Raw genomic sequence first — 46,542 nt, 5'->3', positions numbered from 1 at the left:
GCGAAAGTAGGAAGAAAACTACTTCGTTTTCCTCCTACTCGATTTTCCTTCCATTTCAGTTTTATTTCAGAAATATCCCTTTTCTTTGCAGTATGTAAAAAAGAAAGGAGAACAAAATTATGAAGGTATTGATTGTAGAAGACGAACCCTCTTTGAGAGAACTGATTCAATGTTCACTTGAAAAAGAACGTTACGTGGTAGAAACAGCCAGTGACTTCAATTCTGCTTTACGCAAAATAGAAGATTACGACTATGATTGTATCTTATTGGACATCATGCTGCCGGACGGAAGCGGACTTGATCTTCTTGAACGATTGAAAGCGCTCCATAAACGGGAAAATGTGATTATTATTTCCGCCAAAGACTCTCTGGAAGACAAAGTCTTGGGATTGGAACTCGGGGCGGATGATTATTTGCCGAAACCCTTTCATCTGGTTGAATTAAATGCACGTATTAAAAGCGTGATTCGCCGTCATCAGCACGATGGAGAAATTGATATCCGCCAAGGCAATGTACGGATAGAACCGGATAAATATCGTGTCTTTGTGAATGATCTGGAAGTGGAACTAAATAGAAAAGAGTATGATATCCTATTATATTTCATCAACCGCCCCGGAAGATTAATCAATAAAAATACCTTGGCCGAATCTGTATGGGGAGATCATATCGATCAGGTTGATAATTTTGATTTCATATATGCGCAAATCAAGAATCTCCGCAAAAAGCTCAAAGATTCCGGTGCAACGATTGAAATCAAAGCGGTTTATGGATTTGGATATAAAATGGTGGTAGAATAAAAAAGAAAGAGATTATTGTCCATGAAATTAATATATTACATCATTCTTCGTATTACACTTGCTCTGACCCTTATACTGACGGTCTGGGCTATCTTCTTTTATGTTACGATGATCGATGAAGTCAACGATGAAGTGGATGACGCTTTGGAAGATTATTCGGAAACCATCATTATCCGGGCATTGGCAGGAGAGGAGCTACCTTCTAAAACCAATGGCTCCAACAATCAATATTATATGATGGAAGTAAGCAAAAAGTATGCGGAAAGCCGGGAGGATATTCAGTATAAAGACTCTATGGTATACATTGAAGAAAAAGGAGAGACCGAGCCGGCACGTATTCTTACTACTATCTTTAAAGATGATGAAGGACGATACCACGAACTGACAGTATCGACCCCCAGCATTGAAAAAGATGATTTGAGAAATGCCATCCAGGTGTGGATTATATTTCTATATGTAGCTTTATTATTCTGCATTATTATCATTTCCGTATGGGTATTTTACCGGAATATGCGACCGCTCTATGTACTTCTACACTGGCTGGACGGTTATCAAACAGGAAAAAGAAATAAACCTTTGAGTAACGATACTCAAATCACAGAATTCCGGAAATTAAACGAGGCTGCCATTCGTTATGTGGAACGTACAGAACAGATGTTCGAACAACAAAAACAGTTTATCGGAAATGCTTCACACGAGATACAAACTCCACTTGCTATCTGCCGTAACCGATTGGAGATGTTGATGGAAGATGATTCGCTATCAGAAAAACAACTGGAAGAACTGATGAAAACGCATCAGACTTTAGAATACATCACTAAATTAAACAAATCCCTGTTATTGCTTTCCAAGATTGATAATGGTCAGTTTACGGATACCAAAGAATTGGAACTTAATGTACTCCTCAAACAATATCTGCAAGATTACGAAGAAGTTTATGATTATCGCAACATAGAAGTCACGATAGATGAACAAGGCGTTTTTAAGGTGAAAATGAACGAATCTCTGGCTGTTGCTTTACTCACTAACCTCCTGAAAAATGCATTTGTACATAATATTGACGGGGGACATATCCGAATCACCATTACTAAGAACGGTATTACTTTCCGAAATTCGGGAGTGGAACATCCGCTAGACAAGGAACATATCTTCGAACGTTTCTATCAGGGTAGTAAAAAAGAAGGATCTACAGGGCTGGGATTAGCTATAGCCGATTCCATCTGTCGCTTGCAACATCTGAATATAAAATATTACTTCGAGCAGAATGAACATTGCTTCGAGATTTCCCAATCATAAGATTCACCCAGAAAACAAACACAGAGGACACGGATTTAAAGTGAACGACCTGTCGGTTATCATAAACCAATTTGTCAGGTATATCCATTCATCTGTTTCTCCGTGTCCTCTGCGTCTTTTATAGTGTGCAGGTTATCGGGATCGTATTTCTCTCCTCATAAACATGATATAAGAAATAGCGAAGCAAATAACCGTTGCCGCAATCAATCCGGTCAGTTGTGGCCATACAACTAAAAGACTTTGTCCCAATGGGAGCGGACTAGGGATAGCTCCCTGTACCTGTTCCATAGTCAATGGTCCCAAACTTCTGACAGAAGGCATCAATAATGTGGTGGTAGCTTCATTAAACAGTTCACTCGGTGCCAAACGCATCAACCCTAGAATAAACTTCTGATAACTGATAATCTGATAAGGTGATGCCATCTGTGACGGACTCAATCCTTTTGCCACCAAATTAACAATCATGGTATAGAATACGCTAAAAAACAGCCAAACGGCCACAGATGCTAATGCAGAAGTCGCTGCCTGACGAAAACGGAGCGAAAACAGAATAGCCAGATTCAACCAGAATGCTACATAAAAGATACTGGTAATAATGAAGAAAACAATTCTCCAAAACTCTTCTGCCGTAGGAGGAATGCCAATAGCAATCAGCCCACATCCCATCACCAGAAAGCCCAATACAAACAACATGATACCTATCACAATCAAAGCAGCCACAAACTTCGCATTGATAATGCAATCGCGATGAATAGGCTGGGACAGCATACGGCTCAATGTTCCTTTATTTTGTTCGGAATTGACTGCATCAAATCCCAAAGCGATTCCCAATAGGGGACCTAAGAAGTTAATAAACAGCACAAAAGAGGGGAGAGTCCCATCTGAAACCGTAAACAACTTCAAAAAAAGAAACGAACCGTCCGGATCATTAGGTTTGATGGCTTCACTAATATTGGTGAGTGCTGTATATAGCGACCCCATACAGGTAAGTGCTATAATACCTATTAGTATAATAAAACGCCAACTTTTGACATGATCGGAAATTTCCTTGTTGACGATAACCCAAAAAGGATGATTGACTTTATTCATGTCTTTCTCCTCCTTCCTCAAAATAATGGTTATAAATATCAGACAATTCCTGCTTCTTATCTTTCAATTCTGCCATATCAATCAAAGCAAGTAATTGGCCATTACTGAACAAACCTACCCGGTCGCACACTTTCTGCACCTGATCCAGATGATGGGAAGAGAAAAGTACAGTCAGTCCCTCTTCTTTACTCAACCAGCGAATCAGTTCGATAAATTCCTGAACACCTGCAGGGTCAATCCCTGAAGTCGGCTCATCGAGAATAATAATCTCCGGATTTTTAATAAGTACATCAGCCAATCCCAACCGCTGTCTCATACCACGAGAATATTTCCCGGTCTTTTTGGCTAACTGATCTTCAAGGCCTACCCGCTTCATCAGTTCCATAGCCTTGGTTTTTGCCTCTTTATCAGAAATACCATTTAATCGCGCTGTATAGATCAAATTCTCCGGTCCTGTCATATCATCATAGAATCCTACATCTTCTGGCAAATACCCAATTTTCCTTTTTACTTCAATGGGGTGTGTAGTAGAATTGATTCCACAAATTTCAACTGTTCCCGAAGTAGGCTCTGTCAATCCCAACATCATTAAGATAGTAGTTGATTTTCCAGCACCATTCGGTCCCAGCAATCCGAAGATTTCTCCTTTCCGGATATTCAGGCGAATATGATCTACAGCAGTGAAATTACCGTATTGTTTGGTCAAATCGGTAAGTACGATCACTTGTTCGCCCATAATTTACCTCCTTCCATATTTACGGAACAGATAGTAAACCACGCCGATGGTGGCAATAATGATAAGAACGCCTACCCATCCCCATATCATCGGAGTTTTTACTGCAACTCTGAACTGCGCATCGGCATTTACTTCAGGAGTTTTTGCCATGATGGTAGTCACATAGTCGCCTGGCAATGCTTTTTTAGAAGCTTTCAAAGTAGCCATAACCGTTGATGTCTCTCCGGCTTTTAGTGCATCGATTTTTGAAGGTTCGAAAGTTACTTCCCAGTCAGCAGGTTTATTGGCAGACAGCTGAATATCTTTCAGTAATGAAGAGCCTGTGTTTCTGACTTCCAGTTCTATTTTCTTTATATCACCTGCTGTGACATCTGTACTCAATAACCCACGGGGAGTAGTCAGTTCCATTTGATAAGAGCCGGTAACAACCACTTCCAGTTCCAATTCAGCGGAAGTGGTACCTGTAGCGGCGCGTACCGGAATTTTGTAACTGCCGGCTTCTACATTGGCAGGAGGAGTAATATCTATACTTACATTTTGAGTACTGTTGGCTTCCACTTGTGCAGAAGTGGCTTGCTTATAATTAGGTTTAAAAACTACATTCCAACCTCTGGGTGCATTAGCCATCAAAGCATATAGCTGCTGGTCGGCAGTCTGATTCTTTAAAGTGGCGCTGAAAGTGAAGGTTGATTTAGAATTTCCCTGCATGTTGGGTTGGTCGGTAGTAAATTCAGTCTGGTATGTTCCTTTTTGAGCAACCACCACATCCAATGGAAGTTTGGCGTTTCCGGCATATACCACAAAGTGATAATTACCTTTATTCACCTTTAATGGGACTTCGACTTTTAAATTGAAAGTCTTTTTCTCTTTGGGAAGTACCGATAGTTGGCTAAGGCTCCAGCCACCGGATTTCATTTCGTGTTTCCAACTACTGCCCAGCCCGCTGACAGAAAGATTCGCATTCGTCAACTGGTCTGTGTTGTTGATAAGATCAATACTGTAGTCAATTGACGCTCCGGGAGATACGGAGATTTTTGTGTAAGGTGTGTACAGAATCACGCTCTTAGGTATTGAATCATTGGCGTGCGTGTAACTCATAGGGATTATCCCCAATAGAATAGCTAATAATAAAAAATAATTTGTTCTCATAGTCATACAAAAGTTCTTATGGTTGTTTAATATGAATATTGTCAAATTTGTGTGTGCAAAAATAAACGATGTATCTATTAGTAGTTTTAAAAGAATCCTAAAGAATCTAATTTCAGGAAGAAATTATAGTGACACTATCCCTATAGGATGGTGACGGTATCCTTTATATATAGTGACGCTATGTTAACCGGATAGCGTCACTATATTTTTTCGATTTTTTTTCGGAAATTCTCAAAATTCCCAAATCTTTTCAGATTCTCCTCTCATCTTTGCATTATAAAATTAATAATAATAGTAAAAACCAATATTAAAAAAACAACGATTATGAAAAAGTTAGTATTCTTATTAGTGTGTCTTTTCACTTTGCAAACAGTAGCTCGTGCAGATGACGACAAACCAATCCAGGTAACTCAAATGCCACAACCGGCACAGCAGTTTATCAAACAGCATTTTGCCGACAGCAAAGTAGCATTAGCCAAAATGGAAAGTGAATTTTTCTACAAAAGCTATGAAGTGATTTTTACGAATGGGAATAAAGTAGAGTTTGACAAAAATGGAAATTGGGAAGAAGTGAACTGCAAATACAGTTCTGTGCCTGCAGCAATTATTCCGGCAGCTATTCAGAAATATGTAACCAGCAATTATCCGGATGCTAAGGTTCTGAAAATAGAGAGAGATAAAAAAGATTATGAGGTGAAACTTTCTAATCGTACAGAGTTGAAATTCGATTTGAAATTTAATTTGATTGATATAGACTTCTAAACCTTTTTAAATAGAACAAACGATGACATTATTCCTGGTGGATATGTCATCGTTTATTGTTTTTTACTGTTCCTGTGCACGTTTTCTTTTCACTGCCGATTTAGCAGTTTTATCAGTGATGCTGTCCGTTTGTTGCGGTTTCACCTTTTCAGCTTCTTCCCGTTTCCGCTTATTGCGTAACCGCCATTTATTCCAGAAATATAGATCACTCCATTTATTGAAATCCTTTTTATACATGATACCTACACCTTGCGTAGTCAAATTTGTTTTTGTGTAATAACGGTCATTTGTCTCATTATAAGCCTTCAAACGAATATCTCCCGAACGGGTAATCAGCCATTCTGCTTCAAAGTCTCCTACAAAGTTAGTATTAGCCATCGGATTATCCCGATAACCGAAGTTTCCGTTTATCAATAAACGGTTATTCAATAATTGTCCCGACAAAATACCTTCTACTTCCATGTCTGTCCAACCCTTATCACCCGTACTCAAATTCGTACCGATATTCCAGTTATTCGTTTCAAAGACCTGTGAAAGTGCATTGTTCAACTGGCCGGAGAGAGTAGATGAGAGCACCGATGACATCACATTCGAATTCTGATTATTATTACGGGCATCTTCCGTATAGAACTTGCCAATACCCAGCAAATAAAGAATCTGCATATTCATTTGCTCTTCCGTACTGATATAATTACGTACCAATGTTTGTATTTCATCTCTTTCATTCGGAAGCTCTATACCCAGTTTGATAGTCGGTCGTACCAGCATACCACTTAGATTCATGATACAATTTACACGCACATTGGGTTGTTGTATAATAGCCGAAGCATCCGGTATCAAATCATTCAAAGAGGCAGAGTTCACTGTATATGAAGCTTGTATGTCCATATTAGCATCCAAAGGTGCACCATTGAACGTTATTGTACTTCCATCTTTGATAATAAAGTCTTTACGGATCACTTCCTGCAAACTAAATTTATATACTCCTTGATTGATCCGGTAATTACCGAACATTTTCACATCGCCCTTATTATAAAATTCCGTCCGGATATTTCCCGTACCTTTTCCGCTGATATAATCTCCGGCAATAGGGTCCATAATGATTCGCATGGTGGCATCGGGAGTTGCATCCACGAGAATGTTCAAACGGATATCTGTTTTCTGCTCTTCCTCCTCCTGACGTTTTTGCTGTATTTGTTCGTAATATGAAATTACTTGAACAGAATCCTGGATAGTACGACGAGGTGTTTTATCCACGAATTTGATAAACTGATTGCTAGTAGCCGATGCTACACTACCATTAATATAGGTAAAGGTAGTATTTCGATTTGTAGTCATGGCCACATTTACGTCGAGCCCCTGTATGGCGTTTCCAGAGAGCAATACATTCCCGGTACCATATACCGTACCATAGAAAGGCATATCTGTCGATTCTTTTGTGTTCATCACAAGCATATTATTTGCCTGTATCTCGAAACGATAGTTTAGGTTCTTAAAATGCAGGAAATGCAAATATCCATTCATTCTCCCCGAATGCCCTTCCATATCAGAGATATGTATATTATTAAATGTCAATCCAGTAGGAGCCAAATGAATAGTATCTTTTACCGCAAAATGCGTGTTTAAAATATCAAAATTCATAGATGCGTCTGTCATAACCGCACCATCCAGGTTCAATCCTTTAAATTTTCCATAGAAATGTACTTTTCCTGTTCCTCGCCCTTTAATATCATTGGCAATAGACTTCATATAATGTTCGAGGAATTTCAGATTCAATTCATTTGCTTCAATATTTAAATCAAGTCCGCTCTCGGGTTTTAATGGATAAATAATACCCGTGACACGCGACGGAGAAGGAGATATATCCTGAATGGATGCATCCAACCGGATACCTCTGTTTTCATTATCCCACTCACCATATATATCCAGTTCACCCAAACGACCGTGATTGAGTGAGAAATTCTTTATAAATAAACGGGTATTCATGATAGGCTTTTTAAGCACTCCGCTTGCATAAGCCGTTCCTGTTGCATCGCCCTCAAAATTTACATCGTCGGATATACTTGCAATATCAAATACATATCCCATATTTATATCCTTTAGATCAACCTTTACAGTATCTTTAGGATTCTCGGAAAGCCGGCCGTTAATACGTACATACCTATCCTGATGACTAAAATAGAAATTATTCACATCCACTCGTCCGGAATCGACCACCACCTGCGAAGGATGTATCTTCCAGAGAGTATCATTTAAAATAACATCAGTAGGCTTCACATCCACCATCGCTTTCAACAATGACTTTTCTCCGCTTGTACGTAGAAATTTGGCAACAGCTGCTAATTTCCCGCTATATGTTGCTGCAGCATTATTTCCCCAATCCAAAGTCGTACTGACATTGTCATCTTTAGCTTGTGCATCCAGAGATAGATTGACTGCCCCTTTCTTTTTCAAATTAGTCAGACGAACCCGTGCACGAATATGATCTGCCGGATTCTCGCACAGAATCATACCTGACTCAATATAGTTGTTCTTATATTGCAGACGGGGAAAATATCCCTCTACACGCAAGCGTTGTAAAGCATCATTAAAATATCCCTTCAACGTAGAATGAGTATACACCGTTAACGGTATATCAAATATCGTAGATAAAATGTCCGTATTATATATATGTATATCAAACAAAAAGTTATTATGGGTTTCAATCGGCTTCTTGGGAGGTAATATCAAAGACGGCACATATTTCCGCATAATATTCAGAATACTGGCAGGTAATGTGTGATATTGGAATTTTCCCTCTATGCTTGCTTTCAGGAATTCGGAAGTCAATCTAAGCTGATTTTCTCCATTTTGTTTGGTTGCCCGGATATTCATATTCTGCATGAAATATGCTTTATCCGGAGCCGTAAATTCCAAGCTATCCACATTGATTTCTCCAATCATCTCATCCACTGATCCACCTGTAAAATTAGCTTTCAGTTTTAAAGAGAACTCTGCATCAGGATATTTGGTCGTAAGATTCAAATCATGTGGGCGTACTTTATTGACTACTGCAAGAAAATTAAAAGTAGGAACTTTAGATGCAATATTTACGTCTCCATTCAAATAAATAGAGCCATTAGGATCATCCAACGCAATCTTTCCATTAAATCCTCCTTGTTTGTATTCTCCGTCCAGTGTGATATTCTCATATCTATATCTGCTATAATCTATCGAAGCAATCAGTCCTTTCAATTCTACGGCAGGCAAATGGTCAGCAATATGCCGGCCATGTACATCCAGATTGAAAGTAATTTCTCCCAATTCCTCATTATCCAATAATTTACCTAGTTGAAAGTCCTCTGTTTTGACAGCTCCGGAATACGCAAATAATCCTTTTGTCTTATCAGAACTCAATTTTAAGTCGGTCTTTACATTTCCAAGACTCGTTTGTAATTGCCCATAAGTAACTAAGTCCGTGAAGTATCCCGAAATTTCTCCCTGGAAACTCACGTTTCCCAAACGTTCGAGAAGAGGAGGAACTCCATTATAATTATGGCTCAAATTACGCACTAAAAAACCGACTCCACGCGTATTGGCCGAAAGTTCGGAAAGAGTTCCATATACATACGCATCTTGTGGACGCGATAAGTCCTGAAGCGATACATCTCCTCGCAGACGGAACTGGCGGTCATCGGCTGTAATCTCCAGATGCGAACAAGTCAACTGATCCACAGTTCCCTTCACCTCCATGTCCAACGTCACCGGTTCCTTGAAATGCGAGAGGATAGGGACAAAAGGGGAAATATCTTTTAAAGTAACTTGCGATGGCAAAGTACGGAAAGAGAAATGCACTTGTTCTGTAAAACGGTCAAAAGCTTTCAAACTATCATACTCCAAATGAATGGTATCGAGCTTGAGAGAGGTTTCGGGCAATTCTATTGTAAAATTATCAATGTTTGTCTGCTTGTTATTGGCAACCAGTTTCAAACTCATTTTTTTCAAAGAGAAGCCGGATGCTTTTTCATCAAGGCTCAATCGCTTGATCCCTAAATTCAAAGAGTCCTTACTTAATGCCTTCAGCGATATATTAGCAATGATATTTTGAAGCTGAATATGCTTAGCGTTAAATTTCCCCGGTGTTTCTTCTTCCGACAACACATGATAAGACATCCTTCCACGACGAATCAGGATGGAATTAATACGCAAATCAAGGGAGTTTTCTTTCTTCACGGTATCTTTGGAAGCAAAAGCATCCAAAACAAACTTAAAATTAGGAGGAGAATCCGGAGTCTCTTTCCGGAGATTGATATTAAATCCGAAAAGCTGGACACTGCTAATGGATATCTTTCCTTTAAAAAAGGGCATAATATCGAACTTGGCAGACAAACGTGTGACTTTGAGCATTTCCTGACCACTCTGATCGTCAAGCAATACATCATCAATAATAATACGGTTCAATAGACCGATATTAATTCTACCAATTACTACCTTTGTATTTAAAACTTCGGAAAGTTCTTCAGCTACAAATACACTCATTGCTTGCTGAATGTTTGGTATATTCAGCAAAACAATAGTCCCGATATATACTCCCAGTACAATACCTACTACCCAGCGTACAGTCTTTTTCAGCGTTCTGATATGCGATAACTTTTATTTTGCGAACAAAAATATAAAATAGTTCGTTACGAATCGTAGTTTTATGATTACTTTTGCACCGTTTAATAGTTTAAATACTTATGAGTGCAATAATTTTAGGAATTGAATCCTCCTGTGACGATACGTCGGCAGCCGTAATCAAGGATGGTTATTTGCTGTCAAATGTGGTATCAAGTCAAGCCGTACATGAAGCATACGGCGGAGTAGTACCCGAATTGGCTTCACGGGCACACCAACAAAACATCGTACCGGTAGTACATGAAGCATTAAAACGTGCCGGCGTCACCAAAGAAGAGTTGAGCGCAGTAGCTTTCACTCGCGGACCGGGATTGATGGGGTCTTTGCTTGTTGGAGTCTCCTTTGCAAAAGGATTCGCTCGTTCTTTAAACATTCCAATGATTGATGTTAATCATTTGACCGGACATGTTTTAGCTCATTTTATTAAAGCAGAAGGAGAAGAGGAGAGGCAACCTGTTTACCCATTTCTCTGTTTGCTGGTATCCGGAGGAAATTCACAAATCATACTGGTCAAAGCCTATAATGATATGGAGATTCTTGGACAGACTATTGACGATGCCGCAGGTGAAGCTATTGATAAATGCTCTAAGGTGATGGGACTTGGTTATCCCGGCGGACCGATCATTGACAAACTGGCTCGTCAGGGAAATCCGAAAGCTTTTACATTCAGCAAACCGCATATCCCTGGTCTGGATTACAGTTTCAGCGGATTGAAAACTTCCTTTTTATATTCATTACGCGACTGGTTAAAGGAAGATCCCGATTTCATAGAACACCATAAAGTAGATCTTGCAGCATCATTGGAGGCTACTGTAGTGGATATTCTAATGGATAAATTACGAAAAGCCGCTAAAGAATATAAGATTAATGAAATAGCTGTGGCCGGAGGAGTTTCTGCAAATAATGGATTGCGTAATGCTTTCCGGGAACATGCCGAGAAATATGGCTGGAACATTTTTATCCCTAAATTCAGTTATACGACTGATAATGCAGCCATGATCGCCATTACCGGATATTTCAAATATCTGGATAAGGACTTTTGTTCTATTGATCTTCCGGCTTATTCTCGTGTGACGTTATAGTTGGGTATACCTTATTATATATAATAGGATAAAAACTAAGAAGTATGTTTGCCGAAATAATAACCATTGGCGACGAACTGTTGATCGGACAGGTTGTCGACACTAATTCGGCCTGGATGGGGCAGGAATTAAATAAAATAGGCATCGAGGTTCTTCGTATTGTTTCAATCCGTGACCGGGAAAAGGAAATCTTGGAAGCGATTGATAATGCGATGGAAAGGGTGAATATTGTTTTAGTAACTGGAGGACTCGGACCTACCAAAGACGATATCACCAAACAAACTTTATGCAAATACTTTCATACGGAACTGGTTTTCAGCGAAGAAGTATTCGAAAACGTAAAACGGGTACTGGCAGGGAAAATCCCAATGAATACACTCAACAAAAGCCAGGCAATGGTTCCGAAAGATTGTACTGTGATAAATAATCCTGTAGGAAGTGCTTCTGTCAGCTGGTTCGAAAGAGATGGAAAAGTTCTTGTTTCCATGCCGGGCGTTCCGCAAGAGATGACTGCCGTAATGACAGAAAGTGTATTACCTAAACTGCACGAGAGATTTCAAACGGATGTGATTATGCATCAAACATTTCTTGTACAACACTATCCGGAATCCGTATTGGCAGAAAAACTGGAACCGTGGGAGAGTGCTCTGCCGGAATGTATCAAATTGGCATATTTGCCTAAGCTGGGGATTATTCGTCTTAGACTGACAGGGCGCGGACAAAATAGGGAAGAAGTAAAAGTTCTTCTTGAACGTGAAAAGGTAAAATTAGAGGAAATACTTGGTGAAGACATTTTCAGTGAAGAAGATACGCCTTTGGAAGTTATAGTCGGTGAACTTTTAAAAAAGAAGAAATTGACCGTTTCCACCGCAGAAAGTTGTACCGGAGGCAGTATTGCCGCACGTTTGACCTCCATTGCCGGTAGTTCTGAATATTTTAACGGAAGCGTAGTAGCCTATTCAAATGAAGTAAAAATGGGACTTTTACACGTTTCCTCCGAAACATTGGGGCAACATGGGGCCGTCAGCGAAGAAACTGTGATTGAAATGGTAAAAGGTGCGATGAAAGCACTGAAAACCGATTGCGCCGTTGCTACTTCAGGGATAGCAGGCCCTGGAGGGGGTACTCCCGAGAAGCCAGTGGGAACTGTTTGGATAGCTGCTGGTTATAAAAACGAAATTTGTACTTACAAACAGGAAACGAACCGCGGAAGAAGCATGAATATCGAAAGAGCAGGCAATAATGCATTATTAATGCTCCGTGATTTACTCAAATAAAGAAAAATAGGTGCCTGGAAGTGAATTATTTTAGGAAATTCTTGTTTTATACGGATAAAAGTGCTTACTTTGCGTCCTGTTTGAAAGAAGTATAGATATAAAACTATAAAAATAAGATAGAAATGTCGAAGATTTGTCAAATTACCGGAAAGAAAGCCATGATTGGCAACAATGTTTCACACTCAAAGAGAAGAACTAAAAGAACCTTTGATTTGAACTTGTTTAACAAAAAGTTCTATTATGTAGAACAAGATTGTTGGATCAGCCTTAGCATTTGCGCTAACGGGTTGCGTATTATCAACAAAAAAGGACTGGATGCTGCGCTGACTGAAGCAGTGGCTAAAGGTTATTGTGATTGGAAAAGCATTAAAGTAATCGGCTAAACGTAGAGGAGAAAACTTACAATGGCAAAGAAAGCAAAAGGTAACAGAGTACAAGTGATTCTGGAATGTACAGAACACAAAGACAGTGGAATGCCGGGAACATCTCGTTATATCACAACTAAGAACAGAAAGAATACTACAGAAAGACTTGAGTTGAAAAAATACAACCCGATTCTGAAGAGAGTAACAGTACACAAGGAAATTAAATAATAAAGTAGTATAACCCATGGCAAAGAAAACAGTAGCAAGTTTGCACGAAGGTTCTAAAGAAGGTCGTGCTTATACCAAGGTTATCAAAATGGTAAAATCTCCGAAAACTGGAGCATACGTTTTTGATGAACAAATGGTTCCTAACGAAAAAGTACAAGACTTTTTCAAAAAATAATCGAAATAGCATATACGCTATAACTGCAAAATCCTCTCATTGGCGAACAATGAGGGGATTTTTTATTGCTTCTTTTTTTACTTTTCCAATCCTTTGTTATATCTTTGTAGCAAATGTATTATACAAACAAGTGTAAATATGGGATTTTTTAGTTTTTTTTCAAAGGAGAAGAAGGAAACTTTAGATAAAGGATTATCTAAAACCAAAGAGAGCGTATTCAGTAAAATAGCTCGTGCTGTGGCTGGCAAGTCAAAAGTAGACGATGAAGTATTAGATAATCTGGAAGAAGTGCTGATTACATCTGACGTAGGTGTAGAAACAACTTTAAATATTATCAAGCGCATCGAAAAACGTGCTGCTGCAGATAAGTATGTAAATACTCAGGAACTGAATCTTATATTACGTGACGAAATAGCAGCTTTGCTTACTGAAAATAATTCGGATGATGTAGCTGATTTCGACGTACCCATCGCAAGAAAACCTTATGTCATTATGGTTGTGGGAGTAAATGGGGTAGGTAAAACTACAACCATTGGTAAACTGGCTTATCAATTCAAGAAAGCAGGTAAATCCGTTTACTTGGGAGCCGCTGACACTTTCCGCGCTGCAGCTGTGGAACAGCTAATGATTTGGGGAGAACGGGTAGGAGTTCCCGTAGTTAAACAGAAAATGGGAGCAGATCCCGCATCTGTGGCTTATGACACTCTTAGTTCGGCCGTTGCCAATAACGCAGATGTGGTTATTATTGATACAGCCGGTCGTCTGCACAATAAGGTAGGCTTAATGAACGAGTTGACCAAAATTAAGAATGTGATGAAAAAGGTAGTGCCTGATGCACCGGATGAAGTTTTATTGGTACTGGACGGTTCCACCGGACAAAATGCATTTGAGCAAGCCAAACAATTTACTTTGGCGACGGAAGTTACCGCTATGGCCATCACTAAGCTTGATGGAACCGCTAAAGGTGGTGTTGTGATTGGTATTTCCGATCAATTCAAGATTCCTGTTAAGTATATCGGACTAGGCGAAGGCATGGAAGACCTGCAGGTATTCCGTAAAAATGAATTCGTTGATTCCTTGTTTGGAGAAAATGCATGAAAAGAAAAACAATAGATATTATTACTTTAGGATGTTCTAAAAATCTGGTTGACTCCGAGCAGCTAATGCGCCAATTGGAGGAAGTCGGATACAGCGTAACTCATGACACTGAAAATCCGCAAGGGGAAATTGCGGTAATCAATACATGTGGGTTCATTGGTGATGCCAAAGAAGAATCCATTAATATGATTCTGGAGTTCGCTGAAAGAAAAGAAGAAGGGGATTTAAAGAAACTTTTCGTGATGGGTTGTCTTTCCGAACGCTATCTCAAGGAACTAGCTGTTGAGATACCGCAGGTAGACAAATTTTACGGGAAGTTTAATTGGAAGGAGCTTTTGCAGGACTTGGGAAAGGTCTATCACGATGAATTATATATCGAACGGACATTGACAACTCCTCAGCATTATGCTTACCTGAAAATTTCAGAAGGATGTGATCGCAAATGTTCTTATTGTGCTATTCCCATTATTACAGGACACCATATTTCCAAGCCAATAGAAGAAATTCTGGACGAAGTACGATACCTGGTATCGCAAGGCGTGAAGGAATTTCAGGTGATCGCACAAGAATTGACTTATTATGGGATCGACCGGTATAAAAAACAAATGCTTCCGGAATTGATTGAGCGTATTTCTGATATACCCGGGGTGGAATGGATTCGCTTGCATTATGCTTATCCAGCACATTTTCCTACAGATTTATTCCGGGTTATGCGCGAACGTGACAATGTATGCAAATACATGGACATTGCCCTTCAGCACATCAGTGACAATATGTTGAAGTTAATGCGCCGACAAGTGAGCAAAGAGGATACTTACCAATTGATCGAACAATTCCGTAAAGAAGTGCCGGGCATTCACTTGAGGACGACTTTAATGGTAGGACATCCCGGAGAAACTGAGGAAGACTTCGAAGATCTCAAAGAATTTGTACGTAAAGTACGTTTTGATCGAATGGGTGCTTTCGCATATTCCGAAGAAGAAGGTACTTATGCTGCAGAAACATACGAAGATTCTATTCCACAAGAGGTTAAACAAGCCCGACTTGATGAATTGATGGATATCCAGCAAGGTATTTCGGCAGAGTTAAGTGTAGAAAAGATCGGTAAACAGATGAAAGTTATCATCGATCGTCTGGAAGGAGATTATTATATCGGACGGACAGAATTTGATTCACCGGAAGTAGATCCGGAAGTATTGATTGATCGTTCAGAGAGAGAACTTAAGATCGGACAGTTTTATCAGGTAGAAGTGGTGAATGCGGACGATTTTGATTTATATGCAAAGATTATAAATGACTATGAATAATAAGGAATTTACATCCGAACTAGCGGAAAGATTGGGATACACAATCAAGGATACTTCCGAATTGATGAATTCTTTGTTGTCCAGTATGACACAAGAATTGGAAGAAGGTAATGTGATTGCAATTCAAGGATTCGGTTCTTTTGAAGTGAAAAAGAAAGCGGAACGGATTTCAATCAACCCGGCAAGCAAACAACGCATGCTGGTTCCACCTAAATTGGTGTTATCGTATAGACCTAGCAATACATTGAAAGATAAGTTTAAATAAATATTTCCCGTTATGAATGAAAGACTAACAATTCAAGACCTTACTGACTTATTGGCAGCCAAACATAGCATGACCAAGAAAGACGCCGAAGCGTTTGTTAAAGAGTTTTTCCTCTTGATAGAACAAGCCTTGGAGAACGAAAAGACTGTAAAAATCAAAGGATTGGGAACTTTCAAACTTATTGATGTAGATAGCCGGGAAAGTGTCAATGTCAACACAGGAGAGCGTTTCCAGATAAAAGGACATACGAAAGTCTCATTTTCTCCGGATACAAATCTAAGGGATACGATAAATAAACCTTTTGCACACTTTGAGACTGTTGTATTGAATGAAAATACAATTCTGGAAGATACTCCGATAGAAGAGACTGAGGAAGAAGAAACAGGAGAGGAAGCATCAGCACAGGCAGTCTTGAATGAGATGGGGGATGACTCTGAAACTATTGTGATAGAAGAAAATGAAGGTACTGATGATGGTCTTTCGGAAGAAGAGCCGATTCAGGAAGAGCAAATAGCCAGTCAGCCACTTGTGGAAGAGTCCATTGAAGAACCTGCTATTACTGAGGAATCTGCAATAGCACAGGAATCGACAGAACAGACGTCTCCTAAAGAGCCCGAAGAAGCCATTACAGAGACTGATATCGAAGAAAAGGTAGAACAGCTGGAAGATGAAGAGGTTCCGGAAGAGGAAGTGATAATCGATGAGCAGCAAGCAGCATCTATAGAAGAAGAAAAAGAAGAGATCACTGCCGAAAAGATTATAGAGCAAGAGCTTCTAAAAGCAAATCTGCAACCTGTGACTCCTATAGTGCCTCCTGCTGAAAAAGAAACGATAAAACCGGTCCAACCGGAACAAGTATCCCAACCGGTTTCTAAAAAGACAGCCCCAGTGAAGGAAAAATCTCCTGTACCTTATTTAATAGCTGTTATTGTAGTCGTTTTGTTATTATGCGGAGGTGTCATTCTTTTTATTTATTATCCGGATTTATTCTCTTCTTCATCTGACAAGAATGCACTGGATATGCCGCCTGTGACCACTCAACCCGTTCAACCGGAAACGCAGCTTTCTGATACGATTGCACATAAGGATACCGCAAAGGTAATAACGCCTGATGTATCCAAAGTCGCTACCACGACACAACCGGTTGCCAAAAAAGAAGAAGCTATTCCTGTCAAAGCAGAACCTCAAACGGTTACACAACAACCTGCTACTTCTGCCTATCTGGATTCAGCATCTTATAAGATTACGGGAACCAAGACAAAATATACAATCAAAGAAGGAGAAACTTTGACTAGGGTTTCCTTGCGTTTTTATGGTACAAAGGCAATGTGGCCATACATTGTGAAACACAATCCGAAGGTTATTAAGAACCCCAACAATGTACCGTATGGCACAACTATTGAAATACCGGAACTTACAAAAGAATAAGTAGTTATAATCCATTCACCCGACCATGCAAATCCTGTATTGGTCGGGTGAAGTGTTATGGATGTACAAAAGCGTATGAAAGTACCTTAATCTAAAGATTTCGCATTGTTTTTTAATAAAAATTAGTTGCAATCGTTAATTATATGGCGTACTTTTGGGGCAAAATAAAAAGCCTTATGACACAGGCAAGGCTTACATAAAATTAATGGGATTTAAATAATAAAATATTAAGTATTTATGGCTGAATCAATTGATATCCGCGAGCTAAATGAGCGGATTGAAAGACAAAGTGCTTTCGTTACCAATCTTACGACAGGTATGGACCAAATCATTGTTGGTCAGAAACATTTGGTTGAATCACTGCTTATCGGATTACTTTCCGATGGCCACGTCCTCTTGGAAGGTGTGCCTGGTTTGGCGAAAACTTTGGCTATTAAGACACTCGCTTCTCTGATTGATGCGAAATATAGCCGTATCCAGTTTACGCCGGACTTATTGCCTGCAGACGTTATCGGTACAATGGTTTACAGTCAGAAAGATGAATCTTTTAAAGTGCAGCGCGGACCTATTTTCGCAAACTTTGTATTAGCTGATGAAATTAACCGTGCTCCTGCAAAAGTACAAAGTGCTTTGCTGGAAGCAATGCAGGAACGTCAGGTTACTATTGGTAAAGAAACATTCATGTTACCGGAACCTTTCCTTGTATTGGCAACTCAGAACCCTATCGAACAGGAAGGTACTTATCCGCTTCCTGAAGCACAGGTTGACCGTTTCATGCTGAAAGTAGTCATTGATTATCCGAAGTTGGAAGAAGAAAAATTGATTATTCGTCAGAATATCAATGGTGAGAAGTTCAATGTGAAACCTATTCTAAGAGCGGATGAAATTATTGAAGCACGTAAGGTTGTTCGTCAAGTCTATCTGGATGAGAAGATCGAGCGTTATATTGTAGATATCGTATTTGCAACTCGTTTCCCAGAAAAATATGACCTCAAGGAACTGAAAGATATGATCGGATTCGGAGGTTCACCTCGTGCGTCTATCAATCTGGCTTTAGCTGCTCGTACGTATGCATTCATCAAACGTCGCGGCTATGTTATTCCGGAAGATGTACGTGCTGTAGCACATGATGTTCTTCGTCACCGTATCGGATTGACATACGAAGCTGAAGCTAACAACATGACTTCGGACGAAATCATCAGTAAGATTCTGAATAAGGTTGAAGTGCCCTAATTTGTAGTTATAATACAGTCAATAAGTAGTCATAAGTATCTATGCATGACTACTTAACTACCTACTAATTAACTACTGTATAAATGGAAACAAGTGAAATACTAAAAAAAGTTCGCCAAATTGAAATAAAGACACGAGGATTGTCTAACAATATCTTTGCAGGCCAGTATCATTCGGCTTTCAAAGGTAGGGGTATGTCATTTTCGGAAGTCCGTGAATATCAATTCGGTGATGATATACGTGACATAGACTGGAATGTGACTGCGCGCTTCAATAAACCTTATGTGAAGGTGTTTGAAGAAGAACGTGAACTGACAGTTATGTTAATGGTTGATGTTTCCGGAAGTTTGGAATTTGGTACGATCAAGCAGCTAAAGAAAGATATGGTGACGGAAATCGCTGCTACTCTTGCTTTCTCTGCCATCCAGAATAATGATAAAATAGGTGTGATTTTCTTTTCAGACCGGATAGAGAAGTTTATTCCTCCCAAGAAAGGACGTAAACATATCTTATATATTATCCGTGAATTGATTGATTTCCAACCGGAAAGCCGTCGCACAAATATTCGTCTTGCCTTGGAATATTTGACAAACGTAATGAAAAGACGTTGCACTGCATTTATCTTATCAGATTTTATTGACCAGGAAAGCTTTAAGAATGCGCTGACCATTGCTAACAGGAAACATGATGTAGTAGCATTGCAAGTATACGACAGGAGAGTCAGTGATCTCCCTCCAGTAGGACTGATGCGAATCAAAGATGCAGAAACTGGACATGAACAATGGATTGACACCTCTTCCAAAGCTGTACGCCGGGCACATCGCGACTGGTGGATACAAAAGCAGACTGAACTGAACGATACTTTTACCAAAAGCAACGTAGATGCTGTATCCGTCAGAACCGATCAGGATTACGTAAAGGCATTGTTGAATTTATTTGCCAAACGAAATTAATGGAATCAAAGATGAATAGAAATATTATTCTGATAGCATTATTAGGTCTATTGTTTGTCAGTAAAGCAGTAGCACAGTCTGTTACAGTAGAAGCAAAAATTGATTCACTGCAGATACTGATCGGCGAACAGGCGAAAGTGCAATTGCAAGTAGCCATGGATGCCAAACAGCGTGCTATTTTTCCTGCTTACACTGACACATTGGTAAGAGGTGTGGAAATTATAGAAACAGTCAAACCAGATACACAATTCCTGAATGATCGTCAGCGGATGGTGATTACGCAGGAGTACATTATCACTTCTTTTGACTCTGCTCTATATTATCTGCCGCCAATGCCAGTTACCGTAGATGGGAAAGTGTACAACTCCAAAGCTTTGGCATTAAAAGTATATTCAATGCCGGTTGACACCTTACATCCGGACCAGTTCTTCGGACAAAAACCTGTGATGAAAGCTCCTTTCGCATGGGAAGACTGGTATGGATTGATCGCTTGTTCATTCCTGGCTTTACCTTTGCTTGGCCTGCTGATCTATCTGATTGTTCGTATACGTGATAATAAACCGATTATCCGTAAAATTAAAGTTGAACCTAAATTGCCGCCACATCAGGCTGCAATGAAAGAGATAGAACGTATCAAGACAGAGAAGGTATGGCAGAAAGGGCAATCGAAGGAGTACTATACCGAACTTACCGATGCTATTCGTACATATATTAAGGACCGTTTCGGATTTAATGCATTGGAAATGACTTCTTCTGAAATAATCGATCAGTTACTGGAAATGAATGATAAAGAAGCCATATCAGACCTAAAACTATTGTTCCAGACTGCTGATTTAGTGAAGTTCGCCAAGCATAATCCTCAGATGAATGAAAACGATGCCAATTTGATTAATGCCATTGATTTTATCAATGAGACCAAACAGCCGGAAGAGGAAAATCAGAAACCGCAACCAACGGAAATCACAATCATTGAGAAACGCTCTTTACGTGTTAAAGCTATGCTGATTTGTGGAATTGCATTGTTATCAGCAGCATTGATCGGTACCTTTATATATATAGGTCTACAGTTATACAATCTTTTTGTATAAAGGATGTATAGCTTAATACTAAATAGTAAACTGTTAAATCATAAATAAAATGGTTTTTGCCAATATTGAATATCTGTTTTTGCTATTATTGCTTATACCGTATATTGTATGGTATATCCTGAAGCAAAAGAAAAGTGAAGCAACTCTTCAAATTTCAGATGCCCGGGTATATGCACATACACCTAAAAGTTATAAGAATTATTTGTTGCATGTTCCATTTCTATTACGCTGCCTTGCTTTAGTACTGGTTATTTTGGTTCTTGCACGCCCGCAAACTACTAATAAGTGGCAGAACAGTGAGATAGAAGGAATTGATATTATGCTGGCTATCGACGTTTCTACCAGTATGCTGGCTGAAGACTTGAAGCCGAACAGACTGGAAGCTGCTAAAGACGTAGCTGCAGAGTTTATCAATGGACGTCCCAATGATAATATCGGTATTACATTATTTGCAGGAGAAACTTTCACCCAATGTCCGTTGACTGTAGACCATGCTGTATTGTTGGATATGATACATAATATCAAATGTGGTCTTATCACTGACGGTACTGCTGTCGGTATGGGTATTGCAAATGCTGTAACCCGCTTAAAAGATAGCAAAGCGAAATCCAAAGTTATTATCCTATTGACGGATGGTACTAATAACAAGGGAGATATTTCGCCTATGACAGCGGCAGAAATAGCAAAAAGCTTTGGTATTCGTGTATATACCATCGGAGTAGGTACCAATGGAATGGCTCCTTATCCTTATCCAGTCGGAAATACGGTGCAATATGTAAGTATGCCGGTAGAAATTGATGAAAAGACATTGACAGAGATCGCCGGAACGACAGATGGTAACTATTTCCGGGCTACGAGCAACTCGAAGCTTAAAGAAGTATATGAAGAAATTGATAAACTGGAAAAGACGAAACTGAATGTAAAAGAGTATAGTAAGCGGGACGAAGAATATCATTGGTTTGCTTTAGCAGCTTTTCTCTGTGTCTTGTTGGAAGTACTATTACGTAATTCGGTACTCAAGAAAATTCCATAAGGATGTTTGTCAATCGTTATTTGCCAATCATAAAATAGTAAGAAGATGTTTCGATTTGGAGAACCTACATATTTATATTTATTGCTACTATTACCTTTTTTAGCAGCTTTCTACTTGTATTCCAATTACAAGAGGAGAAAGAATATCCGACGTTTCGGAGATCCGACTTTGTTAGCTCAGTTAATGCCTGACGTATCCAAATATCGTCCGGATGTAAAATTCTGGATTATTTTTGTTGCTATTGGTTTGTTCTCCGTATTACTGGCACGCCCTCAATTCGGTTCAAAACTGGAAACGGTTAAACGTAAGGGAGTAGAGGTAATTATTGCTTTGGACATTTCAAACTCTATGTTAGCGCAGGATGTACAGCCTAGCCGTTTAGAAAAAGCAAAAAGATTAATATCCAGATTAGTAGATGAGCTTGATAATGATAAGGTAGGTATGATTGTATTTGCCGGTGACGCTTTTACACAGCTGCCAATTACAAGTGACTATATTTCTGCTAAGATGTTCTTAGAATCCATTAGTCCTTCGTTGATTTCTAAACAGGGTACAGCTATTGGGGAAGCAATCAATCTGGCAGCCCGTAGTTTCACTCCGCAAGAAGGGGTAGGACGGGCCATTATTGTTATTACTGATGGTGAAAATCATGAAGGTGGTGCAGTGGAAGCTGCCAAAGCTGCGGCAGAAAAGGGTATTCAAGTAAGTGTATTGGGAGTAGGTATGCCTGATGGCGCTCCAATACCGGTGGAAGGAACGAATGATTACCGCCGCGACCGGGAAGGTAATGTGATTGTTACCCGTTTGAATGAAGCTATGTGTCAGGAAATTGCAAAAGAAGGAAAAGGTATATATGTACGAGTAGATAATTCTAATTCAGCCCAAAAGGCCATCAATCAAGAAGTGAATAAAATGGCGAAGTCTGATGTAGAGTCGAAAGTATATACGGAGTTTAACGAACAATTCCAGGCTATTGCATGGGTTATTCTACTATTGTTATTGGCAGAAATCTTAATTCTGGATCGCAAAAATCCTTTATTTAAGAACATTCACCTGTTTTCTAATAAGAAATAGTTATACGTATGTTAAAAAGTAAATATATTCTATTCGCTGTATTTCTGTTAGCGGCAGCTGGTGTATCGGCTCAGAAAGCAGAACGCGACTATATCCGTAAGGGAAACCGTCTGTTTAATGATAGCGTATTTGTTGATGCAGAGGTGAACTACCGGAAGGCCTTGGAAGCTAATCCCAAGTCTACGGTATCCATGTATAATTTGGGAAATACCCTTTCGCAACAGCAAAAGTTTCAGGATGCCATGGAACAATATGTATCGGCCAGCAAAATAGAAAAAGATAAAATGAAACTCGCCCATATTTATCACAATATGGGGGTAATTTTCCAGGCTGGTAAAGACTATGCCAAAGCTGTAGATGCATATAAAATGTCACTGCGTAATAATCCTACCGATCATGAAACCCGGTACAATTTGGCTCTTGCACAGAAAATGCTGAAAGACCAACAAAATCAGCAGAATCAAGATCAAAATCAGGACCAAAACAAAGATCAGCAAAAACAAGATCAGAAACAGGACCAGAATAAAGACAAACAGAAGGATCAGAAACAAGATGAAAAGAAAGATCAGCAGCAACCACCGAAATCTGAAAAGAAACAAGATAATCAGATGTCAAAGGAAAATGCTGAACAATTACTGAATTCTGTCATGCAGGACGAGAAAGATGTGCAGGATAAAGTGAAGAAGCAACAAAAAGTTATGCAAGGCGGTCGCTTGGAAAAAGATTGGTAATATAAAGTTGATGATATAAATTTCATAAGCAATGAAAAAACTGATTATTATATTGATGGCATTGATAGCATATAGCACTCATGTGTTTGCTGATAAGGTGTCTTTTACTGCTTCTGCTCCTGATGCAGTGGTAGTAGGCGAACAATTCAGGCTGTCGTATATTGTAACTACACAAAAAGTGAAAGATTTTCGGGCACCATCAATCAAAGGTTTTGATGTATTGATGGGTCCAAGCCGTTCACAACAAAGTAGTACTCAAATAGTGAATGGTAATGTTACATCTACTAGTAGTATTACATTTACATACATATTAATGGCTAATAATGCCGGAGAATACACAATACCCGGTGCCTCCATTGTTGCCGATGGTGACCAAATGGTGTCAAACTCAGTAAAGATTAAAGTATTGCCACAAGATCAAGGTGGCAATAGCGGACAAAATAATAGTAGTGGTTCTATACATTCCTCATCTGGTACAAGTGTCTCTAATCAGGACCTTTTTATTATGGCAAGTGCCAGTAAGACAAATGTGTATGAACAGGAGGCTTTTGTCCTAACCTATAAAATATACACCAGAGAATCCAACTTACAACTTAATAATGCGAAATTGCCCGACTTTAAAGGTTTCCATTCTCAAGAAATAGAAATGACAACCAATGCAAGATGGACTCCGGAGCATTATCAGGGACGTAATTACTATACAACGGTTTATCGCCAGTTTGTTCTCTTCCCGCAACAATCAGGAAAGCTATATATTGATCCGGCACAGTTCCAGATGACTATCGGAAAACCTGTGCAATCAGATGATCCTTTTGATGCCTTCTTCAATGGAGGAAGTAATGTCATTGAAATTAAAAAAAATATTTCCACTCCTAAGATAGCAATAAATGTCAATCCGCTTCCTACGGGTAAACCTGCAGATTTTTCAGGTGGAGTGGGAGAGTTCAATATTTCTTCTTCTATCAACAGTAAGGAACTGAAAACCAATGATGCTATTACTATTAAACTGGTAATATCCGGTACAGGTAACCTGAAGTTGATTTCTAATCCGGAAATTAAATTCCCGGATGATTTTGAAGTATATGATCCCAAAGTAGACAATCAAGTCAGATTAACCCGGGAAGGACTCACAGGCAATAAAGTTATTGAATATTTGGCAATTCCGAGACATGCCGGAACATATAAGATTCCGGGAGTATCTTTCAGCTATTTTGATATTCGCTCCAAGTCTTATAAAACACTGAAAACAGAAGATTATGTAGTAAATGTTGAGAAAGGTGCAGGTAATGCGGATCAAGTAATTGCTAACTTCACGAATAAAGAGGACTTGAAAGTATTAGGTGAAGACATCCGTTATATCAAACAGAATGAAGTTACTCTCCAACCTAAAGGAAGTTTCTTCTATGGTTCAATGACATATTGGTTGTTCTATATCATTCCGGCTCTTGCCTTTATTATTTTCTTTATTATTTATCGTAAGCAAGCTGCTGAAAATGCAAATGTTGCTAAAATGCGTACGAAGAAAGCAAATAAAGTGGCAACGAAGCGTATGAAGCTTGCAGGAAAATTACTCTCCGAAAATAAAAAAGATGCTTTCTACGATGAGGTATTAAAGGCATTGTGGGGATATATAAGTGACAAACTGAATATTCCGGTATCTCGTTTATCTAAAGATAATATTGAAGAGAAACTAAGAAATCACGGAGTAAATGAGGAACTAATCAAAGAATTCCTGAATGCATTGAATGATTGTGAATTTGCACGGTTTGCTCCAGGTGATGAGAATCAAGCTATGGATAAAGTTTATTCTTCTTCAATAGAAGTAATAAGCAAAATGGAGAATTCAATAAAACATTAACCCAGAAGAGATTATGTCATGAAAAAGATATTATTTTTTATATTATTATCAATGTCGCTTACTTGTTTCGGACAAGATTCGTTAAGCATTGATACTAGACAAACGAATGGAGTTGATTCTATCCACGCTTCGCATACCACATTTTCCAGTAATACACTGGAAGATGCAACAAAAGCTGAAGGAGATTCCGCATATATAAAAGAAGATTATGCAGCAGCTATTCAGATATATGAAGCATTACTGAAAAATGGAGAAGCTGCCGACGTCTATTACAATCTGGGAAATAGTTATTATAAAATAGGGGAGATAGCGAAAGCTGTTTTAAATTATGAGCGTGCTCTGCTATTACAACCAGGAAATGGTGACATCCGTGCTAATCTTGAAGTGGCACGTGCAAAAACAATAGACAAGGTTGAACCTGTTCCCGAAGTATTCTTTGTTTCATGGATCAAATCTCTGACAAATAGTATGAGCGTAGATGCATGGGCCACATGGGGTATTGTCTCCTTTATTCTATTGATTATCGCTCTCTATTTCTTTATATTCTCCAAACAGATTATGTTAAAGAAAATAGGATTCATATCAGGAATCATTTTGCTGATTGTCACTGTTTGCTCTAATCTTTTTGCTTCGCAACAAAAAGAGCATTTGGTTAATCGAAGTGAGGCGATAGTAATGAATCCGAGTGTAACAGTACGGAGTACTCCAAGCGAGAGTGGAACTAGCTTGTTTATTCTCCATGAAGGGAGAAAGGTAAGTGTCAAAGACAACTCTATGAAAGAATGGAAAGAAATTCGACTGGAAGATGGAAAAGTCGGGTGGGTACCTGCTTCTGCTATCGAGGTGATATAAAGGTCATTAATAGATTTTATATATTCAAGAAAAAAAGATAAGCAAATAATTTGTTTTATCTTTTTTTTTTGCTTAAATTTATAGCGTGATAAAAAAATCACATAGTATTAACCATTAAATTTATGAGACATGAGAACAATAACGTTTAATGAACTTCGTAAAATTAAAGATTCATTGCCTAGCGGTAGCATGCATAGAATAGCAGACGAACTTGGTTTGCACGTAGATACAGTGCGAAACTTCTTCGGAGGACACAATTTCAAGGAGGGAAAAAGCGTCGGAATACATCTCGAGCCCGGTCCAGATGGTGGGCTTGTAATGTTGGATGACACGACCGTTCTTGATCGGGCTTTAAAAATCCTAGATGAATTGAATATGAGTATGCAAAAAGAACAGGCTACCGAATCTGTGCAAGTTTAAAATATAACAAACTGAATCCCAATTGAATCAAACAATTGGGATTTCTTATTTGTTTTCACCTTATAAAATGTACATTTATGGAAGACAAATTAGTAACCCTGGCCATTCTGACATACACCAAAGCGCAGATCTTAAAGAATGTCTTGGAAAATGAAGGTATAGAAACCTACATTCATAACGTTAATCAAATACAACCGGTTGTTTCATCGGGAGTGCGTTTACGAATTAAAGAAAGCGATCTGCCACGTGCTTTGAAAATAACAGAAAGTTCTACATGGCTGTCTGAAAGTATAGTGGGAGAGAAGGAGCCCAAAGTAAAAGATAAATCAAATAAGATTTTAATTCCCGTCGACTTCTCTAATTATTCGATGAAAGCATGTGAATTTGCATTCAACCTGGCAAAAACAGAAAATGCAGAAGTCATCCTGTTGCATGTCTATTTCACGCCTATTTATGCATCGTCGTTGCCTTATGGGGATGTTTTCAATTACCAGATTGGAGATGAAGAATCTGTAAAAACAATTATCCAAAAAGTCCATTCTGATCTCAATGCTTTATCAGAGAAGATAAAAGAAAAAGTTGCATCAGGCGAATTTCCCAACGTTAAATATAGCTGCATCTTACGTGAAGGTATTCCAGAGGAGGAAATCTTAAGATATGCTAAAGAACAGCGTCCTATGGTTATCATTATGGGTACCCGAGGCAAAAATCAGAAAGACATTGATTTAATTGGTAGTGTAACCGCTGAAGTTATTGACAGGAGTCGCACGGCTGTATTGGCTATTCCGGAAAATACACCATTTAAACAGTTTAGTGAAGCAAAACGAATTGCCTTTATTACCAATTTTGATCAAAGAGATCTAATTGCTTTCGAGGCATTCTTTAATACTTGGAAATCATTCCATTTTTCTGTATCTTTGATACACCTTACAGATTCTAAAGATACCTGGAATGAAATAAAACTAGCAGGTATAAAAGAATATTTTCACAAGCAATATCCGGGGCTTGAAATTCATTATGACGTAGTGATGAATGATAATTTATTAAAAGGACTTGATCAGTATATCAAAGATAATCATATAGATATAATCACTTTGACTTCTTACAAAAGGAATATATTTGCTCGATTATTTAATCCAAGTATTGCCAGAAAAATGATTTTTCATTCAGATACACCATTGCTTGTTATTAACAGCTGATCAAATCAGGCAAAAAATGAGCATTCAAGATTAGGGAATAATAAGTATTATGACCAAATAATTTAACATAAAAATAATTAATGAATAGTTAAATAATCTCCTTATTTTCTTGTATTTTTCTACGATAGATTAAGTTGTATTTTATATCCTGAATATTCATAGGCGGCAAAGAATCATATAACAATGACATTTTTTGCTGCCTTTTTTCAGCAAGTTGTAGACGTTGTTTTAGATAGTTTTCATCATAAGTTTCAAGGTATAAATAACGACAGAGTTCATTAGCACGGAGACAGTTATCAATATATTCATTTTGTAGACGAGTAGTAGACATAGTACGATAATATGCGACATATTTAGGCATAGATTTAAGGCAGATTTGAGTAGGAAGAAACCAGTATTTTTTTAAGATAGTTTTTTCATTATCTTCAATATGGAATTTATAAGAAGGGTCAAGGACTTGAGCAATAGAGATACGTTTAGAGATAAGTTTGCATAATTCAGTATGAGCATCACGGATTTGTTTTGGGAGAACAACAGACAGAGTAGGGAAGTAGATACGACGGAAGTAACCGGGCATAGTCACAGTTTGAGTATAGCCAGTAAAAGGATCAGTAGCAGTAATTTTTGTATCATCAGGATGCGAACGATAGTGTTCTAAGAATTTACGGGCATATTCGGCACCTAAACCACCATTTTTGCGAGAAGTAAGGAAGAACAGAGGGTTTTTACCTTTGGGCGGTTGATATTGTTTTTTCATGTATTTCATAACATAGGAAATGGCACCTTGTTTACAAGGAAGGCAGTAAGCAAAGCCAAGAGATTCCATAATAGGAGAACCATCAGAAGCATATTCACCAGTGAAGCAAGTCCAGCAGGATTCAATGAAATGTAAGACAGAAGTAATAGTACGGAAATGTTCAGAATCATTAGGAAAGTTCCAAAGAATCATGTGATAATGAGGACGTTTAGATTTAGAACCATATTCGCCAACAGCGACATAACGGAGATTATGAGATATATTTAGACGGTCTAGTTTGATACGTAGACGTTTGAGGAATAATTGTATTTCTTCTTTAAAAATACCACATTTAGGCAAGTGTTCATTATTATAAGTAAGTGTAAGGAAGTAAGGCATAGAGGTTGAAGTAGCATTTTCACAAATAGCACGGAAAGACCACTCACGGGACTTTTTATCACGACAAAGTTCACATTTACCACAGGGAACAAGAATAAACATAGGAAAAGTTTCACCAGTATGTGTATTAATAATATAATAATCATCTATATTATCAGGAGTTACACCAAAACGATAGGGGTTAAAGTTCCATTCAGGAAAGGAGTATTTATAATACTCCGCAATCGAGTTAGAAATAGTAGTATCACCGTTAGGAGTATGATAAGTTTTATATGTAGTAAGAAGATACTTAAGATTTGAATTCCGTATAATTACGGGATTTTCGCAATATATTTGTGACATAAGAATAGGGGATTAGCTCACAGAAGGAGCACTTAGAGCAATTCGTAACTGAAAGCTAGATTTAAAACGCTCATAATGAGAGGCGTGTCAGTTACTCTGTATATATCAAGTTATAGGAGACGATTTTAGAAGAAATCGTAAAAAAGCAGGGTAACAACCCTGCTATTTAAGTGGAGAAATCCTTTGGATAATATAACCAAGAGAATTAAAGAACTTAGATACAATATGTTCTTTACCTTCACCATCTAAACGAATAGAGAGGTCTAAAGTCTTTTCTAAATTATCATTTTGAAGAGACTTTATAAGTTCAGATTTTTCAGAATTAGACAAACGTTGACTAGCTTGTATAAGCCTTTCAGTACCTTGCTTTAAGAAGGTAAGAGCAGCAGAAGCATCATTAACATTAGCCCTAGAAATAGATTCAGCTATCTCGAAAGGTAACACATTAAGAACGCGCTTAATATTAGCGTGATTAAGACCAACTTTAGATAGAATTTCAGAGATTTCATAACGTTGTTTATCTTTTCTTAAGTTATATTCAAGCATTGCTTGAACTTGTTGAAAAGTACGATTTTCCATTTGACTCTGCAAATCTTCTATCTTTTTTTGAGATTCTTTTACACTTTGTTGCATTACTTTAAGCTGTTCGGTAGCAACTTCAATCTGTTTATCATTCAAGCCAGCAGCAGAAAGTTTTTGGCGAACATCAGCAGATTTAACATCAACATCACCTGTTAATAGATCAGGAAGAAATGAATTTGTAATACTTTGACCTTTAGTATCTTCATCAGTCTTTTTTGCTTGAGATTCTGCCAATTTTGCTTGCGCATTAGTCAAACGAGTTTGCGAAGCTTGAGCAACCATATCGCCAATAGTACGCTTATTAGCGAGATTACTAACATCAGTAGGTTGAGAACCATCACCAGCGGTCATTTCAGGAGAAGCAGCAGACAAATTTTGCTGACCGTAAATCAAATCAGAATTCAAACCAGCAGCTTTATAACGTGCCATTTGAGCAGCAGGGGAATTATATGCGTTTTCACGGTTCCACTGGTCAATGTTCCATTGATTTTGCATTTTAGCAAGATTCAAATTATATTCACGGTTCTTCTCATTCTCATATTGCTGGGCAGCAATTTGAGTATCAATATTCTTATTTGAAGCGACATTGCCAGCTATCGAGCTGGCAACACCTATAGCAGTAGACAACATAACTAACCGAATTTACGTTTATCAACTTTGTGAGCTTTAAGAACTTTGTTTTTAGTAACTTGTTCAAGTTCCCAAAGTTCACACATATCAGCGGAACGTTTGAACACGGGTTCAACGTCCCAAGATTTAGCAGTAGAAATAGCATCACCTTCAAGAAATTGCTTTTCATTCGGAAGATTAACGGCAATTCCTCTATCAGTCAATTCTTTAATATTTTGAGGTGTTAACGCCAAATTAGGTTTAGTAATTTCATAATCAACACCAGTCTGTAACTTACAAGTACACGGCTTTATTTGAGCCTTTAAAATACGTTTAGCCATAATAGTAAAATTAAAAGTTATTTTTTGTCCTACGCAGACGGCGGCAACGTGACGTTGCATCCAAGTTGCCTCCGGCGGGAAAATTTGCATTGATTTTTTCATAGACGGCTTCCGCCTTTAAGGGTTTAGGTTAAACTAACCGGAGCACCCCCTAAAAGGGGACCCCCCAAGGAGCCGGACAGCTCCCCCCAGAGGGGACCCCCCATCGCAGAGTAACCGGGTCTGAAACTAAGAGAGGACAGTTATTCGCACACACGAAGCGCGCGCGCGTTAATCTAACCGAGGAATAGCAACACGGGCAATAGGCAATTTACACGTACAATCTAACCATATCTGACCGTAGATTTTATCCGTAGTTTCAGTAACAGCAAACACATCAGTAACCTGTTCAGGGTCAACCAAAAGGAATGATTTTGCAAGCGCAGGTTTTTGGTCAAATACACGATGCATCAAAAAGTTAGACAAATTAGTACGGAATAAACCATGCGCAACATCATATTTTTGAGCGTATTCATACCAAGGACGGTTATAGCCGAATGTTTCAGTAAGAGAATCAGGATTATCATTATAAGCCTGAATAGGACATACCTCATTATATTTAATAGGCTGGAAGCCAATCAAGTTAAATTCAGGCTGATAATGTTCCATCAAACCACGATAAGTAAAGTGCTTTGGCAGAAGTTGAGTATAAACGGGTAGGGGAGTAACAACAAGAATACCCATAATAATAGATTCTTCATCACAGAAACACTCAATATTAGCATTAGCTTCACCACGAACACCTGCAAGACCAGACTGTGAACCAAGAGCAGTAGCATAATCACCGGAACCGGATGCAGCGTTTTGGTCAACAGTTTGAGTAACTGAATTTACATCAATATCACGGGAAACACCTCCAAAAAATTCAGGGAGAAGTAAATCAGCATAACGAACCTTAACAGCAAAACGACCTTCAACAATATCTTTATAACTATAACCTTTACGCATATTGAGTTCAAGGAACTTTTGATAACAATTTACCATACGCAAGTCAGGAATAGAGATACCAGAGGTAGCAAGATCATAAAGAGAACGTGCCTGGCGAACGGCTGTGCCGTTATCAAGTTCTACATATTCAACACCTTCAAGACCTTCATCAGAAGATTTAAATGAAAGACCATACTTTTTACCGTCTTCATCGACAAGGGCAGTTTTAATAAGTTCGGTACGTGTACCGTCACCATTGTCAACAGTTTGAGTATAAGTAGTAATACCTACAAGCGGTGCATTACCTTGCTGGGGAGATTGAACAGCAGTAGTAAGGAAATCTTTTTCCCAATTAGCATAGTGAAGTTCATATAATTCATTATCAGCACCACCTTCATCATTAGGAATCCATTTATTATACTGAACTTGACCATTCAGATAGTACGGATTATTACGATTATCACGCATAAAAGCATTATAAATACCTTCATAAGCACGGAAACCATAAGCAAGGATTTTTTGTTGCTTATCCTTATTAGTATGAGAAGAATTATACCACGGACAAGTATCCAAAGACAAATCACGGGACAATTCAGGATCACGCAAAAGATAGCAACTAGAAGTAACAGAAGCAAATACGGGAGCCGTCCAAGTCCAAGCGGTAGTAGTACTACCAGCACCAGCAGGGATTGGAGCACTCAAATCGTTAGGAAGAGAATCAATAAATGTACAATCCCATTTATCAATAGAACCGTTATACTGTAACCATTTCTGAATAGAAACAAAAGGATTATAGGCGAGATAACAATATAATGTTTCACCAGCAACAGCAGAATCAAGAAAAGTTTGCGAAAGTTGACCACGAACCTTCAAAACCAAACTTTCAGAATCATATTCAAAAGAAGTTAACAGATTATAAGCCTTACTCTCATCAGCACCACGAACAACAAATATCTGCATTAATTGAGACAAATAAGTAGACCAACCATTAGGGAGAGAGCAATCAGGAAAACGAAACTCAAAATAATCATTTACCGTTGAATTACCTTGTATTTCACAATTAGCCTTAAAACAAGTACCAACAGGAATCAATGTATTAGCAGTAACAGTATTTGAGGCAGGATAACTCAAATTTAACTCATTACCAATAACATTATCAACCTGCAAACCGTAAGTTTTATTAGCTTCATAAGAAACAGCATCATAAACGCCACGAGTACCTGCAAAAATACCACGATTATCAGAAATATCTTTAGTATAATACTGTGATTGCATTTGGAATTGAATAGGGTCAGGAGAACCTTGTTCAGTTTCAGAACCACCAAATTTACCAACAAGAGTAGTAGGAAGTCCAAGATAATCACCAAGAGAACCTGTAGAAGCCATAGCTTTCAACTTAGCATTAGTATTGAAATTAATATACGGCTCTTCAAGACCTTCACGGAAGTTACCAATAAAATCCTTATAGTCTTTCCAAAGGGCACGCAAAGGATAGCGGTAGAATGAAATACGGGCTTTCATACGTGTCTGAATAGGGAATACCATAGGCATAAACTGGAGACCAAAACGAGGGTTTACACGAAAAGAAGTCTTAGCAGGCACAAGGTCACAGAAGATAGGAGTAATACGTCCAATTTGAGTAGTCAGGTTATTAGCATGAGACCAGTCAAAGTTATTTACTTTTACGTCATTATCGACGTCAAGGGTAGCATCAAAAATATTATCAGCCATTGTTAGAAGTTTTTGGGGTTAATATTGATATGAGTTGAATCGACAGATGAGGTAGTAGTTTGCTCCGTTTTTTGAGAACTATTAGTATTATTCTTACTAACAGATAACGAAAGAGTACAAGCAGTAGAAAGGATTATTGCCGAAACAGTCGTAATAAGCGTACAAACAGCAATAATAATAGCTTTAATTTGTTCATTTGTAAGTTTCATTTTATTATTTGATATTTAGGGTTAGTAATTTGCTCATATTTAGCAAGAAATAGTTTATCAGGGTTATAACATGACAAAGTATCACGCAATTTTTCAGCCTTACGGATAGTATCAAATTCACCAAGTTGAAAGGAGGTAATTTGTTCCTGACTAGCACGAAAAAGCACATCAATAGTTACTTTAAGTAAGTATTCAGGTTGTTCTTTAGGCATAATTAATCAATTAAATGAGAAGTACAAATATAATGAGAAGTGCAAGATATTTTTTTGCAAATAGCACGAGCTTCAAGTATAGAAATACCAAATAGCGAGAAGGAACCAGCAGGCACAAGGACAGTTTGACGTTTACCATCAATAACACGAGCAAACACACGATTCACAGTAAAATCAAAATCACGAGGACGTTCAAACTCAACCTTCATGTTTTTTCGTTCACGAATTTTCATATTAAACAGATAAATTAAAAAATTAAACCAATGACTTAAACAGTCTTTAAATATCGCACTGCAAAGAAGGGAATAATTAATATTATGTTTAATAGAAAAGGGGTAATATAATAACCTTACTCCTTTTTCTATTTTTATTTAAATGAAGAAATTTACCTGTTCCACTCAAGTCCATATCAAATAATTGAATAAAAAAAAGAAGGCTACTAGAAATAGTAGTCTTCTTATATTTTTTCAGAAAACGATCTTACTTCATCATCTTATCGATTTCTTCGAATTCAGGTCCCATATTCAAGTTATAGTAAACTCTGTAAAGACCTTGCAACCATAAATCCTGTTGATCGGGTTTTAAAGCTCTGGCTTTTTCATAGAATGGTTTAGCTTCTTCGTAGAATTTCTTAACCACAGCTTGTGCTTCAGCATACTTAGGATCATTGATATCTGTTGTTGCTTTATCAGCATAATCCTGTGCTTTCATCAAATATACCAAACCTACATTAGAGTATGCTTCTGCATATTCCGGATCAGCAGCAATCGCTTTTTTGTAGTATTCGATTGCATTATCATATTCTTTCATATTATGATAAAGATATGCTTTTACATACAAATACAACTTGTTATTCGGATCATTAGCTAACATTCTATCAGCAAACTCCATAGCTTTAGAAGCTTGATTAGAGCTATTATAATAATCAACCAAATTAGCGAAGAAATAATCATTTCCAGGGAACTTAAGAATACCCTCTTCCAAAGACTTAATCCATGCAGCAGTATCACCTTTAGCCTTGTAAGCATCAGCCATCAACTGCATAGCAAATTTACCACCATCTTTATCAGATAAAGCTGCAGGAGCATATTTAATGATTGCATCTTTATCACCTACTCTATCAGCTGCTAATGTTGCGTAATAAGCAATTTGCGGAAGAAGAGTATCGTTTTTAGCCAATTCTTTATCAGCTAACATTGGATAAGAAGCTGACTCCACATAGGTTGCAAAGAACTTCAAAGCTTCTTTATTCTTGTCCAGGTTGAAATACTGAATACCACCATTAATCAAATTAGGACGTTCAGCCAACATACTGGAAGCATTAGCCTTCCGATATTTGTTTTTAACTTTTCCCTTTTCATTAGGTATTTCCGCCAATTCATCACACTTATTATAGTACTCATACATTTTCAGAATACTATTGTATACTTTCAATGTATCATACGGTTTCTTCAAAAAAGCATTTTTCATTTGCTCCTCGTTGATACGTCTCTGAATAAATCCAGCAACGTCCCATGTGTCAGCAAGATCCTTCGTTTCAGGATTCTTCATAGCCTCCTTAATAAGCTGTTCAGCCTGCTTAAAATTAGGTTTTACGTCATTAGCCATACTCTTTGCTTCTTTCACATTCTTCATCTGAGCGAATGAGAAGCTAACAGCCATCAATAAAACCATAGAAAATAATACTCTTTTCATGATTGTTGTTTGATTAATTATTAATATTATGTCTATTCCTCAATTTCGTTATTGCTTTCGTTTTCATTTACGTCCGCTGCATCATCAATATCAGGAGCATCAGCATTCGGATCACTCACGATTGTACCCTCTGCCTCTTCTGCCGGAATTTCATCTTCAAGACTTTCTGTCATAACCTTACATACCGAACCAATCTGGTCGTTACGTTTTTCAAGATTTATCAGACGAACGCCTTGAGTAGCACGGCCCATTATACGAACATCCGCTACCTTCAAACGAATAGTGATACCAGACTTATTGATAATCATCAAGTCATTTTCATCGGTTACCGACTTGATTGTTACCAACTTACCTGTTTTTTCGGTAATATTCATGGTCTTCACACCCTTACCTCCACGGTTCGTTTTACGATAGTCTTCAATTTCAGAACGTTTACCATATCCTTGTTCGGAAACTACCATTACAGATTCTATCTCCAAATCTTTGATACAAATCATTCCTACTACTTCATCCTGACCATCATTATCCAACGTAATACCACGTACACCTGTTGCTGTACGTCCCATTACACGAACTGCTGCCTCATGGAAACGAATTGCACGACCATTGCGGTTTGCAATGATGATTTCATTATTTCCATTCGTCATACGAACTTCAATTACGCTATCATCTTCGCGGATAGTTATAGCATTTACACCATTCTGACGAGGACGAGAATACTGTTCAAGCAATGTCTTCTTTATTACACCTTTCTTAGTACAGAATAATACATAGTGGCTATTGATGAACTCGGAATCCTCTAAACTCTTCACACGCAAGTATGCAGTTACATTATCATCCGAATCAATATTCAACAAGTTCTGAATAGCACGGCCCTTAGAATTCTTCGTTCCTTCAGGTATTTCATATACTTTCAGCCAATAACACTTACCCTTTTGTGTAAAGAACATCATGGTATTGTGCATGGTAGCAGGATAAATATGCTCTACAAAGTCTTCATCACGGGTTTCCGTACCTTTCGAACCTACTCCACCACGATTTTGTGCACGGAATTCGGTCAACGGTGTACGTTTAATATAACCCATATGAGAAATTGTAATAATCATCTGATCATCTGCATAGAAGTCTTCCGGATTAAATTCTTCTGAAGAATAAACAATTTCAGAGCGACGTACATCTCCATATTTCGCTTTGACTTCTAACAATTCCTCTTTCATTACCCGACGACATACTTCATCATCAGCCAGAATACTTTCCAAATAAGCTATCTGCTTCATTATTTCTTCGTATTCCGCATGAAGCTGATCCTGCATCAGACCGGTTAACTGACGCAAACGCATTTCTACAATTGCACGAGCCTGAATTTCTGTCAGGTTAAATCGCTCAATCAAGCCTGTTATTGCGTCATTCGGAGTTTTTGCAGCACGAATGATACGAATTACTTCATCAATATTATCTGAAGCAATAATCAAACCTTCAAGAATGTGCGCACGCTCTTTCGCCTTACGAAGATCGAACTGAGTACGACGAATAACAACTTCGTGTCTATGCTCAATGAAATATTTAATTAAATCTCTTAGATTCAACGTTTTTGGACGTCCATGAACCAAAGCCACATTGTTAACGCCAAAAGAGGTCTGCAAAGCTGTCATTTTATAGAGTTTATTCAACACTACACTTGCATTTGCATCACGTTTTATGTCAATAACAATACGCATACCATCACGGTCAGACTCATCGTTGGCATTTGAGATACCTTCTATCTTCTTATCATTTACAAGATCAGCAATATATTTAATCAGTTCGGCCTTATTTACATTATAAGGAATCTCTGTTATTACGATCTTGTCATGTGTTTGTCCGCTTTCAATTTCAGCTTTCGCACGCATAATTACACGTCCGCGACCTGTCAAATATGCTTCGCGTACACCACTCACACCATATATATATCCGCCAGTAGGAAAATCCGGTGCTTTAACAAATTCCATCAGTTCCTCTACCGTAATTTCCGGATTATCAATATATGCATCACATGCTTCAATCACTTCTGAAAGATTATGAGGAGGCATATTGGTAGCCATACCAACAGCAATACCGGATGCTCCGTTCACCAGAAGGTTCGGGATACGCGTCGGCATCACCTTAGGTTCCACCAGCGTATTATCAAAGTTAGGCTCAAAATCAACGGTTTCCTTATACAGGTCATCCATCATTGCTTCACCCAACTTATTGAGACGAGCTTCTGTATAACGCATAGCAGCAGGGCTATCACCATCCACAGAACCAAAGTTTCCCTGTCCATCTACCAAAGGATAACGCATTGCCCATTCCTGCGCCATACGTACCATTGCAAAATAAACAGAAGAATCCCCATGAGGATGATACTTACCAAGTACCTCACCCACGATTCTCGCAGACTTTTTATAAGGTTTGTCTGAAGTATTGCCTAATTCCATCATTCCGTATAAAATTCTACGGTGAACAGGCTTAAATCCATCTCTAACATCCGGAAGGGCACGCGAAACGATGACCGACATGGAGTAGTCAATGTACGATGACTTCATTTCCTCCTCGATGTTAATCTTTATAATTCTGTCTTGTTCAAGCATTTAAAATGATTATTAATTATACATTCTACGGTTTGTGAAAAACCACGCTAAAGTACTACTTTTCCCCGATATACGAAAGTTTTTAGAAAGAAAGTTTTATCATGACCGGGACGATAACCCGCCAAACTTTAAAATACGAAAATAAAAAGATAAAAACGATAAATATAATATGGAAAGATAAATAACATCGGTAAAAAAGAGCCTGTTATTTGTTATACCTTATATATATAATACAAATACACTGTTTTTATGGCACGCCATTTGTAGATATAAGAAATAAAGCAAATATTGCAATACAAACTTGATTAAATGCGTATATTTGCCAGTGAATAACCCTTAGAAGAAAAGGAAAAAAGTATGAATAATCAATTCTCACAAAGAGTTTCCGACATTATCGTCTATAGTAAGGAAGAAGCGAATCGGTTGAGAAGTAGGTATATAGGTCCCGAACACCTGCTTCTGGGAATACTCCGTGACGGTGAAGGAAAAGCTATCGAGATATTGTCTAAACTCAACACCAATCTGACTGCTATAAAGCAACAGATTGAAGCTCAGCTGAAGGCAGAAGCTGATGATATGTTATTGCCTGATGCAGAGGTACCGTTATCTAATGATGCGGCAAAGATATTAAAAATGTGTATTTTAGAAGCTCGTGGAATGAAAAGTAACATCGCTGATACAGAACATGTATTATTGGCTATTTTAAGAGAAAAAAACAATATGGCGGCTTCCGTACTTGAAGCAAACGATATAAACTACGTGAAAGTACTGGAGCAAGCTACATTGCAGCCGGATATCAATTCCGGCATGGGCTTTTCGGAAGACGATGAGGATGACGAAGAAATGTCTTCTCCTCGTTCCGGCAGAGGTGGCTCGGATGAACGCCAACAGGCACAAACCGCTTCCAAGAAGCCGTCTAATGATACGCCGGTACTTGACAATTTCGGTACTGACATGACAAAAGCGGCAGAAGAAGGACGGTTGGATCCTGTTGTGGGCAGAGAAAGAGAAATCGAACGTTTAGCGCAGATATTAAGTCGACGCAAAAAGAATAACCCAATTCTGATTGGTGAACCCGGTGTAGGAAAATCAGCGATTGTTGAAGGTCTTGCATTGAGAATCATTCAGAAAAAGGTTTCGCGTATCCTGTTTGATAAACGAGTCGTTGCTCTTGACATGACTGCTGTTGTGGCAGGAACAAAGTACCGTGGACAATTTGAAGAACGTATCCGTTCCATTCTCAATGAATTGCAGAAGAATCCGAATGTTATATTATTCATTGATGAAATTCACACGATTGTAGGCGCAGGCTCTGCAGCAGGCTCTATGGATGCCGCCAATATGCTAAAGCCAGCATTGGCAAGAGGAGAAATACAATGTATCGGTGCCACCACTCTTGATGAATATCGTAAGAATATTGAGAAAGATGGCGCATTGGAACGTCGTTTCCAAAAAGTAATCGTAGAACCGACTACTGCTGCCGAAACTCTGCAGATTTTGCGTAATATCAAGGATAAGTATGAAGATCATCACAATGTGTATTATACGGATGAAGCATTGGAAGCATGTGTCAAGCTGACAGACCGCTATATCACAGATCGTAATTTCCCTGATAAAGCCATTGATGCTTTAGATGAAGCCGGCTCACGTGTACATCTTACTAATGTCAATGTACCCAAAGAGATAGAAGAACAGGAAAAGCTGATCGAAGAAGCTAAAAACAAGAAAAATGAAGCCGTAAAATCGCAGAATTTTGAACTTGCAGCCAGCTTCCGTGATAAGGAGAAAGAACTTTCTATCCAATTGGATGAGATGAAAAAAGAATGGGAAGCCAATCTAAAAGAAAACAGGCAAACTGTTGATGCAGAAGAAATTGCCAATGTTATCTCAATGATGTCAGGCATTCCAGTACAGCGAATGGCACAGGCCGAAGGCATCAAGCTAGCAGGTATGAAAGAAGATTTGCAAGCTAAAGTCATCGCACAAGACACAGCGATAGAAAAGCTGGTCAAAGCTATTTTGCGAAGCCGTGTAGGACTCAAAGATCCTAATAAGCCCATTGGCACGTTTATGTTCTTAGGTCCGACAGGAGTTGGTAAAACTCACTTAGCAAAAGAGTTGGCCAAGTATATGTTCGGTTCTGCCGATGCACTGATTCGTATCGATATGAGTGAATATATGGAAAAGTTCACTGTTTCACGCTTGGTTGGAGCACCTCCGGGATACGTAGGATATGAAGAAGGTGGCCAGCTGACAGAAAAAGTGCGCCGTAAACCATACTCTATTGTATTGCTTGATGAAATAGAAAAAGCACATCCGGATGTATTCAATATCCTGCTTCAGGTAATGGATGAGGGTCGTCTGACTGACAGTTATGGCAGAATGGTAGATTTCAAAAATACCGTTATTATCATGACTTCCAATATCGGAACCCGCCAGCTGAAAGAATTTGGACGTGGTGTTGGTTTTGCGACACAAAGCCGCCTGGATGATAAAGAATTCTCGCGAAGTGTAATACAAAAAGCTCTAAATAAATCATTCGCGCCTGAATTCATCAATCGTGTAGATGAGATTATCACGTTTGATCAACTTTCTCTGGAAGCGATAACAAAGATTATAGATATAGAGCTAAAAGGATTGTACGATAGAATAGAATCTATTGGTTACAAGCTTGTTATTGAAGATAAGGCGAAAGAATTCATCGCTAGCAAGGGATATGACGTACAATATGGCGCCCGTCCTTTGAAGCGCGCAATTCAAACCTATCTGGAGGATGGTTTATCCGAGCTCATCATTTCCTCGTCTTTAAAAGAGGGAGATACTATTCAAGTAACCCTTAATGAAGAAAAAGGCGAATTGGAGATGAAAGTTGTTTCTCCGGAATAGAGTTATTTCCTGAATAAGAAAATAATTTAATATGCCATAATGTCAGACCTTCGGGTCTGGCATTTTTTTTGTCTCTATATGGACAAATATCAATTAAAATTAATCAATAGATAAACTAAAAAAATATACGTATTATGCAAAAAGGTAATATTGGGGTTACAACAGAAAACATTTTCCCTATCATTAAAAAGTTTTTGTACAGTGACCATGAGATTTTTCTGCGCGAGTTAGTATCCAATGCGGTAGATGCCACTCAGAAGCTGAATACGCTTGCTTCTATTGGCGAATTCAAAGGTGAACTGGGTGACTTAACTGTTCACGTTGAATTAGGCAAAGATACTATTACCATTTCTGACCGTGGTATCGGTTTGACTGCAGAAGAAATAGAGAAGTACATCAATCAAATAGCTTTCTCCGGAGCTAATGACTTCCTAGAGAAGTATAAAAACGATGCAAATGCCATTATCGGACATTTCGGACTTGGCTTCTACTCTGCCTTTATGGTTGCAAAGAAAGTGGAGATTATCACTAAATCATACAGAGACGATGCAAAAGCCGTAAAATGGACTTGTGATGGCAGCCCTGAATTCACTATTGAAGAAATAGAAAAAGCCGACCGTGGATCAGATATCATCTTATACATTGATGACGACTGCAAAGAATTCCTCGAAGAAGCACGTATCTCCGAACTTCTGAAGAAATATTGCAGCTTCCTTCCTGTTCCTATTGCATTTGGAAAAAAGAAAGAATGGAAAGATGGCAAACAGGTAGAAACGGCTGAAGATAATATAATCAATGATACCACTCCTTTGTGGACACGCAAGCCTAGCGAACTTTCGGATGAAGATTACAAATCATTCTATAGCAAGCTATATCCGATGTCTGATGAACCACTCTTCTGGATTCACCTGAATGTGGATTATCCATTCCATCTGACTGGTATCCTCTACTTCCCGAAGGTAAAGAGCAATATTGAATTAAATAAGAACAAGATTCAGTTATATTGCAATCAAGTATATGTAACAGACTCTGTTGAAGGCATTGTGCCGGACTTCCTGACTTTGTTACATGGAGTAATAGATTCTCCGGATATTCCGTTGAACGTTTCCCGTTCATACTTGCAAAGCGACTCAAACGTGAAGAAGATTTCAACTTATATCACCAAGAAAGTTTCCGACCGTTTGCAGTCTATATTCAAGAATGATCGTAAGCAGTTTGAAGAAAAGTGGAACGACTTGAAAATATTTATCAATTATGGAATGCTCACACAAGAGGATTTCTATGATAAAGCGCAAAAATTCGCCCTTTTCACCGATACAAATGACAAACATTACACATTCGAGGAATATCAGACCCTTATTAAAGATAACCAGACAGACAAAGATGGAAATCTAATCTATCTGTATGCAAATAACAAGGACGAACAATACAGCTATATTGAAGCTGCAACCAATAAAGGTTACAATGTCTTGCTCATGGATGGCCAGTTAGATGTAGCTATGGTAAGTATGTTGGAGCAAAAGCTTGAGAAATCCCGTTTCACGCGTGTAGACAGTGATGTTGTTGACAATCTGATTGTAAAAGAAGACAAGAAAGGTGAAACTCTGGAAGCCAACAAACAAGATGCAATCACAACAGCCTTCAAGAGCCAATTGCCTAAAATGGATAAGGTTGAATTCAATGTGATGACGCAAGCGTTGGGAGAAAATTCGGCTCCGGTCATGATTACTCAAAGCGAATATATGCGTCGTATGAAAGAAATGGCAAATATTCAAGCCGGAATGAGCTTCTACGGCGAAATGCCTGACATGTTCAATCTGATCCTGAATTCAGACCACAAGTTGATAAAACAAGTATTGAATGAAGAAGAGAATGCCTGTCAAGCAGAAGTAGCTCCGATACTCTCCGAAATGGATAACGTCAACAAACAACGTAATGAGTTGAAAGACAAACAGAAGGATAAAAAGGAAGAAGACATCCCAACAGCTGAAAAAGATGAATTAAACGATCTCGACAAGAAGTGGGATGATCTGAAAAGCAAGAAAGAAGCTATCTTTATCGGCTATGCAAGCAATAACAAAGTTATCCGCCAGCTTATCGATCTGGCCTTACTTCAAAACAATATGTTAAGAGGTGAAGCTTTGAATAACTTCGTAAAACGTAGCATTGAGCTGATTTAATATCGCCCCTTTAAACATTACACATACTTCAAGAAAGAGCATTCAACGTTAAATACACGTTGTAATGCTCTTTTTCAATTTAAAACGATCGGCAAAATATCGATTAATTGAAAAGTATTGTATATATTTGAACACTTAATAGACAAAAAATTCAATTGTTTGATTTGGGTTATGAGAAAGATTTTTTTAGTGTTCATTACTTTATGGCTGATTATCCCGGCTATCCATGCCCAAAAAGTAGGACTTGTATTAAGCGGTGGTGGCGCCAAAGGAATGACGCACATCGGCATCATTCGCGCATTGGAAGAAAACAACATCCCTATTGACTACATTGCTGGTACTTCCATGGGAGCCATTATCGGCTCCTTGTATGCCATGGGATACTCTCCTGATGACATGGTAGAACTACTCAAATCGGAGGACTTTAAACGATGGTATTCCGGAGAAGTGGAAGAGAAATACGTATATCATTTCAAAAAGAATCTTCCCACTCCCGAATTTTTCAATATTCGTTTTTCATTCAAAGATTCACTGAAGAGTTTAAAACCTCAATTCCTGCCTACCAGTGTTGTCAACCCGATTCAAATGAATCTCGTGTTTGTTGACCTATATGCACGTGCTACGGCCGCTTGTAAGGGAGATTTTGATAAACTTTTTGTTCCTTTCCGTTGCATTGCGTCCGATGTGTACAATAAAAAACAGTTAGTCATGAAGGAAGGAGATTTAGGAGATGCCGTCAGAGCTTCCATGAGCTTTCCTTTCATGTTTAAACCCATTGAAATAGACAATGTACTGGCCTACGATGGAGGTATCTATAATAACTTTCCCACGGACGTCATGAGAGATGATTTTCATCCGGATGTCATTATAGGAAGCGTTGTATCCACCAATCCCACTAAACCCAAGGAAAATGACCTCATGAGTCAAATTGAGAATATGGTGATGCAGAAAACCGACTATTCTATTCCGGACTCTATGGGGATTTTAATGACGTTCAAATATGACAACGTCAACCTGATGGATTTTCAACGCATCGACGAATTACATGATATAGGATATAATCGAACCATCAGCATGATGGATTCTATCAAAAGCCGTATCCATCGGCGTGTGAATCTGGACAATATTCGTTTAAGGAGAATGGTATACCGTAGTAATTTCCCGGAACTACGTTTTAAAAATATCATCATTGATGGAGCTAATCCACAACAACAGGCATATATGAAGAAAGAATTTCATAAGTCAGATAACAAAGAATTCACCTATGAAGATTTAAAGCAAGGTTATTTTCGATTGCTATCAGATAAAATGATTTCAGAAATCATACCGCATGCAATTTATAATCCGGAAGATGACACCTATGATCTGCATTTAAAAGTCAAACTGGAAAACAACTTTGCTGTACGGCTGGGAGGTAACATATCCACCTCCAATTCGAATCAGATCTACCTGGGACTTAGTTATCAGGACTTAAACTACTATGCCAAAGAGTTTATTCTTGACGGGCAACTTGGAAAGGTATATAACAACGTGCAATTTATGGCAAAAATAGACTTTGCCACTGCCATTCCTACCTCGTATCGTCTTATAGGTTCGATCAGTACTTTCGACTATTTTAAAAAGGACAAACTTTTTTCGCGAAATAACAAACCGGCCTTTAACCAGAAAGACGAACGTTTCTTGAAATTACAGGTTGGATTACCTTTCCTTTCGAGCAAGCGAGCAGAGTTTGGAGTAGGAATTGCAAGAATAGAGGATAAATATTTTCAAAAAAGTGTCATTGACTTCGGAAATGACAAATTTGATAAAAGCCGCTATGATTTATTTGGTGGATCAATTAGTTTTAATGGAAGTACTCTTAATTCCAAACAATATCCTACACGTGGATACAGAGAAGCCCTTGTAGCCCAGATTTTCGTTGGAAAAGAACGATTCTATCCGGGCGAAGGAAGTACGACCAGTAACAACAAAGATCATCACTCCTGGCTGCAATTATCTTATATGAAAGAGAAATATCATAATATGAGTGAACATTGGGTTTTAGGATGGTATTTGAAAGCCCTGTATGCCTCCAAAAACTTCTCTGAGAACTATACGGCCACAATGATGCAAGCTGGAGAGTTTTCTCCTACATTACATAGCAAATTGACTTACAACGAAGCCTTTCGTGCCAATCAATTTGTCGGAGCCGGCATTCGGCCTATTTACCGTTTAAGCCAGATGTTCCATCTTCGAGGAGAATTTTATGGTTTTATGCCTATTTATCCAATCGAAAAAAACTCGTTGAATAAAGCATATTACGGAAAAGCTTTCTCCAAGTTTGAATATTTAGGAGAAATTTCTGTTGTATGTCAATTGCCTTTTGGAGATATCTCTGCATATGTAAATCATTATAGCTCACCGAAAAGGGAGTGGAATGTCGGACTAAGTATAGGTTTACAACTATTCAATTATCGGTTCATAGAATAATTTTCTACAAAAAAAGTCGGTGAAAAGCTTGCTAATTCGGGAAAAGTCCGTATCTTTGCACCCGTTAAAACAAAATAACGGTCGCGTAGCTCAACTGAATAGAGTAGCTGACTACGGATCAGCCGGTTACAGGTTTGAATCCTGTCGCGATCACGAAATCCTCTGCATTTGATGCGGAGGATTTTTTTTCCCCCATTTCATCGAAGAAATTAGCTATAACTAAACTAAAAGATTCAAAAGTCAGCCATTATAAACAAGCGATACATCCCCTCATATCTTTTATTTTCAATTCCCCCTTCACCTTTCTTCCGGGTTCCCTATAAATAAGTCGTTTACGGGTGAAGGGCCACTCTTACACAGCCTTTTTCACCTTGCTTGGAAGTAAGCGTCTCCGCGATTCTATATAGTGTATTAAAATAAAAAGG

Annotated in this window: 37 protein-coding genes and 1 tRNA gene; 26 read left to right on the top strand and 12 right to left on the bottom strand. The window is 38.4% G+C overall.

Annotated features, from left to right (window positions below; genetic code table 11):
* Window positions 1–119: 119 nt before the first annotated feature.
* Window positions 120–797: a response regulator transcription factor gene (locus DXB58_RS23895; RefSeq protein ID WP_122138471.1), complete on the top strand. Its 678-nt coding sequence runs from the start codon at window positions 120–122 to the stop codon at window positions 795–797.
* 21 nt (window positions 798–818) lie between these two features.
* On the top strand, window positions 819–2,093 hold the full coding sequence (locus tag DXB58_RS23890) for a HAMP domain-containing sensor histidine kinase (protein WP_122138470.1): 1,275 nt from the start codon (window positions 819–821) through the stop codon (window positions 2,091–2,093).
* A gap of 132 nt (window positions 2,094–2,225) precedes the next feature.
* On the opposite strand, the gene DXB58_RS23885 is transcribed toward DXB58_RS23890, so the two are convergent.
* From DXB58_RS23885 to DXB58_RS23875, 3 genes are read right to left on the bottom strand one after another with little or no spacing between them, the layout of a single operon-like run.
* Complete coding sequence (locus DXB58_RS23885; RefSeq protein ID WP_004295992.1) at window positions 2,226–3,182, bottom strand: ABC transporter permease; 957 nt, start codon at window positions 3,180–3,182, stop codon at window positions 2,226–2,228.
* Entirely contained in the window at window positions 3,175–3,918 is a 744-nt protein-coding gene (locus DXB58_RS23880; protein ID WP_004295990.1) for an ABC transporter ATP-binding protein, read from the bottom strand. Before DXB58_RS23880 ends, DXB58_RS23885 begins: the two co-directional genes overlap by 8 nt.
* 3 nt (window positions 3,919–3,921) lie before the next feature.
* Window positions 3,922–5,073 (bottom strand): NEW3 domain-containing protein, encoded by a 1,152-nt coding sequence (locus DXB58_RS23875; protein ID WP_122138469.1) that lies wholly within the window; start codon window positions 5,071–5,073, stop codon window positions 3,922–3,924.
* 318 nt (window positions 5,074–5,391) lie between these two features.
* On the opposite strand from DXB58_RS23875, the gene DXB58_RS23870 reads away from it, so the two are divergent.
* Window positions 5,392–5,829 carry a PepSY-like domain-containing protein gene (locus tag DXB58_RS23870; RefSeq protein ID WP_122138468.1) on the top strand — a complete coding sequence of 146 codons (438 nt, stop codon included), beginning with the start codon at window positions 5,392–5,394 and terminating at the stop codon, window positions 5,827–5,829.
* A 63-nt stretch (window positions 5,830–5,892) separates the two neighbouring features.
* Here DXB58_RS23870 and DXB58_RS23865 read toward each other — a convergent pair whose 3' ends face one another.
* Window positions 5,893–10,347 carry a translocation/assembly module TamB domain-containing protein gene (locus DXB58_RS23865; protein WP_122138467.1) on the bottom strand — a complete coding sequence of 1,485 codons (4,455 nt, stop codon included), beginning with the start codon at window positions 10,345–10,347 and terminating at the stop codon, window positions 5,893–5,895.
* A 200-nt stretch (window positions 10,348–10,547) separates the two neighbouring features.
* Here DXB58_RS23865 and tsaD point away from each other — a divergent pair, with 200 nt between their 5' ends.
* The 19 genes from tsaD to DXB58_RS23770 all read left to right on the top strand — a co-directional run bounded on the left by tsaD (window position 10,548) and on the right by DXB58_RS23770 (window position 28,151).
* Entirely contained in the window at window positions 10,548–11,567 is a 1,020-nt protein-coding gene (gene tsaD, locus DXB58_RS23860) for a tRNA (adenosine(37)-N6)-threonylcarbamoyltransferase complex transferase subunit TsaD (RefSeq protein WP_004306076.1), read from the top strand.
* A 44-nt stretch (window positions 11,568–11,611) separates the two neighbouring features.
* Entirely contained in the window at window positions 11,612–12,844 is a 1,233-nt protein-coding gene (locus tag DXB58_RS23855; protein ID WP_122138466.1) for a competence/damage-inducible protein A, read from the top strand.
* Between the two features lie 122 nt (window positions 12,845–12,966).
* Window positions 12,967–13,227, top strand: a complete 261-nt coding sequence (rpmB, locus tag DXB58_RS23850) for a 50S ribosomal protein L28 (protein WP_004295983.1) — start codon at window positions 12,967–12,969, stop codon at window positions 13,225–13,227.
* 21 nt (window positions 13,228–13,248) lie between these two features.
* The gene (gene rpmG, locus DXB58_RS23845; protein WP_002560155.1) at window positions 13,249–13,437 is read left to right on the top strand and encodes a 50S ribosomal protein L33; all 189 of its coding nucleotides are present in this window, start codon (window positions 13,249–13,251) and stop codon (window positions 13,435–13,437) included.
* A gap of 16 nt (window positions 13,438–13,453) precedes the next feature.
* Window positions 13,454–13,612 carry a DUF4295 domain-containing protein gene (locus tag DXB58_RS23840; RefSeq protein ID WP_004295982.1) on the top strand — a complete coding sequence of 53 codons (159 nt, stop codon included), beginning with the start codon at window positions 13,454–13,456 and terminating at the stop codon, window positions 13,610–13,612.
* Window positions 13,613–13,750: 138 nt separating this feature from the next.
* A complete protein-coding gene (gene ftsY / locus DXB58_RS23835) occupies window positions 13,751–14,710 on the top strand; it encodes a signal recognition particle-docking protein FtsY (RefSeq protein WP_122138465.1) in 960 nt (319 codons plus the stop codon).
* Entirely contained in the window at window positions 14,707–16,017 is a 1,311-nt protein-coding gene (gene rimO, locus DXB58_RS23830; protein ID WP_122138464.1) for a 30S ribosomal protein S12 methylthiotransferase RimO, read from the top strand. Before ftsY ends, rimO begins: the two co-directional genes overlap by 4 nt.
* Window positions 16,010–16,282 carry an HU family DNA-binding protein gene (locus tag DXB58_RS23825; protein WP_004306073.1) on the top strand — a complete coding sequence of 91 codons (273 nt, stop codon included), beginning with the start codon at window positions 16,010–16,012 and terminating at the stop codon, window positions 16,280–16,282. Before rimO ends, DXB58_RS23825 begins: the two co-directional genes overlap by 8 nt.
* Window positions 16,283–16,294: 12 nt before the next feature.
* A complete protein-coding gene (locus DXB58_RS23820) occupies window positions 16,295–17,710 on the top strand; it encodes an HU family DNA-binding protein (protein ID WP_122138463.1) in 1,416 nt (471 codons plus the stop codon).
* Window positions 17,711–17,947: 237 nt separating this feature from the next.
* Window positions 17,948–18,943: a MoxR family ATPase gene (locus tag DXB58_RS23815; RefSeq protein WP_004295977.1), complete on the top strand. Its 996-nt coding sequence runs from the start codon at window positions 17,948–17,950 to the stop codon at window positions 18,941–18,943.
* An 83-nt stretch (window positions 18,944–19,026) separates the two neighbouring features.
* Entirely contained in the window at window positions 19,027–19,896 is an 870-nt protein-coding gene (locus DXB58_RS23810) for a DUF58 domain-containing protein (protein WP_004295976.1), read from the top strand.
* Window positions 19,897–19,907: 11 nt separating this feature from the next.
* On the top strand, window positions 19,908–20,984 hold the full coding sequence (locus DXB58_RS23805) for a hypothetical protein (protein WP_004325925.1): 1,077 nt from the start codon (window positions 19,908–19,910) through the stop codon (window positions 20,982–20,984).
* A 49-nt stretch (window positions 20,985–21,033) separates the two neighbouring features.
* Entirely contained in the window at window positions 21,034–22,017 is a 984-nt protein-coding gene (locus tag DXB58_RS23800; protein WP_004295974.1) for a VWA domain-containing protein, read from the top strand.
* Window positions 22,018–22,062: 45 nt separating this feature from the next.
* Entirely contained in the window at window positions 22,063–23,091 is a 1,029-nt protein-coding gene (locus DXB58_RS23795; RefSeq protein WP_004295973.1) for a VWA domain-containing protein, read from the top strand.
* Between the two features lie 8 nt (window positions 23,092–23,099).
* The gene (locus tag DXB58_RS23790; RefSeq protein ID WP_004295972.1) at window positions 23,100–23,822 is read left to right on the top strand and encodes a tetratricopeptide repeat protein; all 723 of its coding nucleotides are present in this window, start codon (window positions 23,100–23,102) and stop codon (window positions 23,820–23,822) included.
* 31 nt (window positions 23,823–23,853) lie between these two features.
* A complete protein-coding gene (locus DXB58_RS23785; protein WP_122138462.1) occupies window positions 23,854–25,680 on the top strand; it encodes a BatD family protein in 1,827 nt (608 codons plus the stop codon).
* Between the two features lie 18 nt (window positions 25,681–25,698).
* The gene (locus tag DXB58_RS23780) at window positions 25,699–26,532 is read left to right on the top strand and encodes a tetratricopeptide repeat protein (RefSeq protein ID WP_032853596.1); all 834 of its coding nucleotides are present in this window, start codon (window positions 25,699–25,701) and stop codon (window positions 26,530–26,532) included.
* Window positions 26,533–26,661: 129 nt separating this feature from the next.
* Entirely contained in the window at window positions 26,662–26,952 is a 291-nt protein-coding gene (locus DXB58_RS23775; protein WP_004295969.1) for a hypothetical protein, read from the top strand.
* Window positions 26,953–27,029: 77 nt separating this feature from the next.
* Window positions 27,030–28,151, top strand: a complete 1,122-nt coding sequence (locus DXB58_RS23770; protein ID WP_004306068.1) for a universal stress protein — start codon at window positions 27,030–27,032, stop codon at window positions 28,149–28,151.
* Window positions 28,152–28,239: 88 nt separating this feature from the next.
* On the opposite strand, the gene DXB58_RS23765 is transcribed toward DXB58_RS23770, so the two are convergent.
* The 8 genes from DXB58_RS23765 to gyrA form a co-directional block, all read right to left on the bottom strand.
* A complete protein-coding gene (locus DXB58_RS23765) occupies window positions 28,240–29,628 on the bottom strand; it encodes a hypothetical protein (protein ID WP_122138461.1) in 1,389 nt (462 codons plus the stop codon).
* Window positions 29,629–29,790: 162 nt separating this feature from the next.
* Window positions 29,791–30,840, bottom strand: a complete 1,050-nt coding sequence (locus DXB58_RS23760; protein ID WP_122138460.1) for a hypothetical protein — start codon at window positions 30,838–30,840, stop codon at window positions 29,791–29,793.
* A 2-nt stretch (window positions 30,841–30,842) separates the two neighbouring features.
* Window positions 30,843–31,262 (bottom strand): hypothetical protein, encoded by a 420-nt coding sequence (locus DXB58_RS23755; protein ID WP_147338748.1) that lies wholly within the window; start codon window positions 31,260–31,262, stop codon window positions 30,843–30,845.
* A 168-nt stretch (window positions 31,263–31,430) separates the two neighbouring features.
* Entirely contained in the window at window positions 31,431–33,857 is a 2,427-nt protein-coding gene (locus DXB58_RS23750) for a major capsid protein (RefSeq protein WP_122138458.1), read from the bottom strand.
* Between the two features lie 205 nt (window positions 33,858–34,062).
* Window positions 34,063–34,278 carry a hypothetical protein gene (locus DXB58_RS23745; RefSeq protein ID WP_122138457.1) on the bottom strand — a complete coding sequence of 72 codons (216 nt, stop codon included), beginning with the start codon at window positions 34,276–34,278 and terminating at the stop codon, window positions 34,063–34,065.
* A 2-nt stretch (window positions 34,279–34,280) separates the two neighbouring features.
* Entirely contained in the window at window positions 34,281–34,511 is a 231-nt protein-coding gene (locus tag DXB58_RS23740) for a hypothetical protein (protein ID WP_147338747.1), read from the bottom strand.
* 247 nt (window positions 34,512–34,758) lie between these two features.
* On the bottom strand, window positions 34,759–35,973 hold the full coding sequence (locus tag DXB58_RS23735) for a lipopolysaccharide assembly protein LapB (RefSeq protein WP_008999638.1): 1,215 nt from the start codon (window positions 35,971–35,973) through the stop codon (window positions 34,759–34,761).
* Window positions 35,974–36,005: 32 nt separating this feature from the next.
* Window positions 36,006–38,582: a DNA gyrase subunit A gene (gene gyrA, locus DXB58_RS23730; RefSeq protein WP_122138455.1), complete on the bottom strand. Its 2,577-nt coding sequence runs from the start codon at window positions 38,580–38,582 to the stop codon at window positions 36,006–36,008.
* 357 nt (window positions 38,583–38,939) lie between these two features.
* Here gyrA and DXB58_RS23725 point away from each other — a divergent pair, with 357 nt between their 5' ends.
* The 4 genes from DXB58_RS23725 (at window position 38,940) to DXB58_RS23710 (ending at window position 46,270) form a co-directional block, all read left to right on the top strand.
* Window positions 38,940–41,468: an ATP-dependent Clp protease ATP-binding subunit gene (locus DXB58_RS23725; protein ID WP_122138454.1), complete on the top strand. Its 2,529-nt coding sequence runs from the start codon at window positions 38,940–38,942 to the stop codon at window positions 41,466–41,468.
* A 134-nt stretch (window positions 41,469–41,602) separates the two neighbouring features.
* Window positions 41,603–43,648 (top strand): molecular chaperone HtpG, encoded by a 2,046-nt coding sequence (htpG, locus tag DXB58_RS23720; protein WP_004306065.1) that lies wholly within the window; start codon window positions 41,603–41,605, stop codon window positions 43,646–43,648.
* A gap of 171 nt (window positions 43,649–43,819) precedes the next feature.
* Window positions 43,820–46,117, top strand: coding sequence for a patatin-like phospholipase family protein (locus tag DXB58_RS23715; protein ID WP_004295962.1), 2,298 nt, complete (start codon window positions 43,820–43,822; stop codon window positions 46,115–46,117).
* A 79-nt stretch (window positions 46,118–46,196) separates the two neighbouring features.
* Window positions 46,197–46,270: transfer RNA gene (locus DXB58_RS23710), tRNA-Arg, on the top strand.
* Window positions 46,271–46,542 lie beyond the last annotated feature (272 nt).

The sequence above is a fragment of the Bacteroides sp. OM05-10AA genome (assembly GCF_003439055.1).
Lineage (GTDB): Bacteria > Bacteroidota > Bacteroidia > Bacteroidales > Bacteroidaceae > Bacteroides > Bacteroides intestinigallinarum.
The sequence above is the reverse complement of the archived record's forward strand: the minus strand, read 5'-3'. Positions and strand labels throughout refer to the sequence as shown.

Coding starts and splice junctions, on each gene's coding strand:
- DXB58_RS23895 (WP_122138471.1), top strand. CDS start 120: ATGAAGGTATTGATTGTAGAAGACGAACCCTCTTTGAGAGAACTGATT.
- DXB58_RS23890 (WP_122138470.1), top strand. CDS start 819: ATGAAATTAATATATTACATCATTCTTCGTATTACACTTGCTCTGACC.
- DXB58_RS23885 (WP_004295992.1), bottom strand. CDS start 3,182: ATGAATAAAGTCAATCATCCTTTTTGGGTTATCGTCAACAAGGAAATT.
- DXB58_RS23880 (WP_004295990.1), bottom strand. CDS start 3,918: ATGGGCGAACAAGTGATCGTACTTACCGATTTGACCAAACAATACGGT.
- DXB58_RS23875 (WP_122138469.1), bottom strand. CDS start 5,073: ATGACTATGAGAACAAATTATTTTTTATTATTAGCTATTCTATTGGGG.
- DXB58_RS23870 (WP_122138468.1), top strand. CDS start 5,392: ATGAAAAAGTTAGTATTCTTATTAGTGTGTCTTTTCACTTTGCAAACA.
- DXB58_RS23865 (WP_122138467.1), bottom strand. CDS start 10,347: ATGAGTGTATTTGTAGCTGAAGAACTTTCCGAAGTTTTAAATACAAAG.
- tsaD (WP_004306076.1), top strand. CDS start 10,548: ATGAGTGCAATAATTTTAGGAATTGAATCCTCCTGTGACGATACGTCG.
- DXB58_RS23855 (WP_122138466.1), top strand. CDS start 11,612: ATGTTTGCCGAAATAATAACCATTGGCGACGAACTGTTGATCGGACAG.
- rpmB (WP_004295983.1), top strand. CDS start 12,967: ATGTCGAAGATTTGTCAAATTACCGGAAAGAAAGCCATGATTGGCAAC.
- rpmG (WP_002560155.1), top strand. CDS start 13,249: ATGGCAAAGAAAGCAAAAGGTAACAGAGTACAAGTGATTCTGGAATGT.
- DXB58_RS23840 (WP_004295982.1), top strand. CDS start 13,454: ATGGCAAAGAAAACAGTAGCAAGTTTGCACGAAGGTTCTAAAGAAGGT.
- ftsY (WP_122138465.1), top strand. CDS start 13,751: ATGGGATTTTTTAGTTTTTTTTCAAAGGAGAAGAAGGAAACTTTAGAT.
- rimO (WP_122138464.1), top strand. CDS start 14,707: ATGAAAAGAAAAACAATAGATATTATTACTTTAGGATGTTCTAAAAAT.
- DXB58_RS23825 (WP_004306073.1), top strand. CDS start 16,010: ATGAATAATAAGGAATTTACATCCGAACTAGCGGAAAGATTGGGATAC.
- DXB58_RS23820 (WP_122138463.1), top strand. CDS start 16,295: ATGAATGAAAGACTAACAATTCAAGACCTTACTGACTTATTGGCAGCC.
- DXB58_RS23815 (WP_004295977.1), top strand. CDS start 17,948: ATGGCTGAATCAATTGATATCCGCGAGCTAAATGAGCGGATTGAAAGA.
- DXB58_RS23810 (WP_004295976.1), top strand. CDS start 19,027: ATGGAAACAAGTGAAATACTAAAAAAAGTTCGCCAAATTGAAATAAAG.
- DXB58_RS23805 (WP_004325925.1), top strand. CDS start 19,908: ATGAATAGAAATATTATTCTGATAGCATTATTAGGTCTATTGTTTGTC.
- DXB58_RS23800 (WP_004295974.1), top strand. CDS start 21,034: ATGGTTTTTGCCAATATTGAATATCTGTTTTTGCTATTATTGCTTATA.
- DXB58_RS23795 (WP_004295973.1), top strand. CDS start 22,063: ATGTTTCGATTTGGAGAACCTACATATTTATATTTATTGCTACTATTA.
- DXB58_RS23790 (WP_004295972.1), top strand. CDS start 23,100: ATGTTAAAAAGTAAATATATTCTATTCGCTGTATTTCTGTTAGCGGCA.
- DXB58_RS23785 (WP_122138462.1), top strand. CDS start 23,854: ATGAAAAAACTGATTATTATATTGATGGCATTGATAGCATATAGCACT.
- DXB58_RS23780 (WP_032853596.1), top strand. CDS start 25,699: ATGAAAAAGATATTATTTTTTATATTATTATCAATGTCGCTTACTTGT.
- DXB58_RS23775 (WP_004295969.1), top strand. CDS start 26,662: ATGAGAACAATAACGTTTAATGAACTTCGTAAAATTAAAGATTCATTG.
- DXB58_RS23770 (WP_004306068.1), top strand. CDS start 27,030: ATGGAAGACAAATTAGTAACCCTGGCCATTCTGACATACACCAAAGCG.
- DXB58_RS23765 (WP_122138461.1), bottom strand. CDS start 29,628: ATGTCACAAATATATTGCGAAAATCCCGTAATTATACGGAATTCAAAT.
- DXB58_RS23760 (WP_122138460.1), bottom strand. CDS start 30,840: ATGTTGTCTACTGCTATAGGTGTTGCCAGCTCGATAGCTGGCAATGTC.
- DXB58_RS23755 (WP_147338748.1), bottom strand. CDS start 31,262: ATGAAAAAATCAATGCAAATTTTCCCGCCGGAGGCAACTTGGATGCAA.
- DXB58_RS23750 (WP_122138458.1), bottom strand. CDS start 33,857: ATGGCTGATAATATTTTTGATGCTACCCTTGACGTCGATAATGACGTA.
- DXB58_RS23745 (WP_122138457.1), bottom strand. CDS start 34,278: ATGCCTAAAGAACAACCTGAATACTTACTTAAAGTAACTATTGATGTG.
- DXB58_RS23740 (WP_147338747.1), bottom strand. CDS start 34,511: ATGAAAATTCGTGAACGAAAAAACATGAAGGTTGAGTTTGAACGTCCT.
- DXB58_RS23735 (WP_008999638.1), bottom strand. CDS start 35,973: ATGAAAAGAGTATTATTTTCTATGGTTTTATTGATGGCTGTTAGCTTC.
- gyrA (WP_122138455.1), bottom strand. CDS start 38,582: ATGCTTGAACAAGACAGAATTATAAAGATTAACATCGAGGAGGAAATG.
- DXB58_RS23725 (WP_122138454.1), top strand. CDS start 38,940: ATGAATAATCAATTCTCACAAAGAGTTTCCGACATTATCGTCTATAGT.
- htpG (WP_004306065.1), top strand. CDS start 41,603: ATGCAAAAAGGTAATATTGGGGTTACAACAGAAAACATTTTCCCTATC.
- DXB58_RS23715 (WP_004295962.1), top strand. CDS start 43,820: ATGAGAAAGATTTTTTTAGTGTTCATTACTTTATGGCTGATTATCCCG.